Here is a 56,148-nt window from a genome sequence, read left to right on the forward strand (position 1 = left end):
TGCCAAAGGAATCCCAACCAGCCAGCAAAAACTGACCAGTCCGGGGTATAAATCATAATTGGCACTGGCTTTACAAGCACCCTGTTGAGTTCTCAAAGAACAACCACACACCGACCAGAAGCCCCACCTCAGTGGAACCCCGTTTCGGGGCAACCGCTCAAACCTACTTGGTCGAACTTTCATTGTCAACCTCATGTTCGAGGCGATCAATGTGGCTCGTCCGGACCCACGATGACGCACGCCGTGACCGGCGGTCGTTACTGTCGTGGGAAGCCGCAGACCGGCCGATCACCGCTTCGCGGCTCTCCGCCCGGCTCCTGCCGGCTTCAGAACTCTACCCGGTCGGCTTCGCGTTCGCAACCCCGAATCCGGAGTGTTCCGCACCGCCCGATCCTCGGTCTCGCTCGGCGTCACCGCCACGAGCCCGGCGCCCGTTCTCGGCCGGTTTGTCCGGCCTCCCCCGTGCAGAGAGAAAGTTACGCGGACGGCCCGGAGAAGGCAAATCAGGGTTCATCACTGGTTTGACCGACCGGCTCGCGACGGCTGTCGGCGTCGCCCGGGAAGAGGCACACGACAGTCCCCGGCCAGCGGGGGACGCAGGCTGTCCCGACGTGCCAGAGTGTCAGGCATGGATGAGTCCGGGCGTGGCGCCAGGGTGTTCGCCGAGGAGGCGCTGCTCGGCCTCCTCCTGCCGTTCTGGCAGGTGGTGATCGGCGCGGTCGTGCTTGTCGTCCTGGTGCTCTCGGTGGGACGGCTGGCCCGACGGGGCAAGTCCCGGATGACCACCGCGCTGTTGGTCACCGCCGGGGCCATCGTCGGGTTCGCGGTGATCGGCGTCCTGCTGGAGGGCTGAGGCTCAGAGCCGGCGGTTCGCCAGGCTGGGCAGCTCGGCTCGGATCGCGGCGAGACGATCGAGGTCGAGGTCGACGACGGACACACCCGGGCCGTCCGGCAACTGGGTGAGGACCGTCCCCCACGGGTCGACCACCATGCTGCGTCCGAAGCAGGTACGGCCTGGCTCGTGGTCGCCGGTCTGACCGGCCGCTGCCACGAAGCACTGGTTCTCGATCGCACGGGCCCGCAGCAGGACCTCCCAGTGGTCCCGCCCGGTGTGCATCATGAATGCTGCGGGCACCACCAGCAGGTGTGCGCCCCCATCGGTGGCGAGCAGCCGGTACAGCTCCGGGAAACGTAGGTCGTAGCAGATCGACAGACCGACTCGCAGGCCCTCGACGTCCACCACCACCGGTTGGACCCCGGGCGCGACGGTTGCGGACTCCAGATAGGAGACCCGACCGGGGATCTCCACGTCGTACAGATGGATTTTGCGGTAGCTCGCGGCCAGGCTGCCGGTGCGGTCGAAGACCAGCGACGTGTTCCAGGTGTGCGTCGGATCCGGGCCGGCCTCGTGGAACGAGCCGGCCACCACCCAGATCCCGAGCCGCCGGGCGATCCCCGCGAAGAAGCTGCCGACCTCCCCGTCCACCGGCTCCGGTTCGGGCAGCCCGGCGGCCGGGCCGAGGTAGTCGACGTACTCCGGTAGGACGGCCAGGTCCGCGCCACCCGCCGCCGCACGTTCCAGCAGGACCTCCGCGGCGGCCAGGTTGACCTTGCGGTCGTCCCGGGCGTTGAGCTGGCAGACGGCGACACGCATGAGCACAGGGTACGACCGGAGGAGCCGGCGTGGACAGCGTCAGAGGCTGGCCAGCACCAGAGCCCCGGCCGCGAACCCGAGCCCGGCGACCTGGACCGGGCGTAACCGTTCCCGGTCGACGGCCAACGCCAGCAGCACGGTGCTGGCCGGGTAGAGCGCGGTGATCGCCGCGATGATGCTCAGGTGGCCACGGGCAGCGGCGGCCAGGAAGAGCCCGTTGGCGGCACTGTCCAGCAGACCGGCGACCGCCGCCCAGCCCAACACCCGTCGTCCAAGTCGCAGGCGCACGCCGGTGCCGGCGGCCAGCGCGAGGCCGACCGCGATCGAGCTGGCCCGCACGGCCGCCACCGGCCACATCCCGGCACTCTCGTCGGCCTGACCGAGGAGGGTGAAGAACACACCGAAGAGCGCTCCGGCGGCGAGGGCGAGCCCGACGAGCCGTGTCGGGACCCTCCTCTGTTCACCCCTCTCCCCCAGGCTGACCAGGGCGATCGCCAGCACCGCGAGACCCGCGCCGGTGAGCGCCAGGGCACCGGGGAAGGACGCGGTGAACAGGCCGGCGACGATCGGCACCACTGCGGCGGTGATGGCGGTGACCGGCGCCACGACGGCCATCATCCCGCCGGCGAGGGCTCGGTAGAGCAGCATGACCCCGCCCGCGCCAGCCACCCCGGCGAGCAGGCCCCAGCCGATGTCACCGACGGTCGGGGTGCCGGGCACCACCAGTACCAGTACGACCAGCAACGGAACGCTCAGGAGTTGGGACACGACGGTGACGGCGATCGGGTTGGCGCGGCGGGACGCCTTCCCGCCGGAGAAGTCGGCGATGCCGAACGCGACGGCGGACACCGTTGCCAGGACAATGGGGAGCATGCCACTGTCGTACCATAATAGTGACCGTGAAGGATAGTTTAATGACCGAGGCGGGAGCGGATCGGGTGGGCGCGGTGACCGCCGCGGTGGCCCGACAGGTACGCGACCTACGGGCCGCCCGAGGCTGGTCCTTCGAGGAGTTGGCCGGCCGGTCCGGGGTGAGCAAGGGAATGCTCGTGCAGATCGAGGGCGCGCGCACCAACCCGAGCGTCGGCACGCTGTGCCGGGTCGCCGACGCCTTCGGCGTCAACATCGCCCAACTGCTGGAGCCGGCCGAGGAACGGGCCGTGAAGATCACCTCGGCGGCCCAGGCGCCGGTGCTCTGGCAGGGTGGGCACGGCGGCACGGCCCGTCTGCTGAGCGGCCTCGGCGAGCCGGACCTTGTCGAACTGTGGGACTGGCGGATGGAACCCGGCGAGGCCCACCGTTCCGCCGACCATCCGCGCGGCACCCGGGAGGTGCTGCACGTCCTCGCCGGCACGGCGGTCGTCCGGGTCGACGGGCAGGACCACCGCGTACGGGCCGGCGAGACCATCGAGTTCCATGCCGACCGGGAACACGGCTACCGCAACGACACCGACGAGCCGGCCCGGCTGATGATGGTGACCGTCACCCCGTCGGGCGAGTGGGACCGCAGAACGCGATCACGCCGGCCGCGTCAGGACTGAGCGGCCGGCGTGGTGCGGGGAGGATCAGGCCGACTTCTCCTCGCGCTCCCGCCGGGCCCGTCGCCCGGTGAACTCGCGCGGCACGATCGTCGGGTTGACGTTTTCCAGGACGACCTCGCGGGTGATCAGCACCCGGGCGGCGTCCGGGTTGCTCGGCACCTCGAACATCGCGGAGAGCAGGACCTCCTCGATGATGGCCCGCAGACCACGGGCGCCGGTGCCCCGCAGCATGGCCTGGTCGGCGATCGCCTCCAGCGCCGGCTCGTCGAACTCCAGCTCGACACCGTCCAGCTCGAACAGGCGCTGGTATTGCCGGACGAGCGCGTTGCGCGGCTCGGTGAGGATGCGCACCAGGGCGCTGCGGTCGAGGCTGCGTACGTTGGTGATCACCGGCAGCCGGCCGACGAACTCCGGGATCAACCCGAACTTGAGCATGTCTTCCGGCATGACCTGGCTGAAGATGTCATCGGTCGACCGCTCGGACACCGACCGGAGCCGGGCACCGAAGCCGGTGCCGCCCTGCCCGGTGCGGGACTCGATGATCTGATCCAGACCGGCGAACGCACCACCGCAGATGAACAGCACGTTGGTGGTGTCGATCTGGATGAACTCCTGATGCGGGTGCTTGCGGCCACCCTGCGGCGGCACGTTCGCCACCGTGCCCTCGAGCATCTTGAGCAGCGCCTGCTGCACACCCTCACCGGACACGTCGCGCGTGATCGACGGGTTCTCCGACTTGCGGGCGATCTTGTCGACCTCGTCGATGTAGATGATGCCGGTCTCGGCGCGCTTGATGTCGTAGTCGGCGGCCTGGATCAGCTTGAGGAGGATGTTCTCCACGTCCTCGCCGACGTAGCCCGCCTCGGTCAGCGCCGTGGCGTCGGCGATGGCGAACGGGACGTTCAACATCCGGGCGAGGGTCTGCGCCAGGTGCGTCTTGCCACACCCGGTCGGGCCGAGCAGCAGGATGTTGGACTTGGCCAGCTCGACGGCATCACTGCCGGAGCCGGGCGCGTTGGCCGCTTCGGCCTGGATCCGCTTGTAGTGGTTGTAGACCGCCACCGCGAGGGCCTTCTTGGCCTGATCCTGCCCCACGACGTAGTTGTCGAGGAACTGGCAGATCTCCATCGGCTTGGGAAGCTCTTCCCACTTCACCTCGCCGGACTCGGCCAGCTCCTCTTCGATGATCTCGTTGCAGAGATCGATGCACTCGTCGCAGATGTAGACCCCTGGGCCCGCGATGAGCTTCTTGACCTGCTTCTGCGACTTGCCGCAGAAGGAGCATTTAAGTAGGTCGCCGCCGTCACCGATCCGTGCCACCTACGTTCTCCCTGCACTCATCGGCCGGAACCCCGGCCCTGACCTGCGGACGCTGCGCGCCGCCCGGTTAGTTCACCCCGCCGGCCCGACCGGCGAAGCGGTACGGACCCGACGTTACCCGCTGCCGGGGCAATCTCCGACCCCCAAAACGGGTGTGTCAGAGGTCGGCCGGGAACGGACGCCCCGGCCAACCTCTGACCCGGTACTGCTCAGCTGGCGGCCTGAGCGGCCAACAAGCCCTTCTTGCGGCTGGTCAGGATCGTGTCGACCAGCCCGTACTCCTTGGACTCCTCGGCCGTCATGATCTTGTCACGGTCGATATCCTTGCGAACCTGCTCGATCGGGCGGTTGCAGTGGCGGGACAGCATGTCCTCCAACTGCGTCCGCATCCGCAGGATCTCCCGAGCCTGGATCTCGATGTCCGAGCCCTGCCCGTAGCCGCCCTCGGTGGCCGGCTGGTGGATGATGATCCGCGAGTTCGGAAGAGCCATCCGCTTACCCGGGGTGCCCGCCGACAGCAGCACCGCTGCCGCGCTGGCGGCCTGCCCGAGGCAGACCGTCTGGATGTCCGGACGGACGTACTGCATGGTGTCGTAGATCGCCGTCATCGCGGTGAACGAGCCACCCGGCGAGTTGATGTACATGATGATGTCGCGGTCCGGGTCGGTGCCCTCGAGCGTCAGCAGCTGGGCCATCACGTCGTTGGCCGACGCGTCGTCCACCTGGACGCCGAGGAAGATGATCCGGTCCTCGAAGAGCTTGTTGTACGGGTTGGACTCCTTGACCCCGTACGACGTGCGCTCCACGAACGACGGCAGCACGTAACGGTTGTGCACGGCCGCGAACTGGGGCGGCAGGCTCAGATCAGTCATCGTCAGCTCCTCAGCTCAGGGTCCCGGCGCCATCCGGAACCTGAGCGGCCCCGATGATCACCTTGTCGATGAAGCCGTAGTCCATGGCCTCCTGGGCGGTGAACCAACGGTCCCGGTCCGAGTCCGCCTCGATCTGCGACTGGTCTTGGCCGGTGTGGTGCGCGACCCGCTCCTGGAACATCCGCTTCGTGTAGAGCATCTGCTCCGCCTGGATGGCGATGTCGGACGCCGTGCCGCCCAGGCCGCCGGACGGCTGGTGCATCATGATCCGGGCGTGCGGCAGGGCGTAACGCTTGCCCTTGGTGCCCGCGCAGAGCAGCAGCTGGCCCATCGAGGCCGCCATGCCCATCGCCACGGTCGACACGTCGTTGTCGATGAACTGCATGGTGTCGTAGATCGCCATGCCGGAGTAGACCGAGCCACCCGGCGAGTTGATCCACAGGTTGATGTCGCGGTCCGGGTCCTCCGCGGCGAGCAGCAGCAGCTGCGCGCAGATGCGGTTGGCGACCTGGTCGGTCACCTCACTGCCCAGGAAGATGATGCGTTCCTTGAGCAACCGGTTGTAGACCGAGTCGTCGAGGTTGCCAATGGAGTCGCCACCGCGCGCGTCAATCGCCCGGAGCGACTTCTTGGGGATGTGCATGTCGGTCATGGCAGCCCTTCGCTCTCCGTACCGTCTTTCCCGACACTAACCGCTGTGCGGGGCGGCAGAGTCCCGGTCGGGGCACTGTTCGCTCTCAGCGCAGCTGTGTCGGGCACACCCGCGACGCGGGCTCCCGGCGTACCCGGGAAAGGATTCGGCCGCCGTCCACCGCACAGCGGCGGACGGCGGCCGCATCCGATGATCAGTGCTGGTGGTTGTGCTCGGCCTCGTTGGCGGCACGCAGCGCGTCAAGGGTGATCCCGTTGCCGGCCGCGTCCTTGATCGTGATCCGCTCCATGACGGCCGCGAGCGCCTTGCCCCGCCGCACGTCGCCGAAGACGGCGGCGGCCGCGCCGGAGCGCACCAGCTGGTCGTAGTACTGCTGCGGGGCCATCCCGGCGCGCTGCGCCCGGTGCACGATCTCGTGACCGAACTCGTCGTCGGAGACCTGCACGTCCTCGGCGTCGGCCAGCGTGTCCAGCAGGAGCTGGACCTTGACGCCCTCGGTCGCCGCCTCGGTCAGCTCGGCGTCGATCTGCTCCTCGGTCTTGTCCTCGGCCGCGAGGTATTCCTCCATGGAGGCGCCGATCCGCTCCAGCTGGTCGACCATCGCCTGCTTGCGGCTCTCGACCTCCTCGCGGACGACACCCTCCGGGGCCGGGATCTCGGCGGCCTCGACCAGCTGCGCCAGGGCCTTGTCCCGAGCGGCGTAGATCTGCTCGACCTGCTTGCCCTGGGTGACCCGCGCCCGCAGGTCGCCGCGCAGCTCCTCGATCGTGTCGAACTCGCTCGCCATCTGGGCGAACTCGTCGTTCAGCTCGGGCAGCTCCTTCTCCTTGACCGTGCGCACGGTCACCGCCACCTCGGCGTCACGACCGGCGAAGTCGCCGCCGACCAGCTGGGTGGTGAAGGTGGTGTCGTCGCCGGCGGCCAGGCCGACCACGGCCTCGTCGAGGCCCGGGAGGAGCTGCTTGCTGCCGACCTCGTGGGAGATGTTGCTCGCCTGACCGCCCGGCACGTCCTCGCCGTCGACGGTGGCGTTGAGGTCGATCTGGACGTAGTCACCCTCGGCGGCGGCCCGCTCGACGGTCTTGAGGGTCGCGAAACGCTCCCGCAGGTTCTTCACCTGCTCGTCGATCTCGCTCTCGTCGATCTGCAGCTCGTCGACGGTAACCTCGATGGTGGTCGCGTCGGGGATGGTGATCTCCGGACGGACGTCGACCTCGGCGGTGAAGTTGAGCGAGTCACCGTCGTTGAACTCGGTGATCTCGACCTCCGGACGCCCCAGCGTCTTGAGGTCGTGCTCGCGCACGGCGGCGAGGATGTTCTCCGGGATGGCCTCCTGCACCGCCTCGTTGAGGACGGTGCCCCGGCCCACCCGCTGGTCGATCACCGCGGTCGGCACCTTGCCCCGGCGGAAGCCCGGAACCTGGACCTGCGAACCGATCTCGCGGTACGCCTTCTTGAGGCTCGGCTCGAGCTCGACGAACGGCACCTCGATGGCGAGCCGCACGCGCGTCGGGCTCAGAGTCTCGACGGTGCTCTTCACAGGCGTACTCCTTGACGGATCTCAGTTGAGTCTGGGCGTGATTCAGCCCATCGAGTGTAGGCGAGCCGGCCTGACGCTCCGGCATCGCCCGGGGACCGCACTGGGCGGCACCCGGGGCGGCCCGGCCGCGGACGACAGTCGGGGTGGCGGGATTTGAACCCACGGCCCCTCGCTCCCAAAGCGAGTGCGCTACCAAGCTGCGCCACACCCCGTGGCGACGTGCAGTCTATGCCGTCGGCGTGCCCGGGACGTGCCGGGGCCACCCCTCACCCGGACACAGCCTCCAAAAAGCCCCGTTCCGCCCGCTGGCGGGCGACGCTGGCGGCCGGCGCTTCAAGATCCGCACAACGTCGGGGGAAGGGGGCCTCCCGGGGCGGCGGGGCCACGACACCGCTGACGTTGTGCGGATCTTGGGCGCTGCGAGACGGCGCGCGAACAGTCCGGCGCCGCCAGGCGGTGGCGGGCTGCGCGGGCGGCAGAGGCATTGGGTACGCTGTCGGCGCGTCCCGTTTCGGCGGGGCTACGCGGGCGTAGCTCAATGGTAGAGCTTCAGTCTTCCAAACTGACGGTGCGGGTTCGATTCCCGTCGCCCGCTCCACACACGAAGGCCCAGGTGGACCGCATGATCGCGGCACCTGGGCCGTTCGCTTCCTCCCCACTCTGGATCTTGCGTGCCATCCGCGTGCCGTTTCACGGCCGGCGTCGACCACTTCCGGCGATCCGCCGGCCCATGGCCGAGGCGATCTCGCGGTCCCGCTCGCTGGTCCCGTGCTGGTAGATCAACGCGGCCCGCGTGCTCGCGCGGCCCATCGGCTACGTCAGCTGACACCTATCCCCGGGGATGGAGGGCAGACTGGCCGCTCTCCGCTCGATCTTCCTCGCGAAGTCCCGTTTGTGCCTCGGGAAGCGACCGGATTCGGTACCGCAGGTGGGTCACGTGCGGCGAATCCGCTGTGGCGAGCCGTTCCAGTTCGATGTGCGCGTTGCCGAGGTGCTCGAACAGGCGGCTGCCCGCGCCGAGCAGCACGGGGGCGATCTGGACTCGGATCTCGTCGACCAGGCCCACGGCCAGGAACTGCTGACCGACGGCCGCGCCCATCAGGCGTACGTCGCGGGCTCCTGCGGCGGCGGTGGCCCGGGCGAAGGCGTCCCGAACGTCGGTGACGAAGGTGAAGGTGCCGCTCTTCTCGACCCGCTCGGCGAGGGGGTCGTGGGTCAGCACGAAGCAGGGCGCCGGGAAGGGGGTGTCGTTCCAGACGTCGATGCCGACGTCGAACGTCCGCCGGCCGAGCACCACCGCGCCCGTGCCCGCCTGCACCCCACGAACAATCTCCGCGTCCACCTCGTTCGATGAGGCGTTGAAGATCCACTCGTGCAGGCGAAGCCCGCCCACGCCCATGGGGTTCTCCACGCTGACGTCGGGGCCGGCCATGAAGCCGTCCAGCGACATGGTGACGTCCAGCAGCACGCGTGCCATGGCAACCCTTTCGTCGAGGGACGCCGCAGCGTCCGGGACCGACAGGCGCTCGACACCGTACCCATCGCAGTGGGGCGGTTCCAGCACGTGACCGGCGCGGCGCAACCCGCCGCGCCAGGCGGTGCGTTGCCCATCGACCATCGAGCGTGATCGGGAGATCCGCGGTCCGATCAGGATTGGTCCGACCAGGCACGGCACGAACGACAGAGTTCGCGCTGCCGTTGGCGCCTACGGGTGGTCCGGGATAGGGAGATCCACAGGTTCGCCAAACGGCTCGACGGATCCGTCCCAACCGTTCCAACCCTGTTGAGTGATCTGCCCGTCAGCGTAGGTGTAGGACCAGCGAGAGCCGTCCTCACCCTCGATATGGACGATTCCCGAGCGCACGAATGGCGCAATCGCGACGTAGAAGGCCGTGGCCTGGTCCGACCACTTGGGGTCTCCCTCGTCGTCGTGACCGAACTCGATCCAGTCTCCGTCCCGGACGATCGAGGCTCCGGCCGCCTCCGCCATGTCGGCGAGGGTGTCATCTGGAGGAGACACGTCCTGGTTGAACCAACCATCTCGTACGGCCATGGCGGCCCTGACAGCGGCGACCGTAGCGACCTCGTCCGACTTCGGGATGTTCAAACGGCCTGAGGGCATCACCAGGTATCCCACGGCGGGGACCCTACAACGGTCGATGCCCACCACGCCATCAACACCGGCCCCCGCGGCGGCGCTGCCGGATGAACGGCTGACCTGGGCGCAACGGCTCATCCTGATGCTGCCGATGCTGGGCCAGCAGGAACTTTCCGAGGATGCCGAGGAGGTTGTGCACAGGGCGCTGGAGGGGATCGGTGCAACAAACCGGTTGGCCCTGGCAGGGGTCCTGCTCGACGCTCTCGACTGGCGTACTCGCTAGCGCCCACGAGGCCCGAACGCCGCCCTGGTGCTCATCCGAGTCTGCCGCGGGTCGGGCGTACGGGCTCTCTCGAGATTCGTACGTTCGATGTCTGCCGATACGGCTCCTGTGCAGACACGTCGGATGACCGAGACTGTGGCGATGGCACACGATGTCGGGGCCGCGCCGCACAGGCAGGTGGCGATCACCGCTCTGCTCATCGTCGCCGGCGTACTCATCCTCTTCGTCCCCTCCAGTGACGAGGGCAGAGTCCTCGTACCCCTCAGCGAGGGTCACGGCCTATCCGCCGTGGACGTGGTCGGCGCGGCACTGCTGGCGTTGGGCGGCACCTGGCTGGAGGTGCTCGTGGTACGCCGACTGCCGCACCTGGCCCTGGCCCCAAGGACCTTGTTCGCACTCGGCCTCCTGGCCGGCCTCGGCATCGGGCTCCTGGTCGCCTCGGTCTTCTCGGGATTCTTCTGGTGGTGGGCCGTCGGCGCCAGCGCACTTGGCGTTGCCGTCCTCGTCCTCGTGCCCCTCACGGCGCGCCGCTGAGGCGTGCCCGTTGCGTGGCTGACGATTTCCGTCGCCCGCGCCGCACACCAAGGCCCAGGTGGACCGCGATCGCGGCACCTGGGCCCACTCGGCGAAAGCCGAGCCGGTGTGTCACTTCAGGTGGAACCGTTCGTCGACCGCGAGGGCCGCCAACTGCGGCACGGTGAACGGCAGCTTCGTCAGAGCCGACCGACTCTCGTCGAGCTTCGCGCCCTGGGCTACGAAGACCACCACACCGTCCGGGTGCCGGTAGGCCGACCACTGGTCGAGCCGGTCGTCGCTGCCCGGTCGGATCACCACGCCGACCTGCGCCGCCCCGACGGTCTCGACCCGGCACTCGCCCTGCATACCCCAGAAACCGCGAGCCAGCATGCACGGCTCGGCCGGCAGTTGGTTGCCGGCGGCGTGCACCTCGACGATCACGCGCCCGGTGCCCTTCCCCTGGGCCACGGCGACCGAGGACAGGTAACTCCACACGTCGACGCCGTTCACCTTGTCCTCGAACTGCGCCTGGTGGGTCCGCAGCGTCCGCTGGTCGGCGGGCTGGTTCGCCGGATCCTCCGGTGTGCTGTAGCCAGCGGGCACGGCCGAGACGACCTCGTTGAGCAGTTCGACGCCCTGGTCGTGCTTGGACCCGGCCCGCGCGGTCCGGTCCTCCTGCGGGCGGCCGTCCGGCCCGGTCGGCCACGGCTCCTTGGTGTCGACGGACGAACCCGGGCTGACCGGTGGCCGCTGACCCGCCGGTTGGTAGACCCGACCGCCCGGGGTGCCGACGGCCGCGAAGCCGGTGACCGCCACCACGACCGCCGCCGATCCGAGGGACGCCCACAGCGCACGACGACGGAGTCGGGCCCGCCGCGCGGCATCCAGCGTGTCCCCCGTACTCAATGGCGGTGGCGGGTTGGTGCTCGCCATCTCGCTGCGCAGCGCCTCGCGCAACTCTTCTCCGTTCATCGCTCCCCCATCTCGATCCCGCTGTAGGTGGGTGCCAGGAGGCCGCGCAACGTGTCGAGCCCGCGTGCCGCCTGGCTCTTCACCGTCCCTGGAGAGCACTCCAGCAGCGCCGCGACGTCCTCGATCGAAAGGTCCTCCCAGTAGCGGAGAACCAGCACGGCCCGCTGGCGCGGTGCCACGGAGGCCAGTGCCTGGAGCAGCACCAGTCGACTCTCCGGCGAGTCGGGCGCGGCGACCTGCTCGGCGTTCCCGCCGCCCACCCGCTCCCGCCGCCACCAGCCACGGCGCCGCTCGTCGAGGAACGTCCGGATCAGGATCTGGCGTACGTAGTTGTCGAGCACCTCGTGTCGCGAGATCCGGTTCCAGACCAGGTAGAGCTTGACGAAAGCGGTCTGGACCAGGTCTTCGGCCCGGTGCCAGTCGCCGCACAGCAGGTACGCGGTGCCGCGCATGGCACCGGACCGTGCCGCGAAGTACTCGGCGAACGCCTCGTCGCGATCGCTCATTCAGGCCTCCGATCCCCGTTTCGAGATAGTCACGCGGGGTCGGGCGCAGAGGGTTGCTCCTGAACTCGCACACGTCACGGGGATCAACGCCGAACGGCGGCATTCAGCGACGCACGGCCCGCCACAGCCGGCGGTAGAAGTCCAGGTACGTCTTCTCCACGTGTTCGGCGTACCTGATCGTCTCGGGGTGTCGAGCCGGCAGTTGGCTGATCGGGACGTTCATCGCGGCGTGGTGCTCGATGTGCAGGTTGTTGCCGTTGGTGAACCAGGTACTGAACCAACTGCCGCGGATGGAGCGGGTGTTGCGCAGCACGTCCGTGCTGTCGGTGTCGCAGAGCACGTGCTCCGGCAGCTCCACCAGGAAGTGGGCCGGCACCGCGAGCAGGAGAGGCAGCAACCACAGCCGCAGGACCTGCTCGTGGTGTCCGGTGCCGGCCAGCGCCGCTACGAGGAGGATCACGGCCCCGAGGATCACGTGCTCGGTGACGACCCGGCGGCGCATCGTCGGGCTGATGTCGCCGAACTCGTAACGCCAGCGTCCGGTCGCCGCCCGGACGACGTCGCGGGCGACGGAGGCCAACCGCGAGTAGTCGAACAGCCCGCGCAGCAGCATGCCCCGGGTCAGCGGCACACGCGTGTCGAAACCGAAGAACTCGGTGTCCTGCGGGGTGCCGAGGTAGCGGTGGTGTTGCAGGTGCCGGACCCGGTAGTGGCTGTAGACGACGAGCAACGGCAGGCCGAGGGGCACCCCGACCAGCCGGTGCGGCCAGGACGCCCGGAACGCCGAGTGGTGCAGGGCCTGGTGCTGCAACTCGACCGCGTGGGTGTACATGGCGGCGAGCAGCACCACGCCGGCGACCACGGCGAGGGGTTCGGGGCGCAGGGCGAGTACGCCGCCGAGGGCGGTGAGGACGACCAGCACGGCCAGTTTGGCGATGAAGATCCGTTCGTCGGCGAGGGAGGTACGAGCGCGGGCGAACAGCAGCATGGGGGGTGCCACGGTTGTCATGGGGGTGGTCTTTCGTAGTGGGGGTGCTCAGCGCCCGCTGAGCAGCACGACGTGGGTGCCGGTGAGGGCGGTGGTGCGGGCGTGCCGGAGCAACCCGGCCAGGGCGACCGATCCGGCGGCGGTGGGTTGGGCGCCGTGCTGGACGAGCAGCGCCTGCGCGTGCAGAAGCTCGTCGTCGTCGGCGCCGTGCACCATCCCGCCGGTGGCGGCGACCGCGTCCATCGCCTCGGGCCCCTGTAGGGCGTGCCAGTTCACCAGCGGCTGGTTGTGGTCGGTGGTGACGACGCCGTCCGGCGGCAGGGTCAGATAAGGCCCCGGCCAGCAGGTGACGACCGGATTGTTGCCGGCGGAGCCGACCCCGTGGATGGGTACGGACCAGCCGAGCGCCCGCAACTGCCGGTGCACCGCGATGATCGTCGTACCGTTGCCGACCGGGATCCACAGCGCTGCCGGCGGCTCGGTGAGCGCCCGGTGCAGGGCGTGGGCGACGACGCCGTGACCGGCGAAGACGGCGTCGACGTACGGGCCGTCGACGTTCCCGTCGATCGAACCCTCGGTCTGCGCGAGCCGGCGGGACTCGTCGACGGCGTCCTCGTAGCTGCCCGGCACGAGGTGCACGTCGGCTCCGGCGGCCCGCATGAAGGCGCCGCCGTCACTCCACCCGGTGGGTAGCACCACCGTGCAGGCCATCCCGGCGTCGGCACTGGCCATCGCCATCGCCCTGCCGTAGTTGCCGCAGGTGGCGATGACGACACGGCGGTACCCGGCGGCCGCCGCACGGGCGACGACCGCGCGGGCGGCGGGCTCCTTGTGGCTCCCGGAGGCGTACCGGGTCTCGTCCTTGACCAGGACACGGGTGCCCGGCACGAGTTCTCCGGCGTCGATGAGTGGCGTGCCGTACGCGTCGACGGGCGCCTCGGACAGGACTTCGGTGGACACAGGGCTTCCTTATCGGGTGAGCAGGGCATCGGCGGCGAGCAGGGCGTCCGCTTCGCGCTGGAGTTCGTCGCGGGACCCGATCTCGGCGGGCGGCAGGGCGTCGGGCAGGTGGTCTTCGAGCAGGCGCAGGCGCGGGGTGAACCACCCGCGTACGGCCCAGGCCAGTTGCAGCAGGCCGCTGACGACGACGAGTAGGGCGAGGCCGCGTCCGGGACCGGTGCCGAGCAGGTGGCCGACCGAACCGGCGAGGGCACCGCCCGGTTCGAGCAGGGGCTGGACGTAGCGTTCGGCGAGCGGGCCGACGATCAGGTAGCCGACCGGCATCGTCAGCATCATCACCGTGATGAAGATCGACAGGACCCGGCCCTGGAGTTCGAAGCCGACCTTCGTCTGCACGAGGGCGATCCAGTGGCCCTCGGCGAGGGATTCACCGAAGGTCACCAGGAACATCCCCGCCACCACGAGCACCGGCGCGTCGCCGAGGCCGACGACGGCCATGGCGAGGCTGCCGACGCCCATGAAGATGACCAGACCGTTGGCCCGCCGGGCGGTACCGCCCCAGAGGCCCATGGTCAGACTGCCCACCAGCCCGCCGAGACCGCCGGCCCCCAGGGCGAGGCCGAGTACGGCCGGGCTCTGCTCGATCAGCAGCATCGGTGTGATCACGGCGAAGCCGAGGGTGTAGAAGGCATGGTCGACGACGAAGAAGCGCAACGCCGCGCGCAGCCCCGGTCGTCGGGTGATGTACCGCCAGCCGGCGGTGATCTCGGTGCTGAAGGTCTCCTCGCGGCGGTGGAACATCAGGTCCGGGAACCGGACCGCCAGCAGGGTGAGCACGCCGATGGCGAAGGTGACCACGTCGATCGCGATCACGCCCGGCACACCGATCAACCCGACCAGCCCCGCGCCGAGCATGGGCGCGAAGACCAGGCCGACGCTGACCCCGAGCTGGCTGATGCCGTTGGCGTGTCCCAGGTACCGCTTCGGAACGAGCTGGGCGACCGCGGCGAGATAGGCGGGCCGTTGGAAGGCCCCGGCCAGTGATGTCACCGATACCGCGAGGTAGACGTGCCAGAGCTGTAGGCCGCCACCGGAGAACACGACCACGGCGAGGGCCGCCATCGCCGCCGCCGAGGCACCGTCGCTGGCGAGCATGACGGTACGCCGGTTCCACCTGTCGGCGACGGCGCCGGCGAGTGGTCCGACGAGGATGCCGGGCAGCAGGCCGACCGCGTTCACCACCGCGAAGTCGGTGATCGACCCGGTCCGCTGGAAGACCCAGATACTGAGGACCAGGGCACTCAGCCCGCTGCCGACCATGGACACCAGCTGGCCCAGTGCGACAAGCGCGAACCGGGACAGGCTGGGCTCGGGCCCCTGCCTGCGCTGCGAGGCGGGCGGCACGGCCGGCGCGTTCTCGTCGTCTGCCGGTGCGGGCTCGACGAACGACACCAGTGCCTGCGCGAGTGGTTCGGCGTGACTCTTGACGAAGAAGTGTCCGGCCTTGGGCAGGACCGCCAGGTCCACCTGGTCGGCGAAGTGTCCCCACTCCTGGTGGCGTTCCTGGTAGTGCTCGGTCACCCGGTCACGCGCACCCACGACGGCCAGCACCGGTGTCCGCAGCGGCTCGGCCCCCCGCTGGTAGGCCGCCGTGAAGTACTCCTCGGCGTCGCGGGCGTCGTGGCGGACGTTGCGCAGGACGAAGGCCTCCTGGGCCGGGTCGTCCACGTCGGTGAAGCCGCCCCGACCGCGCAGGTACGCGAGGTACTCCCGATCGGAGGTGAACCGGTCGGTGGGCACCAGGCGGTAGAACCAGTCGAAGAAGCGGCCGGGAAGCCGGGCCGTGGGGAAACCCGCCCCGAGCGCCACGCCGGCCAGAGGCACCCCGGCCTCCTCCGCCCGCCGCGCGATCTCGACGGTCGCCGCGACGCCGAGGCAGTGGCCGTACAGCAGGATCGGCCCGTCGATGTCCCGCAACTCGGTCAGGACCAGATCCGCGACGGCCCGGGCCGGCAGCAACTCCTCGTCGGGTCGGGAGTGGTCGTGGCCGGGCAGCTCCACCGCCTGCAACGCCCAGTTCGAGGGGAGGGCGGCAGCGAGCGGCTGGTAGGCGATCGCGCTGCCCCCGGAATAGGGCACGGCGACGACCGTGACGCCGCCGCTCGCCAGGTCGGCGTCCGACGCGGTCAGCCGGTGCAGCATCCGGCGCTCGTCGCGGGAGTCCGGGTCGCGTTCCTGCAGCGCCGCGGCGAGCCGACGCACGGTCGGGTGCTGGTAGAGGTCGAGCAGGGCCGGGGCGGGCTCGATGCGTCGGATGACCCGCAGGGCGGCGAACGAGTCACCACCGAGGGCGAAGAAACTGTCGTCGATGCTGACCTCGTCGATGCCGAGCACCTCGGACCACACGCCCGCGATCTGCCGCTCCAACGGCGTCCGCGCCGCCGTACCGGCGGCGTCGCCGGTCGCGGTGGCGGGCGCGGGCAACCGACGCCGGTCGAGCTTCCCGTTCGGGGTCAGCGGCAGTGCCGGCAGGCTCACCAGTCGGGCCGGGACCATGTGCACGGGCAGCGTCGTGGCGAGCGCGTCGCGGATCGACACCTCGTCCACCGGCTCGTCCGCGCGCGGTACGACGTAGCCGACGAGCTGGGCGACGCCGGACGGCAGTGGGTGCACCGCGACGGCGCACGCGACGACGTCCGGCAGCGCGCCGAGAGCCGCCTCGACCTCGCCCAGCTCCACCCGGTAGCCGTTCACCTTCACCTGGTCGTCGAGGCGACCGAGGAAGTCGACGTCCCCGCCGAGGTGGTAGCGCGCCGAGTCGCCGGTCCGGTACATCCGGGCGTCCGGCTCCGGCGCGTACGGGTCGGGCACGAAACGGTCGGCGGTCAGCTCGGGACGGTCGTGGTAGCCAGGCGCCACGCCCAGACCGCCGAGGTACAACTCGCCCACCACCCCCGGGGGCACCGGCTGGCGGTACGCGTCCAGCACGTACACCCGGTTGTTCGGGAACGGCCGGCCGATCGGCAGTGGTGCCTCGTCGGCGAGGTGGTCCACCGGGCCGTCGAAGTAGACGTTGTCGACGGTGACCTCGGTGACCCCGTACGCGTTCACCACCCGGTTGCCCGGTCCGACGAGTCGGCGGGCCAGCTCGTACTCCCGCACGTGCCACTTCTCCCCGCCGCCGACGAGCAGGCGCACGAAGTCGAGGCTCTGGCCGGTCCGGTCGGCGTACGCGAGCAGGTTGCGCAGCACCGCCGGAACCAGTTCGGTGCACTGGACCTGCTCGGCGCGCATCAGCGCGTAGAGGTCTGCGGGGTCGAGGAGGGTCTCCCGGGGTACGACGACCAGTCGACCGCCGGTGCACAACGCCCGCAACGTCTCACCGACGAACATGTCGAAGGAGAAGCTGGCCGCCTGCTGGTAGGTCCAACCGGGTTCCAGGTGGTAGGCGTGCTGCCACATCCGTGCGGCGTGCACCAGGTTGCCGTGGTTGACGACGACACCCTTGGCCCTCCCGGACGACCCGGAGGTGTAGATGACGTACGCGGGGTCGGTGCTGGCGTTGACCAGCGGCAGGTCGTCCCACTCGGACGGGAGCGGGCCCCGCAGGTAGTCGTCGTCGACGAACACCGCGGCCCGGCTGTCCCGGCGCATGTAGTCGAGCCGTTCCGGCGGGTACGCCGGGTCCAGCGGGACGTACGCTCCGCCGGCCTTCAGCACGGCCCACATGGCGACGAACAGGTCGATGCCACGGTCGAGGCAGATGGCCACCCGGTCACCCGGTCCCACGCCCTCGTCGCGCAGCCGGCGGGCCAACCGGTTCGCGCGACCGTTGAGCTCGCCGTAGCTGACCGTGGTGTCCCGGAACGTCAACGCCGGCGCGTGTGGGGTCGCCGCGACCCGGCGTTCGAAGAGCTGGTGCAGGGCGGTCGCGTCGGGCACGGCGATCGCGCTGTCGTTCCAGCCGTGCACGATCCGCTGCTGCTCCTCGGCGGTGAGTAGCGCGAGCCGACCCACCGTCTGCTGTGGTGCGGTGACCGCGGCGTCGAGCAGGGTGAGCAGGTGGCCGACCAGCGCCTCGACGCGCGCCCCGTCGAAGAGTTCGGTGGCGTAGTCGACGTTCAGCACCGGGCCGCCGTCCGGGAAGTCCAGGCTGACGCTGAGGTCGACCAGGGTCGCCGCCGGCGGCAGTTCCCCCACGTACCGCACGCCCGGGTGGTCGATCTCCGGTGTGTTGTGCACGGTCAGCATCACCGGGCTGAGCCGGTTGCGGTTACCGCTGCCGGGCCGTCTCAGCGCGTCGATCAGGTCGGGCAGGGCGAGACCCTGGTGGTCCAGGTCGTCGAGGACAGTCCGCCGGACCCGGCCGAGCAGGTCCGCGAAGGACGGTTCGCCAGCGACGTCACCACGCAGCGGGAGGATGTTCAGCAGTGGCCCGACCACGTCCTCCAGGTCCGGGCTGGTGCGGCCGGCCACCGGCGACAGGATCGTGATGTCGTCCCGCCCGGTGTAGCGGCGCAGCACCGCCTGCAACCCGGCCAGCACCACCATGAACAGGCTGGCCTGGTGCGCCTGGCCGCACTCCGTCACCCGCCGCAGCAGCGCCGGGTCGAGTCGGCGGCTGATGCGCGCGGAGGCGAAGGACCGGACCACCGGACGCGGCCGGTCCGCCGGCAACTCGAGGTCCAGGTCGGCGTCGGCGAAACGACTCCGCCAGTACGCCGTCAGCGTCGCGTCGGCCTTCGCGGTGGCGTAACGGGCGGCCAGATCGGGTACGGCGGAAGCCCGGGGAAGCCCTGCTGCGGCGCTGAGGTCGTCGGTGTCCGGTTCGCGCAGCGCCGCCTGGTGGAGCGCGGCCAGTTCGGTGCCGACGACGGTGCTCGACCAGCCGTCGTACACGAGGTGGTGCACGAGCAGGACCAGTTCGTCGTCGCCGCCGGTGCGGACCAGAACGGCGCGGGCCAGCGGGCCGTTGGCCAGGTCGAACTTCTCCACGGCCGGATCGGAGCGCGGTGCCTCGCTCAGCGGGATCACCGCGTCGTCGTCGATGACCAGGCGCGGCTCGGCCCCGTCGTCGGGGAACCGGGCGCGCAGCAACGGGTGCCGCCGGGTCAGCTCACGCAGGGCACGGGTCAGGGCGTCGACGTCGATCCGGCCGTCCCACCGGAAGCGGGCACCGAGGGTGTGCGCGGGCAGCTCGGCGCAGACGCGCTCGGCCACCCAGAAGTCACGTTGCAGGGGGCTCAGGGCGAGCGGGACGTCGGCGGGTACGGCGTCGGCCGGCGTCTCGTCGACGCCGGGCCCCGCGTCGGCTGGCGCCTTGTCGGCGCCGGGCCCGGTGGCGAGACGCGCGGCGAGCGCGGCGAGCGTCGGAGCGGCGTACAGCTCGCTCAGGGTGAGGTTCACCCCGTGGCGCTGCCGGAGGGCGCCGATCAACCGGATGGCGGCGAGCGAGCTGCCGCCGAGGGCGAGGAAGTCGTCGTCGGGGCGTACCTCCCCCACGCCGAGCAGGGTGCGCCACAGGGCGGCGACCTCGGCCTGTGCGGGGGTCAGCCCCGCCCAGCCGGTGACCGGCGCGTCGTCGGTGGTGGCTGCCAACGCCCGCCGGTCGATCTTGCCCTGGGGGCCGATCGGGAAGGAGTCGTGTCGGGTCAGCACGGCGGGGATCAGGTAGGCGGGCAGCCGGTCGGCGAGGCCGGCGCGCACCGCGGCCAGGTCGACGCCCGGTGCCGCGACCACGTGGCCCACCAGGCGCTGCTGCCCGTCACGGTCCTGCACGACGACGACCGCGTCGCTGACGTGCTCGACGTCGCGCAACACGGTCTCGATCTCACCCAACTCGATGCGGAAGCCACGGACCTTCACCTGGTCGTCGGCCCGTCCGAGGAACTCGAAACCACCGTCGGCCCCGCGTCGGACCCGGTCGCCGGTCCGGTACTCGGGTCGGCCGTCCGGCCCGGAACGGAACCGCTCGGCGGTGAGGGCCGGCTGGTGCAGGTAGCCGGTGGCCACGCCTGCGCCGCCGATCAGCAACTCCCCGACCTCGGCCTCCGCTCCGGCGTCGTCGACGATGCGGCAGGTGACCCCCGGCAGCGGGTGCCCGATCGGTACGACCTCACCGGCCCACGTGGTCAGGTCGGCGACCGTGGCGACGACCGTGGTCTCGGTCGGCCCGTAGGTGTTGAGCAGCCGCACCGAGGTGCCGACCACCGCCTGCCAACCACGGACCAGGTCCCCACGTGCGGCCTCGCCTCCGATGATCACCAGTCGGACCGTCGCGGGCAGGGTCACCTCGCCTCGTGCCAGGGCGCCCACCAACTCGTGCCAGTACGCCGTCGGCAGGTCGAGGACGGTGATGCCGAGGGCTGCACACCGGTCGAGGAAGAGGTCCGGCCGGCTGATCATGTCCTCGTCGCGGATCACCACAGTGGCCCCGCTGACCAGCGGCGGGAACAGCTCCTCGATGCTGGCGTCGAAGCTGAGCGAGGCGAACTGCAACATCCGGTCGGCTTCGGTCAGCTCGTACCGGCCGACAGCGGCGCGGCAGAAGCTGTCCAGGGCTGTGCGCGGCACCATGACGCCCTTGGGGCGGCCGGTGGATCCGGACGTGAAGATGACGTACGCGGTGTCCGAGGCCGATCGCCGCGCGTCGGGTGACGACGACACCCCGTTCTCGTCGATCACCACGCGGGGACGGGCGTCGGAGAGCATCAGCCGGATCCGGTCCGCCGGGTACGCGGGGTCCAGCGGCACGTAGCCCGCTCCGGCCCGGAGGGCCGCGAGGATCGCGATGATCGCCTGACGGCCTCGGGGCAGCCGGATTCCGACCAGGTCGCCGACACCGACACCGGCGGTGACGAGTTCGACCGCCAGGGCCTCGACCTGCTCCACCAGTGCCGCGTACGTCACCTCGGCGGACTGCTCCACCAGCGCGACGGCTGCGGGAACGCGCCGCGCCCGTTCGGCGATGGCCGCCCACATCTCCCCGGGAACAACGTTGTCCAGCGCGATGTGGTGACCGTCGATTGCCTGACTCACGAAACCTCTTCCTTTAGCGATCGAACGTCGCGCCAAAGGGTAGAGGGAATGGGGCTTGTCGAACGTGAACGCCGGCTAAATCATGAACCACGAGCCGGGTCTGCGAATTCTGTTTTTCTTCACCTACCCCCTGACCCAGGACCGCGCCGATCCGCCATCCGTTCGACAGGTGCTGGATACATGCCCGACGCCGGGTGTTCAGCCGGTAGAGCTGGGAAGACAGCAACAGGGGCGGCCGGAATCCGATCGACCGGGCAGCAGTTTCAACAATTTTCCGGACCGATGTCGACTTGCCGAAGAGTCGGCTCGATCACGTCGTTTCCGCAGCTCGCGCCGCCCCGCCCAGCGCAATTATCGCGCCTCTGCCGCACATACCAGCGGGCGGTGCGCAATCAATATGCGAACCCCGGTTACCCGCCGGTGGAGCAGACCGCGCCGGGGACGACCCGGCCCATCGCGTCCGGCCCGACGACCAGGCTCAGCGCTGCCGAACACACCACCCCCACCTTGACAGGTGTCGATCTGTGCACTGGTGTAAGGACCAGAGACATCGACATCCGTCAGGAGGGCACATGATCGTCCGACGACGGTGGACAGCTGCCGCCACCACAGCGATCCTGTTCAGCGCAGTGCTGTCCCACCCGGGTCCGGGAACCGCCGCACCAGCCGATCCCGCAGCACCGATCACCCTGAGCACCACCGAAACCGCCCTGGTCCGGGTGCAGCTACGCGATCAGGCGCAGCTCGACCGGCTGGTCGCCACCGGCGCGGACCTGGCCAACCGGCCCCGCACCCGGGACGGGCGGATCCTCGCCGATCTCGTGCTGACCGGCGCCCAGCTCGCCGACCTGACCGCTCAGGGCGCCACGGCCACGCAGATCGTGCAGCGCGCCGAGGACGGGAGCCGGAACTACGCCGAGAGCGTCGGCGCGGCTCAGGCCCGCACCACTGCCGGGCTACGCGCTCCATCCGGCCAGCGCTCCGCCACGAACACCGACACCCTCCAGGTCCAGCAGGCCTACTGGTGGACAACGACCGGCCAGACGTTCCTCCAGGCGCAGGTGGCCACCACCGCCACCGACGACCCGGATGTGGAGATCACCGTCAACTGGCGGACGGCGGACGGGGCGACCGGCTCGTTCCCGCTCTACCGCTTCGAGGACTCCGGCGAGTACCAGTACCACTACGCGCTCCCCCAGCCGGTGCCCGGTCGACCGGTCCAACTGACCGCCACCTCCAGCCTCGGCGGGACCAGTCGGGCGATCACGCCGACACTCTGGCCCAACGCCGCCCCGCCGCCCCTGCCGGCCGGCTACCAGAAGGACTTCATCGACGCGTACCTCACGCCGGTGGACATCCAGTCGCGAATCAAGCGGCTGGCCCGCCAGTACCGGGACCTGGTCGACGTGATCGACCTGCCGAACAAGACCCAGGGATATCGACGCACCGCCGTCGCGTACCTCGGTGACCCGGCGGTGGCCGCCGTGGTCGTGGACTCGGTGCGCTTCGGCGACCAGGGTATGAACGGCGTGCAGGTGCGCACCGTCGACCCGGGTCGTCCGAACCGGCCACTGACCGTCGGCTACCGCGACCGCGTCCTGACCGTGTCGCTGGCCACCGACACCGGGGGCAAGACGGTGAGCACCACCGACGAGGTCGCCGCGGCGATCAACGCCCGCCAACCGGACCGGTTCCGGGCCACCGTCGAGGACGGCTCGGCCGGGCTGCCGATGCCCGTCGCCGGTCCGGTCCGACTCGACGACGGTCTACAGGGCACCGAGGTGCCGGCCCGGCCGTGGACGGTGCAGGCGCTGCGCCTCGGCGTACACCGGGACGGCTCCCGGGTCGGTGTGCTCGCGTACTCCCAGGAACATGCCCGGGAGTGGGCCACGCCGCTGGTGACGTTGGAGTTCGCCGAGCGGATGCTGGCCAACGCCCGGACCGACCCCGCCACCCGTGAGCTGCTGGAACAAGTCGACATCTTCGTCATCCCGACGGTCAACCCCGACGGCGCGAACTACTCGTTCAACGACTTCAACTTCCAGCGCAAGAACCTGGTCAACCACTGCACCGGACCGGCCCGCGACCCGAAGAACCGCACCTCGTGGGGCGTCGACATCAACCGCAACTACACCGTCGGTTCGTACTTCGACGGCTACGTGGGCGCCAGCGCCAACTGCCTCTCCGGCAACTACGCGGGCACGGCCGAGCTGTCCGAGGCGGAGAGCCGAAACGTGATCGCACTCGCGCAGGACCACCCGAACATCAAGTTCGCGATGAACGTGCACTCCTACGGCGGGTACTTCATGTGGCCGCCGGGTGCGTACCGGGCCGACGGCAGGGTCACCCTGCCCCGGCCGTCGATCGACGAGTCCACGCTGTTCCTCGACAGCGCCCGGCGGATCGTCGGCGCCATCGCACAGGAGCGCGGCACGGTCACCTGGCCGTCGCAGACCGGGCCGGTCGCCGACGTGCTCTACTCCGCCGCCGGCAACTCGGCCGACCAGCTCTACTACGAGCTGGGCATCTTCGCCTGGGACTTCGAGGTCGGCAACGACCGGTGGAACCCGACCACCGGCCAGTGGGAGGGGGTCGGCTTCCAGCCACCGTTCGACGAGGCGCACGGCGAGTCCCAGGAGTACGCGGGCGGGCTGGTCGAGCTGGTGCGGGTGGCCCGCGACTACGCCGCCGCCCAGCCCGCCGGCTGATCTGCCAGTGGTGCCGGGTCCGCCCGCCGGGCGCGGCACCACTGGCCGGATCTCGGCCGTCACGCGGGCGCCGAGAGGCACGGAGACAGCCCCTGACCGCCGTACCGACGGGACCATGCCTCCCCGAACGAGGTACCAGACGGACCGGCCGGCCACGGATGAACCGTGGCCGGCCGGGTAAGCAGCAGTCTTGCCTGGTGGGGAGACGACCGGCGTCGCGGCGTGCCGCGACCGGACGCACGGGCGGGCGGCCCCGAGCCGACCCGCCCGTGCGCGCCCGGTGTCAGTTCGAGGAGATCCAGTTCCAGGCGGAGACGACCCACTCGGTCTGCTGCAGCCAGGCCACACCGAGGCCGGCGAGGAACACCGCCGTCGCCAGGTGCGCACCTCGGGCGCTGCGCCGGACCCGCCCCAACTGCCGTTCCAGCACCACCCGGCCGACCAGCCGGGACAGGGCGAACAGGCCGACCGCCACCAGCAGGCTGAGCACCAGCACCAGCAGCGGACCGCTCAGGTCACCCTGGCCGGAGAGCGCCCAGATCCCCCAGCAGACGAACGCGAAGAGCCCGGCCGCCGCACTCCACTCACCGCCGCGACGCAACTGCGCCATCCGCGAGCTCAGCGACCGGCGCGGAACCGGGCCGCCGGGCCAACCGGTGCCGGTCGGCTCCTGCTCGACCACCGGGAACGGCTCGGTCCGCGGGGTGCGCGGCTGACCGACAGGCGCCACACCCCGGCGGAAACCGTCCCGCTGCGGCGGCACCCCGACGCCGGCCTGCGGCGGCACCTCCACGGTCCGCTCCGCCCACGGCTGCGTCTGGTCTGCCATCTTGTCCTCCCCCTGACCGACGGCATCGCCACCGCCTGACCGACGGCATCGCCACCGCCTGATTCGAGGGTAGCCAGCCGGCAAATCGGTCGCCGACCCCGCCCGGGACACGGCCGGCCCGACGGTGCCGGATCCCACCCCGGGCAGGGTACGGTCGGCTGATGGGTGACCCCGACCGACGACGGCGACGGCTACGCCACCACCCCGACTCCGAATCGGCCGGACGCGGTGCCGACACCTCGACGGTCAGCACCGGCGGGGTGCACGACGGGGCCGACCCGCCGCCGCGCCGCCGAGGCCCGGGCGGCGACGAGCGCGACGGCGAGCGAGGGCTACGCGGGCTGGTCGGTTCCGGCTCGTCCCAGGTGGGCCTGAGCGCCGCCCTGCGAGCCCGGGACGCGGCCCGACCGACCGAGGACGACCTGGCCGAGGCGGAGGCCCGGGTGGTGGTCGTCCGACGCAACTGGGTGCCCCGCGAGGAGCTACCCCGCTCGCCGCGCTGACCGCCTGGCTCAGGGCAGGTCGGGCAACTGCCGGGTCTGCTCGTACTCGGCCACCTGGGCGATCCGACGGGCGTGCCGCTCGTTGCCGGAGAACGGCGTGTTCAGGAACGCCTCGACGATGCCGGTGGCCTCGTCCAGCGTGTGCTGCCGGGCGCCGACCGCCACCACGTTGGCGTCGTTGTGCTGGCGGGCCAGCTGAGCGGTCTCCACGCTCCAGGCCAGCGCGGCCCGGACCCCGGCGACCTTGTTGGCGGCGATCTGCTCACCATTGCCGGACCCGCCGATGACCACGCCGAGACCCGTCTCGTCGGCCACCACCTGGGTGCCGGCGTGCAGGCAGAACGTCGGATAATCGTCGTCCGGGTCGTAGGCGTGCGGGCCGACGTCGATCACGTCGTACCCCTGCTTGGCCAGGTGATTGGCCAGGTGCACCTTCAACTCGAAACCGGCGTGATCGGATCCCAGGTAGACGCGCATACCGGGCAGTCTGTCAGGCCGCGCTCTCCGACGTCGCAGCGGCGGCGTCGGAGAGCCGGGTTCGTCACACGGTCGTGCGGTGGGCCGTTCAGCGCGGCAGTTCGGCGACCACCAGACCGCCACGCGCCTTCGGGGTGAACCAGGTGCTCTTGCGGGGCATCTTCTCCCGGGCCAGGTTCACCGCGACGAAGTCCGCCACGGTCACCGGCGCGATCAGGATGGCCAGCTCGGCCCGGCCGGCGTCGACCTCACCGGTGAGCCAGCTCGCCGGGTAGTCACCACCGACGTAGGTGATCCGCTTGTCGCCCGGGTCGAGACCGAGCGCGTCGCGCAGCAGCAACCGCTCGACCAGGGCGTGGTCCAGGTTCTCCAGGCGGGCGCCGGCGGTGGCGGGCAGGCGCACCGCGTACCCCCGGCCGTCGAGGCGGAGGTGCACGGTGCCGCCGCCCGCCGGGACCTCGACCGGGCCGTCGATCGGCTCGACCTCGGCACCCGCGGCCCGCAGCCGGTCGAGCAGCTCTGCTGGCGTCGTGGTCAGCTCGCTGACCAGCCGGTTGTATGGCTGGATGGCCACCGACGCGGGGGTGGTGACCACGGCCAGGAAGCGGGACAGTCCGCCGGTCTGGGCGGCCAGGCTGCGGTGGTTGCCATCGGCGACGACCAGCTCCCCGCCACCGGCGAGGTCGGTCAGCGCGGTCTGCTCCGGACCGGGGCCGAGCAACCAGATCGCGTGCGTGCGCCCGGCCTGGTCGGTGTCCGTCGCGGCGGGCACGCCGGCCGCCTCGGTCGCCGTCGCGAGGGCGGCGTGCAGCTCGTCGCCACGCCCGGTCTGCAGCAACAGCACGGGTGAGAGCAGGTGACCCAGCGCCTCGGCCAGTGCCACCCGCTCGCGCACCTTGGCGATGAACACGTCCTCGTTGCGGATGACCAGGCCCGGCTCGTCGGCCCGGGTGGAGATCTGGTCGGTGTCCACCATCGCGAACAGCCCGTACGCGGGCTCCTCGCCGGCTGCGGTGATCCGGTAGAGCACCACCACCTGCTCGGCGGGGGTGTAACTGCCGTCCGCCTTGGCCTCGGCGAGGCGGGAGACCGCGTCCGGCAGCGCGTCGAGGAAGGACTTGCCCAGGCTCTGCGGGGCGCGGTGCGGCATCTCGATGCCGAGGGCACTGTGCGGGTTCGCCTCGATGATCGCGGTGATCTCCGCGTCGTCGGCGAACTCGTCGTAGTTCTGCGCGCCGGTGCCACCAGTGGTGACCCACGCTCGGGTGATCGGATGCACGACCGTCATACCCGTGACGCTACCGGCGACGGTGTTGCCGCCGACGGGGACCCGCAGGGCGTCCACCAGATGAAAGCGCCAGGCCCGGCGCGGCGGTCAGCCGGCGCGGTCGGACACGCCCCGGCGGTGCCGACCCGCGCTCACCGGCCCGCTGTTGCCCCGTCGGACGGTGCCGACCGGTCCGGTGTTCACGCTGCGGCGGGGCGACGCGGGCGGCCCCGGCACGGGACGCTCCGGGGGCGGCGACGGGACGGGCCGCGGGTTCAGCGGCGGCGTCGGCACCGGGCGCGGGGCGGCCGGCGCCGGCGGTGGGGGCGCGGGTTCCGCCGGTGCCGCCAGCGTCGACAGATCCGTCGGTACGGAGTCGGCGGCCGGCGGCAACGGGTTGGCCGGCGCGGGCGGTGTGAGCCGGGAGGTCACCGGCACCCGGGCCACGCCCACCACGATGGGCGGCGCGAGCAATTCGACCAGGTGGGCGGGTAGGTCCGGACGGACCGCCGGCCAGCGGGAATCGTCAACGGACCAGTAGTCCGCGCCGGGAGTGTCGATCACCCCCGCCCGGGTCAGCTGATCGTCACCGGACGCACGGTGCTTGGCCATCGGGATTGCCTCCACGAACTGCGGGTGCGGCCCTGCGGGTCGCTGCGGCGGACATGCAGGCCAACGAGTGCAGCGGTCTCCCGGTGACGGGGCGGGCAACGCGGCGGCCCGACACGCCGCGCTGAAGGAAGGGCCCCTTGTTAACGCATAGCGTTAACAAGGGGCCCTTCCTTCAGCGCTCAGTCGAAGATCGGGTCCTGCTCGCGAGTGCGCTTCAGCTCGTAGAAGCCGGGCGTGCCGGCGACCAGCAGGACACCGTCCCAGAGCCGGCCGGCGGCCTCCCCCTTCGGAGCCGGGGTGATCACCGGGCCGAAGAACGCGACGGGGGTGCCGTCCGGGCCGGGCGCGTGGACGACCGGAGTGCCGACGTCCTGTCCGACCGGGCGCATGCCGGCCTCGTGGCTGACCCGCAACGCCTCGTCGAAGTCGGTGCTGTCGGCGGCGGCGGCAAGCGCCGGGTCCAGGCCGGCGTCGGTCAGCGCGGCGACGTACAGCTCGTGCGCCCGCTCCTCCTTGCCGAGGTGGATCCGGGTGCCGAGCGCGGTGTAGAGCGGGCGCAGGACGTCGTTGCCGTACCGCTGCTCGGCGGCGATGCAGACCCGCACCGGGCCCCAGGCGGTGCGGAGGAAGGACTTGTACTCCTCGGGCAGCTCGTCCCGGCCGTCGTTGAGCACGGCCAGGCTCATCACGTGGAAACGGATGTCCACGTCACGAACCTGCTCGACCTCGAGCAGCCAGCGGGACGTGATCCACGCCCACGGGCAGGCCGGGTCGAACCACATGTCGGCGGTGACGCGATCGGTCACGGTGAGGTCCCTTCGCAACGGGGCGCCGGCAGTCCGGCGTCTCACCGGAATCCTCACCCCGCACCGCGTCGAGCGGCACCCGAATGAGAGCGTGACCTCGGCCACCGCCGGCTGCCCGTACGTGGAAGACTCGAATCGGGCCAGCCGCCACGAGTGGCTGTCAGACGGACGCCGCCGGGCGTCGGCGTGATGTGGGATGGAGACGAACAGTGCCGGGAGTGCGCAACCTGACCCAGGTCGAGGCGACCGAGCGGGCCCGCCTGCTCAACGTGACGGGGTACGACATCAGGCTGGACCTGTCGAGCGCCGTGCTGGCGGCGGACGGCCGCACCTTCCGGTCCGTCACCGAGGTCCGCTTCCGCTGTTCAGAACCGGGTGCGAGCACATTCATCGAGTTGGCCGCCGACTCGGTGCGCTCCGCGACGCTGAACGGCACGCCGGTCGACCTCTCCGACTGGTCGGCCGAGAAGGGCCTGGTGCTGTCCGGTCTGGACAGCGACAACACCCTGGTGGTCGACGCCGACTTCAGTTTCTCCAACAGTGGTCAGGGCCTGCACCGCACGGTCGACCCGGTGGACGGCGAGACGTACCTCTACAGCCAGTTCGAGACCGCCGACGCGCAGCGGGTGTTCGCCTGCTTCGACCAGCCCGACCTGAAGAGCGTCTACACCTGGCACGCCACCGTGCCGGCGCACTGGCGGGCGGTGTCCAACATGCCGGTGCAGCGGGAGGAGCCTGCGGGTGAGGGGCTCAAGACGCTGCACTTCACCGAGTCGCCCCGGATGAGCACCTACATCACCGCCATGTGCGCCGGGCCGTACCACGAGGTGCGGGACAGCCACGACGGCATCGACCTCGGGGTGTTCTGCCGCGCGTCGATGGCGCGCTACCTGGACTCCGACGACCTGTTCCTGATCACCAAGCAGGGCTTCGACTTCTTCCACGAGAAGTTCGACGTGCGCTACCCGCTGCCGAAGTACGACCAGCTCTGGGTGCCCGACTTCAACGCCGGCGCGATGGAGAACTTCGGCTGCGTCACGCACGCCGAGTCGCACTACCTGTTCCGCTCGCAGGTCACCGACTTCGAGTACGAGCAGCGCGCCAACACGATCCTGCACGAGCTGGCCCACATGTGGTTCGGTGACCTGGTCACCATGCGCTGGTGGAACGACCTGTGGCTGAACGAGTCGTTCGCCGAGTGGGCCAGCCACTGGTGCAACACCAACGCCACCCGGTTCACCGAGGCGTGGACGACGTTCCTGTCCATCCGGAAGAACTGGGGCTACCGGCAGGACCAGCTGTCCTCCACCCACCCGGTCTACACCGAGATGCCGGACATGGAGGCCGTCGAGGTCAACTTCGACGGCATCACGTACGCCAAGGGCGCGAGCGTGCTCAAGCAGCTCGTCGCGTACGTGGGCGAGGAGCCGTTCGTCGCCGGGTTGCGGGCCTACTTCGGCAAGCACGCCTGGGGCAACGCCACCTTCGACGACCTGCTCAGCGAGTTGGAGACGGCCTCCGGCCGGGAGCTGCGCAAGTTCGCGGCGCAGTGGCTGGAGACCGCGCAGGTCAACACGTTGCGCCCGGAGGTCACCATCGGCGCCGACGGCACGTACGAGCAGGTGGCGGTCCGGCAGGAGGCGCCGACCGCGTACCCGACGCTGCGGACGCACCGGATCGGCGTGGGCCTGTACGACCTGACCGACGGGCGGCTGGTCCGCCGCGAGCGGTACGAGGTGGACGTGACCGGCGAGCGGACCGACCTCGCCGAGCTGCGGGGTGTGCGCGCCGCCGACGTGCTGCTGCTCAACGACGACGACCTGAGCTACACCAAGCTGCGCCTCGACGACCGGTCGATGGCGACGGTGGTGCAGCACATCGGTGGCTTCGAGTCGTCGCTGGCCCGGGCGCTGTGCTGGACCGCCGCGTGGGACATGATCCGCGACGCCGAACTGTCCGCCCGCGACTACCTGGCGCTGACGCTGAGCGGGCTGCCCGCCGAGACCGACATCAACCTGGTCACCGCCACCCTGCGGCAGGCGACCACCGCGCTCACCCTGTACGCCGACCCGGCCTGGGCGCCGACCGGCTGGGCGGAGCTGGCCCGGACCGCCCGTGACGCGCTCGCCAACGCGGAGCCGGGCAGCGGGTTCCAGCTCGCCTGGGCTCGCGCGTTCACCTCGGCGGCGCGGTCCGACGAGGACCTGGCAACGCTGCGCGGTTGGTTGGACGGCACCGGGATGCCGACCGGGCTGACCGTGGACACCGAGTTGCGCTGGTCGGTCCTCGCCGCGCTGGTGGCGAACGGTGCGGCGGGTGCCGCCGAGATCGAGGCGGAACTGGCCGGCGACCGCACCGCCAGCGGTGAGCGGGAGGCCGCGTACGCCCAGGCGCTGGTGCCGACGGCCGAGAACAAGGCCGCCGTGTGGGCGCTGCTGACCGGCCCCGACGCGCTGCCCAACTGGCGGCACCGGGCCCTGTTGCAGGGCTTCGCGCACCCGACGCAGGTCGAGCTGATCGCCCCGTACCGGGAGCGGTACTTCGCGACCGTCGCGCAGGTGTGGGCCACCCGGGACAGCGAGCCGGCGCAGGAGTTCGCGCAGTTGGCGTACCCGACCTACCTGGTGGAGGACGACACGGTGGCGGCCACCGACGCGTGGCTGGCCGGCGACGGGCACCCCGGCCCGCTGCGCCGGTTGGTCGCCGAGGGCCGCGACGGTGTGGTGCGGGCGCTGAAGGCCCGCGCGAAGGACGCCCAGAGCGCCTGAGCAGCGTTGTCCGGCCCGGGGCCGGCGTGGAGCGTTGTCCGGCCCGGGGCCGGCGTGGGTGGGAGCCCGCGCCGGCCCCGGGCGTTATCGTGACGAGAGGAGGTGGACGTGATGGCACAGCCGACCTACCGGTGGCAACCCCCGGAGCGGGGCTGGCGCGAGCAGGACCTGTTCGACCTGCCTGAGGACGGGAACCGCTACGAGATAATCGACGGGAGCCTGCACGTGACGCCTCCAGCCGGTCCGGAGCACCATGAGCTGGCCGACGAGATTCGGATGGCGATTCGCCAGGCGGCTCCCACCGGTTGGCGCGTGATCCGGGAGATCGGGGTGCAGGTCCCCGGCGGTAATCTCATCCCCGATCTGACGGTGCTGGGACCAAACGCGCCGCGCGGGCAGATGTGGGCCGACCCGACGCACATCGCGCTCGTCCTGGAAGTCGAGTCGACGGGGAGCCGTCGCCACGATCGTTTCACCAAACCCGCCCTCTACGCTGAAGCAGGCATCCCGCACTACTGGCGGGTGGAACAGGGCGACTTCGGCCCGGTGATCTACCGCTACCGCCTCGGTAAGGGTGACCATTACGAACTGTTGGGCACCATCGGCCCAGACGACGCGGTAAGCGTGGACGAGCCGTGGCCGATGCGCCTCGATCCCTCCGCCTGGCCGCGCTGACACGTGAAAGCCCGGCCCGCTGAACGCGGGCCGGGCTTTGTCGTACGAGGGAGGGCTCAGCCCTTGCCGGCGTGGCTGGCGAGCTGGTCGAGGCCGTTGATGATGCCGCCGGCCAGGTCGCCCCCGCTGAACGCGCCGGCCATGGAGAGCGCGGCCAGCTTCGCGTACGTGTCGGGGATGCGCTTGCGGGCGTACCGACCGGTGATGATCTCCAGCTGACGCTGGTTGGGCGACACCGCGATCAGCACCGACTTGTCGGGGTCGGCGAGCTGGCGGTGCAGCCGCTGGGCGTGCTCCCGGACGGGCTCGTCGAGACCACCGACGAAGACCGAGAAGACCAGGCCGGTGCCCTGGTCGGCGAGGCGCAACGCCTCGTCGATGCGCAGCAGCTGGCGGGTCGAGAAGGGCCCGTCCAGCACCTCGGGCGGATTATCCGACCCGGCCTGCTTCTCACCAACGGTCACTTGCGCCTCCGGTTCCACCGGCCGGCGCCTCGACGCTGGCCTTCTCAAGCTTGTGGCTGGTCAGCGCGGGCGCCTGCGCCCCCGCCGTCAGCGCGGTGCCGGCCGAGTCGGCCAGCTGCTCCGGGCGGCCCAGGAACCAGACCGGAGTGAAGTCGAAGGGCCGGCCCGGGCGGTAGCGCTTGGCGCCACCGCCGCCGGTCGTGGCACCACCACGGCTGCTGGCGTAGGTGAGACCGGTGATGACCAGCACCGCGGCCAGCGGGATGCCGACGAAGACCAGCAACGTCTCGGTAACAGACAATCCCAACGCCCCCAGGCGGAAGAAGGACGACCTTGAACTGCCGGGTCGAATGGATGATCATGATGCCGGCCACCCGACGCCGTCACCATTCACGTTAGCGGAGTCGGCGGCCCGCCAGATTGCGGGGTGCCGATCCCATCCGTCACTGGAGTTCTCCAGTTGCGCAGCGGTCGCGATCAGCCGCGCGTCGTCACCGTACCGGCCCGTGAGCAGCACCCCGACGGGCAGTCCGTCGGTCGTGCTGCCCACCGGCAGGGAGACGGAGGGATCGCCGGTGACGTTGAAGACGGCGCAGTAGGGCGAGAAGCGGCGTTGCCGGTCGAAGTCGGCCGCCGGGTCACCATCGGCGGTGAACCAGCCCACGGGCGCCTGCGGGGCCGCCAGGGTGGGGCAGAGCAGCAGATCGACGCCGGCGGTGCGGCGGGTGCCGAGGCGGACCTGCGCCTGCAACTCCCCCAGGGTGGCGGCGAGCGTGCCGGCGCTGACCTCGGCACCCCGGGCGCGCATCAGCCGCGTCAACGGCAGCAGCTCCGCTTCGCGTTGCGGCGGCACCGGGGCGAGCGCCAACACGTACCAGAGGATCTCGAACAGCGGCCACACCGAAGGCGTGAGCGGCGGCGGTACCTCGACCACCTCGTGCCCGGCCGCGGTGAGCAGCGCGACGGCGGAGTCCACGGCGGCCACGCAGTCGGGGTGGACCGGCTCGTCGGCGAGCATCGGCGTGGTGAACCGGCCGATCCGCAACGGGCCCGGCTCGGCCCGGCGCGCCACGGCCAGATAGCCCTCGGAGGGCGCGGGCGGCGACAGGTAGGGCTCGCCGGGCACCGGCACGGCCATGACGTCGAGCAGCGCGGCGACGTCGGTGACGGTCCGCCCGAGCGGGCCGCTGGTGGGCAGGCCGAACGCTCCGGAGCCGACCGGCCCGCCGGAGACCAGGCCACGGCTGGGCTTGTAGCCGACCAGGCCGCAGAGCGACGCCGGGATGCGCAGCGAGCCGCCACCATCGGAGCCCTGGGCGACCGGGACCAGCCCGGCGGCCACCGCTGCTGCGGCGCCGCCGCTGGACCCACCAGCGGTGTACGCCAACTGCCACGGGTTGCGGGCGGGCGGAGCGACCCGACCCTCCGAGTAGAGCGAGCAACCCAGCTCGGAGGTGGTCGTCTTGCCGAGACTGACCAGGCCGGCGGCCTTGATGAACCGGACCACGTCGGCGTCGACCGGTGGAACGAAGTCGAGGAACGCCGCCGAACCGAAGGTGGTGCGGACCCCGGCGGTGAGGGTCAGGTCCTTGATCGCGGTCGGCACGCCGTGCAGCGGACCACGCGTGTCGGCGGGAGCGGCGTCGGCGGCGCGGGCGGCCTCCCGAGCCAGGTCCGGTGTGACGGTGACGAACGCGCCCACGGTGTCACCGAGGGCGGTCACCCGCCGCAGGTGGTGCTCGACCAGCTCGACGCTGGACAGTTCGCCGCGCGCGATGGCGGCGGCCTGCTCCAACGCGGTCAGGTCGTGCGGCTCGGCCATCCCGTCATCCTGCCCGCTGGGAGCGGCCGCGAGGTGCAGACACGGCGGCTCACAGCGCGTCCAGCGTGCCCGCAGGTGCCACCCATTCACTGCGCGGTCCGCCGACGTCACTGATCAGGTCGAAATCGCGGTCGTAGTGCAGGACGATCGCGGAGTATTCGGCGGCGGCCGCCGCAACCAGGACGTCGACGGGGCTGGCCGCCCGATGGTGGCCACGGGCTGTCAGCGCCAGTTGCAGGTCACGGGCCCGGGTGGCGACAGCCGGGGTGATCGGGAGGTCGACCATTAGCTCCGCTCGGCGTGCGCGCATCGTCATGGCGTCCCGGAAGTTGCGGGCACTTCGCCCGTTCTCGAGATCGAGCGGTACGCAGGTCGCGGCGAGCCCTTCCTCGAGGATCGTCGTGATTCGCTTGCCTACGATCGGTTGACGTCGGCGGCTCCACGCCGACGTGTCGATGAGGTAGAGCCCGGCCGGTAGGATCATGCGGCGTCCTGCTCGCCGCGCGGTGTCTTGTCGTCCTCGAGCAGACCGGTCCAGTCCTGGTCGACCGAGAGCAGCTCCCGGATGGCCTGCGCACGCTCACTCCGCTCGGCGACCAGGCGTAGGGCGGCATGGATGGTGTCCTTCTTGCTCTTGGTGCCCAGCTCGCGACGTGCCCGGTCGAGCAGTTCATCGTCAAGATCGATAACAGTCTTCATACGCCGAGTATATCCGCGAAGGCATTCTTTATATACCCGACTCACCGAGGAAGCGCAGCGCGTTGGTGGACAGGAGCTTGCCGCGCTGGGTGTCGGTGAGGAAGTCGGCGTCGCGGACCACCGCACCGGCCGGCCGTTCGCCCAGCGGGTACGGGTAGTCGCTGCCGACCAGCACCCGGTCCTCCCCCATCGTGTCGACCAGCAGCCGCAGCGCGGGCGCCGCGAAGACCACCGAGTCGACGAGGAACCGGTCGACGTAGCTGCTGGGCGGGGCGACGGACGCGCCACGGACCAGGTCGCCCCGGCGGTGCCAGGCGTTGTCGGCGCGGCCGAGCCAGAACGGGAAGCTGCCACCGCCGTGCGCGAAGCAGATCCGCAGCGACTCGGGCACCCGGTCGAAGACACCGCCCAGGATCATCGCCAGCACCGACAGGTGCGTCTCGGCGGGCATCCCGGTGAGCCAACGGGCCATCCAGCGGTCCAGTCGCGGACCGTCCGGCATGTCCCACGGGTGGACGAAGACAGGCGCATTCACCTCGGCACAGTGCTGGAGGAAGGTGACCACACCCGCGTCGTCCAGATCCCGGTCGCCGACGTGGTTGCCGATCTCCACACCCACGTGCCCGGCGGCCAGGCTGCGATCCAGTTCGGCGCACGCGGCGTCCGGGTCCTGGAGCGGCACCTGGCAGAACGGCACCAGTCGGTCGCCACCGGCGGCGGTGACCTCCAGGGTCAGGTCGTTGAAGATCCGGGCGACCTTCACCGCCTGGTCGGCCGGGCGGTCGTAACTGAAGAAGACCGGCGTGGGCGAGACCACCTGCACGTCCACGCCGTCGGCGTCCATGTCGGCCAGTCGGCGGGACGCGTCCCAACACTCGGCGCCGACCGGACGGAACTCCGTCTCCCCCACCATGATCATGGCGGCGCGCTCGGAGTCGACCCGCAGCCACGGCCAGCCGGACCCACCGCACGCCGCGCCGAGGTCCGGCCACCCCTTCGGTACGACGTGGGTGTGCACGTCGACCACGCCTGCGGGCATCAGCCCTTGCCCGGGTGCAGCATGCCGCAGTCGGCGCAGGTACGCGCCTGCTCGTCGGCGTAGAACGCCTGGAACACCGGCGGCAGGTCGGCGGCGATGTCGCGGACCTGCAACTCCACCTCGTGCACCTTGTTGCCGCACTCCGGGCAGTACCACTGGAACGTCTCCAGCGTGCCCTCCTCACGGACCCGCTCGACGACCACACCGATCGAGCCGGCCTCCGGCCGCTGCGGGGAGTGCGGGGTGTTGCGCGGCAGCATCCACATCTGACCCTCGCGCACGTGCACCGTACGCGGCCCCTCCGGGGTGACCAGGTTGATGTGCATGTTGCCCTTGACCTGGTAGAAGAACTCCTCGTACGGGTCCACGTGGAAGTCGGTGCGCTGGTTGGGCCCGCCCACCACCATCACGATGAAGTCGTCCCCGCCGGGGAACATCTCCTTGTTGCCCACCGGCGGCTTCAACAGGTGCTGGTTGTCCGCGATCCATCCCGGAAAGCTGAACGGTTCGGCGATCTCACTCACGACTGACCTCCCGAGGGAAGAAGGGCCACTGCCTGGATCTCGATGAGCAGGTGCGGGTGCGGCAACTGGTGCACCGCGACCGTCGTACGGGTCGGTCCGGACGCGTCGAAGAACTCCGCCCACACCTCGTTGTAACCACCGAAGTCGTTCATGTTGACCAGGTACGACGTCACCTGCACGAGGTCGGTGAGGTCCGCGCCGACGGAACGGAGCAGATCGCCGATGTTCTCGATCACGGCTCGCGTCTGCACCCGGATGTCGAGGTTCGTGGTGCCGAGTTCGTCGACCGATACCCCGGCGAACGTGTTGTCCGGCCGCCGCGACGACGTACCCGAGACGAAGACGAACCCACCGGCGACCTTGACGTGCGGAAAAGCCCCCCGAGGCACGGCCTTCCCGGCCACCACCCGCGCGGTCACGACGACGCCCGCAGCGACGCCGTGCCGAGCTTCTCGACGACGGCCCGCACGTGCGCGCCCGGACGCAGCGGAACGGCAGCGGTGGCGGCGCCGGCCAGGAAGACCCACCCGGACTCCAACCGCACCCCGTGCCGGCCGGCCAGTCGGATGCCCTCGTCGAGCGCCCGACGGGGGTCACCGAGGATCGCGGCCGTCGAGCCGACCTGTGCGACCCGCCCGTCGACCTCCAGCAGCACGCCCAGGTTGTCCAGGCCCGCCGGCACCGGCGACCACGGCCCGACCACGAACGCGGCCGCGGAGGTGTTGTCGGCGATCACGTCCGGCAGCGAGAAGCGGAAGTCCGCGTACCGGGAGTCGATCAGCTCGATGGCCGGGGCGACCGCGCGGACCGCGCTGGCGAAGTCGCCGACCGGCTCGCCCGGCTCGGGCAGCCGGTCCAGCAGGAACGCCACCTCCGGCTCGACCCGGGGGTGGATGTACGCGGCCGGGTCCACCACGCCACCGTCGGGCACCCGCATCACATCGGTGAGCCGCCCCCAGATCACCTCGTCCACGCCGACCTGGGCCATCTTCGCCCTGCTGGTCAGCCCCATCTTCAGCCCGACGAGCCGCTCACCCGCCTCGACGCGGCGTTGGAGCAGCGCGGCCTGCACCGCGTACGCGGCGTCGACGTCCAGGCCGGTCTCGGCGGCGAGCTGCGGGATCGCGGTGGCCGTGTCGGCCGCCGCCCCCAACTTCTCGGCGATTCCCGCGACGTCCGGTCCGATCATGCTGCGCCACCTTCCGTTCGCGACTGCGGGGCTGGCAAACCCGGCTCACTCCTCGCGCCCACAGCCTGCTCCTTACCGGCCAGGTCGAGTGCGACGTCCACGATCATGTCCTCCTGGCCGCCGACCATCCGACGCCGGCCCAGCTCGACCAGGATCGACCGGACGTCCACGCCGTACTTCGCGGAGGCCCGCTCGGCGTGCCGCAGGAAGCTGGAGTAGACCCCGGCGTACCCCAGGGAGAGCGTCTCCCGGTCCACCTGGACCGGCCGGTCCTGCAACGGGCGGACGATGTCGTCAGCCGCGTCCATCAGCGCGAACACGTCGCAGCCGTGCTTCCAACCGTGCAGTTCGGCGACCGCCACGAAGACCTCCAGCGGCGCGTTGCCGGCGCCCGCGCCCATGCCGGCGAGGGAGGCGTCGACGCGGACCGTCCGGCCGTGGGGTGCGTCCGGGCCGACCGGCGCGGACCCGGTGACCCGACCGTGTTCGACGGCGAGCACGCTGTTGGCGACCCCGAGCGACAGGTTGTGGTGCGCGTGGATGCCGATCTGCGTCTCCGGGGCCAGGACCTGCCGGTACGCGTCGACCCGCTGCGCCACGTCGGACATCAGCAGCCGACCGCCGGAGTCGGTGACGTAGACGCAGTGCGCACCGTACGACTCCATCAGCTTGGCCTGCCCGGCCAGCCCGGCCGGATCGTTCATGTGCGACATCATCAGGAACCCGGCCACGTCCATGCCGTTCTCCCGGGCCCAGGAGATGTGCTGGGCGGAGATGTCCGCCTCGGTGCAGTGCGTGGCGATCCGCACGCTGGTCACCCCGAGCGCCTTCGCCGCCTTCAGGTCGGCGATGGTGCCGATGCCGGGGAGCAGCAGCGTGGTCAGCTTCGCCGTGGTCAGCACCTCGGCGGCGGCGGAGATCCACTCGGCGTCGCTGGCCGCGCCGTGGCCGTAGTTGACGCTGGAACCGGCGAGCCCGTCACCGTGCGCCACCTCGATCGCGGCCACCCCGGCGGCGTCCAGCGCGGCGGCGATCGTGCGCACCTGGTCGACGGTGTACCGGTGGGCGATGGCGTGCATGCCGTCGCGCAGCGTCACGTCCTGGATGTACAGGTCGGTCATGCCACCGCTCCCGTCGAACGCACGGCGACCAGCCGCTCCGCGGTGCGCAGCGCGGCCGAGGTCATGATGTCCAGGTTGCCGGCGTACGCGGGCAGGTAGTGCCCGGCGCCGGAGACCTCCAGGAAGACCGACACCTGCAGGGCGGTGAGCTGACGCCCGAGCGTCGGCAGGTACGCCTCGACCCGGTCGAACTGCACGTCCTGCTTGAGCCGGTAACCGGGGACGTACTCCTGCACGGTCGCCACCATGTCCGCCACCGAGGCGGCGATGGCGTCGGTGTCGGCGTCGGCGTCCGGGCAGAGGCAGTAGACGGTGTCCCGCATCAGCAGCGGCGGGTCCGCCGGGTTCAGCACGATGATCGCCTTGCCCCGTTCGGCCCCACCGACCACCTCGATGGCCCGGGCCGTGGTCTCGGTGAACTCGTCGATGTTGGCCCGGGTGCCCGGGCCGGCCGACCGGGACGCGATCGAGGCGACGATCTCCCCGTACGCCACCGGGGTGACCCGACGGACGGCGGCGACGATCGGCACGGTGGCCTGCCCGCCGCAGGTCACCATGTTGACGTTCGGCTCGTGCAGGTGCTCGTCGAGGTTGACCGGCGGCACCACGTACGGGCCGAGCGCGGCCGGGGTCAGGTCGACCACGGTGCGGCCGTGCGCGCGCAGCACCTCGTCGTGATGGCGGTGCGCACCGGCCGAGGTGGCGTCGAAGACCAGCTCGACGTCGGCGAACTCGGGCATCGCGACCAGCCCGTCGACGCCCTCGGCGGTGGTGGCGACGCCGAGCCGGCGGGCCCGCGCCAGGCCGTCGGAGGCCGGGTCGATGCCGGCCATCGCCACCATCCGCAGGCTGTCACTGAGGCGCAACACCTTGATCATCAGGTCGGTGCCGATGTTGCCGGAACCGAGAACCGCCACTCCGGTCACTGAGGCTGTTCCACCTTTCGTTCGCGACTGCGGGGCTCGCGGAACTGGCTCACTCCTCGCGCTCACCGGTCCGCCTTGCTGAAACAGGTGCGCACCGAGCCGAGCCCGGAGATCCGTGCCTCGTACGCGGCCCCCGGGCTGACCGGCACCATCGGGCCGAGCGCCCCGGAGAGCACCACGTCCCCGGCGCGCAGCGGGTCACCGGCGCGGGCGAGGGTGTTGGCCAGCCAGTTCAAAGCGTGCAGCGGGTTGCCCAGGCAGGCCGCGCCCGCGCCCACCGAGACCGGCTCACCGGCGTGCTCCAGCACCATCCCGCACAGCCGCAGATCGACGTCGGCGAGCCGGCGTGGCGTGGTGCCGAGCACGAAGAGCCCGCTGGAGGCGTTGTCGGCGACGGTGTCCACGATGGAGATGTCCCAGGCGGCGATCCGCGAGTCGACGATCTCGATCGCCGGCAGCACGTGGTCGACCGCGCGGATCAGGTCGACAGTCGTGATCTGCGGGTCCGGGAGATCCTTGTCGAGCACGAACGCGATCTCCGCCTCGACCCGCGGCTGGAGCAGCCGGTCGATGGGCACCTCGACCCCGTCACCGACCGCCATGGCGTCGGTCAGCATGCCGAAGTCCGGTTGGAACACCCCGAAGGTCTCCTGCACCGCCCGGGAGGTCAGCCCGATCTTCGCGCCGACCCGGCGTTCGCCACGACCCTGCCAGGCCCGCGCCTGGAGCTGCTGCACGCGGTACGCGGACTCGACGTCCCCCTCCGGCAGCAGCCGCCCGCGCAGCGGTGGGCACGGCTTGCCGGTGCTGCGGGCGTCGGCCAGCTCCCGGTTGGCGGCCTCGATGTCAGCTTCCATGCCCGCTCCCTCGCTACGGCTCACGACAGGTCCACGCAGACGTTCGTGAGTTCGGAGTAGAAGTTCAACGAGTGCACGCCGCCCTCACGACCGATACCGGACGCCTTCACCCCGCCGAACGGGGTACGCAGGTCACGCAGGAACCACGTGTTGACCCAGACGATGCCGGCGTCCAGCCGGGCGCCGGCCCGGTGCGCGACACCCACGTCCCGGGTCCACACGGTCGCCGCCAGGCCGTACTCGGTGCCGTTGGCGAGGGCGTACGCCTCGTCTTCGGTGTCGAACGGCGCCACGTGCACCACCGGCCCGAAGATCTCCTCCCGGTTGGTGCGGGCGTCCGGGCCGAGCCCGGTGAGCACCGTCGGCTGCACGTACGAACCGCCGTCGCGGGTGTCACCGAAGGTGGGCGAGCCGCCACCGGTCAGCACCTCGGCGCCCTCGGCCCGGGCCAGCTCGTACGCGCCGAGCACCTTCGCCCGGTGCTGGTGGGAGATCAGCGGCATGGTGGCGGTGGCCTCGTCGGTCGGCCAGCCGTACGCCAGTTCGCCGGCCCGCTTCGCCAGCCGGGCGGTGAACTCCTCGAAGACCGGGCGCTGCACGTAGATACGTTCGGTGCAGAGACACACCTGTCCACCGTTGGTGAAGCTGGACCGCACCGAGCCGGCCACCGCGGCGTCCAGGTCGGCGTCGGCGAAGACCAGGCCGGCGTTCTTACCGCCCAGCTCGAAGCTCACCGCCTTCACGCCGTCGGCGGCGGCCCGCATGATCGCGCCGCCGGTGGCCGACTCACCGGTGAAGGTGATCGCGTCCACGCCCGGGTGGCGGGTGAGGAACTCCCCCGCCGAATCCGGCCCGAACCCGTGCACCAGGTTGAACACTCCCTCCGGTACGCCGGCGGCGGCCATCACCTCGGCGAGCAGCGTCGCCGAGGCGGGCGTCTCCTCGCTGGGCTTGACCACCACGGCGTTGCCGCAGGCCAACGCCGGAGCCAACTTCCAGGTGAGCAGCAGCAGTGGCAGGTTCCACGGCACGATGACCGCGACCACGCCGACGGGCTTACGCAGCGCGTAGTTCAGCGCCCGGCCGCCGGTCGGGGTGACCGTCGTGAACGACTCGGTGGGCGCGGTCGCCACGATCTCCGCGAACGCCCGGAAGTTCGCCGCCCCACGGGGGATGTCCAGGGTGCGGGCCTGGGAGATGGACTTGCCGGTGTCGGCGACCTCGGCGGTGACCAGGTCGTCGAAGCGGCGCTCCAACTCGTCGGCGACCCGGCGCAGCACCTCGGCGCGTTCCCGTTCGCCCATCCGGCCCCACGGCCCGCGCAACGCCGCCCGGGCGGCGGCCACCGCGTCGTCCACCGTGGACTTCGACGCCTCGACCACCTCGAAGACCTGCTCGCCGGTCACCGGGCTGGCCTTCGTGAACGTCGACCCGCCGTCGACGAACTCACCGGCGACGAAGTTGCGCAACCGCTGCGGGCCACCTGGCGCGTGGCCGGCCATCAGTCGCGGGTCCCACAGGCCGGTCATTCCTGCCTCCCTCGGCTCAGTGCCGCGCCGATCGCGCCGACCAGCAGCAACGCGGCCCCGCCGACGACCGCCCCCAGCACCCGGTGCTGTCGGCGCACCCGGCGGCGCACCTCCGCGTACGGGGTGGTGGAGAACGACACCAGCTCGTACTGCGAAACGTACCGGCCGGGCAGGGCGCGTTCCAGCGCGTGCTCCACCCGACGTCGGGCCTGGAAGACCGGCGAGGCGACCTTGTCCCGCATCTCCACGAAGTTGGTGAGCGCCATCGTCGCGATGGCCTCGGCGTTCTCCTGCCTGCGTCGCTGGAACAGCGGCAGCGCCGCCGCCCAGTCGTCGGCGCACTCGTCCAGGCAGCGGTCCAGCTCGACCACGTCCTCGAAGGCGCAGTTGGCGCCCTGACCGTAGAAGGGCACGATCGCGTGCGCGGCGTCCCCGAGCAGACCGACGTTTCCGTTGACCTGCCAGGGCGTGCAGCGGACCGTGCCGAGCACGCCCACCGGGTTGTGCCGGTAGTCGTCGACCAGGTTCGGAGCCAGCGGGACGACGTCCGGGTAGTGCTCAGCGAAGTGCCGTTCGATCTCCGCCGGGCCGGTCAGCGAGGCGAAGCTGCCGGCGCCGTCGTTGGGCCAGAACAGCGTGCAGGTGAAGGAGCGGTCCGGGTTCGGCAGGGCGATCATCATCGAGGTGCCGCGCGGCCAGATGTGCAGGGCGTCCGGGTCCAGGGCGAAGTCCCCGCCCAGCGGCGGGATCGTCAACTCCTTGTAGCCGTAGTCGAGGAAGTCCACGCTCTCGTCCAGCAGCCCGTACGCGAGCAACTGCCCCCGCACCGCGGAACCGGCGCCGTCGGCACCCAGCACGACCGACGCCTTGGCCGTGACCGGGCCCTGCGGGGTGTCGAAGCTCAGCGAACCGTCGGTCGGGTCGAGCCCGACCAGCCGGTGGTCGAAGACGACCCGCACCCCGGGCAGCGCGGCGGCCTCGTCCAGCAGGGCGTTGTTCAGCGCGCCCCGGCTGATCGAGTTGATCGCCCGGTCCCCGGCGGCGCTGTACGACTGGAACTGCTGCTCCCCCTCGACCGGGTGGATCATCCGACCCCGCATCGGCAGCGCGTCTGTCATGACCTGCTCGGCGAGCCCGATCCGGCGCAGCGCGTCCAGGCCGCGCTCGGAGAGCGCCAGGTTGATCGAGCGGCCCCGCTCGGCCGTGCCGTCGCGCGGGTCCGCGCGGCGCTCGTAGAGAGCCACCGGGTAGCCGCGCCGGGCCAGGAAACAGGCGGCCAGACAGCCGGCCAGCCCGGCACCGATGATCGCGATCTCGTCGCGTCGCGCGGTCATGCTGAGCCGCCTCTCGTTCGCGACTGCGGGGCTCGCGACCCCGGCTCACTCCTCGCGCTCACCGAGGCCTCCGGCCCGACCGTCGCCGCGAGCGCGGCAGCAGCACGCCAGCAGTCGAGGTACGTGGAGTAGAGCGGCACCGGGGCGAAGCGGATGATGTCCGGTTCACGGGCGTCGGCGATGACGCCGTACTCGTACCGCAGGCGTTTGGTCAGCTCGGCGGCGCTGCCGGCGCCGATACGCACCGAGAGTTGGCAGCCGCGCCGGTGTGGGTCGCGCGGGGTGACCACGCGCAGTGGCCGGCCGACGACGACCTCGTCGAGCAGCGACTCCAACCAGCCGGTGAGTCGCAGGCTGCGGGCACGCAACGCGGGCATGCCGACCGAGTCGAACAGCTCCAGCGAGGTGCGCACCGGGCCCATCGCGAAGATCGGCGGGTTGGAGATCTGCCACGCCTCCACGGTGGCCGGTGGTCGGGACACCGGTGTCATCTCGAACCGGGTGGCCGCCGCGGTGCTCCACCACCCCTCGAAGCGGGGCAGGTCCGGATCGCCGAGGTGCCGCTCGTGCACGAAGACGCCCGCCAGGGCACCGGGACCTGCGTTCAGGTACTTGTAGGAGCACCAGGCGGCGAAGTCGACGTCCCAGTCGTGCAGGGCCAGCGGCACGTTGCCGACCGCGTGGGCCAGATCCCAACCGACCACCGCGCCGGCCGCCCGCCCGGCAGCCGTGATCGCCGGGATGTCCAGCAGCTCACCGGTGAGGTAGTTGACCCCGCCGAGCAACACCAGGGCCACCCGGTCGCCCTCGGCGGCCAGGTAGTCGGTCACGTCCTCGGTGCGCAGCGAGGTCTCGCCGTCGCGCGGACGCAGCCGAACCACCGTGTCGTCCGGGTCCAGACCGTGGAACCGTGCCTGGCTGCGCACCGCGTAGCTGTCCGAGGGGAACGCGGAGTCCTCGATGAGGATGCGGGTGCGGGCACCGGCCGGACGGTAGAAACTCACCATCAGCAGGTGCAGGTTGACCGTGAGCGAGTTCATCACCACGGTCTCCGCGGGCCGGCCGCCGACGAGTCGCGCGGCCGGCGCGGTCAACAGCTCGTGGTACGGCAGCCAGGCGCGCTCCGCCTCCACGTGCCCCTCGACGCCGAGCCGCTGCCAGGCGCCCAGGTCGGCGAGGAGTTCGTCGCGGGTGGCCCGGGGTTGCAGGCCGAGCGAGTTACCGGCGAGGTACGCCGACTCGGGGTGGTCGCCGCCGTCGGCCGGCGGCACGTGGAACAGGTGCCGGTGGCCGGGGTCGGCCTCGTCCAGGCGGTGGGCTTCGGCCTCGCCTCCGGCGAGGCGGTGCGCTTCTTGTGCAGGGGTGTGCATGTCTCGCTCTCCGGTCACATCGCGGTGCGGGCCGACCACAGCTCCGGGAAGACCACCCGGGCCATGCTGCGTTGCAGCCACGCCAGGCCGGCGGAGCCTCCGCTGCCGACCTTGGCACCCATCGTCCGCTGCACCGCCTTGACGTGGTTCCAGCGCCAGTCGCCGAACTCCTCGGCCACCGCGCTCAGCGCCTCGCCGAGCATTCGCAGGTGGTTGTCCGGGGCGGCGTCGTCGTAGACCCGTACCCAGGCCGCCTCGACCGACGGCTGCGGATCGTGCTCGACGGCCACGTCCCGGTTCAGCAGGTCGGCCGGGAGGTCGAAGCCGCGCCGGGCGAGCAGCGCGACCACGTCGTCCCAGAGGCTCGGGGCGGCCAGCGCGGTGGTCAGCGCGGCGTACACCTCGGTCTGCCGACGGAACGGGCGGATCAGCGTCGGGTCGCGCAACCCGAGCAGGAACTCCAACTGCCGGTACATGGCCGACTGGAAGCCGGATGCCTCGCCGAGCAGGTTACGGAACCGGTTGAAGTCCGCCGGGCTCATCCAACGCAGGCCCTGCCAGGCGGCGTTGAGCCCCTCCAGGTGCAGCTTGGCCCGGCGCAACGGGGCCAGCGCCTCCCAGACCTGGTCGGCACGGATCAACCGCTGGGTCTCCCGCAGCTCGTGGCAGGTCAACCCGAAGTACAGCTCCATGATCTGACTGACCATGAGGAAGGACATCTCGCCCGGGTCGCTGCTGAGCGGGTGCTGCATCCGGTGCAGTGCGCTGGCCTGCACGTACGCGTCGTACGGCACCATGTCGGCGAACTCCAGCGTCGGCTCGCCACCGGTGCGTTCCGCCTGCTGCGCACGCTGCACGGGGGTCACCGGTCGCACCGTGGCGCGGCGGTTCGGCGCCCGCCGCTCCGTCTGATCCACCATCTCGTCTCCCTCCCCCGGACTGGCCGACGTCATGATCCCGCGGTCGGAACGGCCTGTGGAATGCCGAATCAACGGCTCTCGCCGCCATCTTCTGGCGAACCAAAGGCAACTAGGCGAAGTCGGTTCACGAAAGTAAGGTCTGAGCGTGGACGACATGGACTGGGCGCTGCTGCGTGAGTTGCAGGCCGACGCGCGGCTCTCCTTCAGCGAGTTGTCCCGGCGGGTGCACCTGTCGCCACCGGCGGTCGCCGAGCGGGTTCGCCGGCTGGAGGAGTCCGGGGTCATCACCGGCTACCACGCCCACGTCGACCTGAGCCGGGCCGGTCGCACAGTGGTCGCCCTGATCCGGATGTCCTGCTACGGCGCGCGGTGCATCCTGCACGACTCGTCGGTCGCCGGTTGGCCGGAGATCCTGGAGATCCACCGGATCACCGGGGACGCGTGCAGCATGCTGAAGGTGGCCGCCGGGTCGATCGGCGCGTTCGAGGGGGTCATCGACCGGCTCGCTCCGTACGGCCAGCCGTCGAGCACGATGGTCCTCTCCTCCCCGCTGGGCTGGCAGCCGATCACCCCGCTCCCCTCGGCCCGGGCCACCCCGCGTCAACGCTGACCCACCCCTGCCCGCCTGCGGGTTTGCCCCCGCGCCAGCGGGAAAGCAGCCCGCGTGCCCAGGGGAGGGTTCCGGCGGTCGTCGCCGGTTGGGGGGTAATCATGCAGGGAATCCGAACGGTCAACCGCGCGCTCTCGTCCGTACTGACACTGGTGGGGCTGATCGGGGCGTTCGTCCTGATGTCGGCCGCCCCGGCGCGTGCCGGCGAGAACACCTTCGTCGAGGTGACACCGAACAGCGCCCAAGCCGGCAGTCGGGTCACCATCCAAGCGAAATGCGACAACGACAACAACAGCCGGCAGGCGAGCGTCCACTCCGACGCGTTCGGGTCCGTGACGCTCAGGCCGGACAAGGGCTTCCTGACCGCGCAGGCCTCCATCCCGAGGGACAAGCAGGCCGGTGACTATCCGGTCGACCTGCGCTGTGAGAACGGGCAGTCGGCCTCGACCACGCTGACCGTGCTGAACATGGCCTCGCCCAGCAAGGGACCGGCGACCGGGGGCGGCGGAACGGCCGGCGGTCGCGGCGCCGGCTCGCTGCTGGTGCTCGGCGGCGTGGCGCTGGTGGGCACCGCCATCGCGCTCGGAATGGCGGGCGGACGGCGCCGGACCGGAGCCGGCTCCTGAGCCGGACCACCCATGACCCGCAGATCCGCGCGTGCGCGGCCGGACCGCCGCGCCCGCCTCCGGGCCGGGCCGGCGCTGCGCGCGTCCGGCCGGCTGGTGGCCCGCGCGTCCCGCCGGCTGCGCCGGGTCGCCGGGCAGGCCGGGTCGGCCAGCGTCGCCACCACCGACCCGGCCGCCCAGCCGCTGCCACCGAGGCGCCCGGCCGGAACGCCGTCGCCGTTGGCCCGACGCCGTCTCGGTACCGGTCCGGGGTTGCCGGTGCTGGCCGTCGCCGCGCTGATGGTGCTGATCGTGGCGATGCTCGGCGTCGAGCAGGTGACCGGCATGAGCCTGTTGCCGGACCGGATCAGCGCCGGCCTGCGACCGCCGCCGAAGAAGTTCCCGGTGCTGTCGTCGAGCCGCCCGACCAGCCTCGCCATCGAGAAGATCGACGTACAGGCCGCGGTGCACGACGTGGGCATCGCCCCGGACGGCACCATCGCCGTGCCGGACGCGGCCCGCGCCCAGGAGGCCGGCTGGTACGACCAGGGGCCCACCCCCGGCCAGTACGGCCCGGCGGTGATCGTCGGGCACGTCGACACCACCAGCGGGCCGGCGGTCTTCCACCAACTCCGCGAACTGCGCTCCGGTGACCAGATCGAGGTCACCCGCACCGACCAGAGCGTGGCGATCTTCGAGGTGGATTCGGTGGAGCGGTTCGACAAGGGGCGGCTGCCGGTGGACGAGGTGTACGGCGACTTCAGCCGACCGAGCCTGCGGTTGATCACCTGCGGCGGCCAGTGGGTCGGCGGTGAGACCGGCTACTCGGACAACGTGGTGGTCTTCGCGTCGCTGGTCAAGGCACGCCCAGGGTGAGGTCTGGTGTCGAGGTAATCGGCGAGCCGGGCGGCCCCGGTGAGCATGGCCCGACCGCGCTCGGTGAGCCGTTTCCGCCACTGGCTCAGCGAACCGGCGAGTGGTTCGGCACCGCCGGCGTCGCGTACCTGACGCAGCACTGCGGCGATGTGGTCGAGCCGGTACCCGCCCCTGCGGAGCAGGTGGGCGAGTTCCGCGTCACGGACGTCGTCCGGTGCGTAGACGCGGTGCCGGGTCTCGGGGTCGCGTCGCGGTCGCAGGACGCCGGCCAGTTCCCACTTGCGCAGGGTCGCGGGTCGCAGACCGAGCCGGTGTGCGACCACGCTGATCGGCACGGCAGCTCCACTCTGCGGTGGAGGCTTCGTCCCGACGAGCGTCGCGACCGCCGTCTCGACCGCGTCCAGGGTCTCCCGGTCGCGTTGCAGCAGGCCATGGCTCTGGTCGATCGTGCGCAGCGCCGTGTCGATCTCGCCCCGGTTGACGGCGCGCATGATGTCGCCGCTCGCCGCATGACCGTGGCCCACGATCAGCGCCAGGAAGGCGCTCAACGCCTTGACATGCACCTCACTGAACCGACGGTAGCCGTTCGGGGTGCGTTCGGCGGGCGGCAGGACGCCCTCTCGTTCGTAGTTACGGACGGCCTGCGCGGAGAGTCCGTGCCGGCGCGCCAGGTCGATCGGGCGGTACATCCTGCGGTTTGAAGGTCTCGCAATCGTCACCGCGCTCCTTCGCTCGAAAGCTTAAACGGGCGGTTCAACGATACGGTTGATGCAATGACCTCCCTTCTCGACCTGCTCGCCGGATCGCCGTCCCTGCTCGCGCTCGGCGAGCCGACGCACGGTGAGTCCGCCTTCCTCCAGGTCCGCAACGAGGCCTTCATGACGTTGGCCGAGCACGGCTACCGGTCCATCGCGCTGGAGAGCGACCGGGCCGCGGGACTGATCGCGGACGAGTTCGTGCAGGGCGCCGCCGTGACGCTCGACCTGGCGCTCACCGAGGGCTTCAGCCACGGGTTCGGCGCCGCCCCGGCCAACCGCGACCTGCTCCTCCGGATGCGCGAGTGGAACGCCGGACGCCCGGCCGAAGAGCGCCTGCGGTTCCACGGCTTCGACGCCCCGCTGGAGATCGAGGGTGCCCCGAGTCCGCGGCGCTACCTCACCCGGGTCTGCCACTTCCTCGGCCTCGACCGGGAAGCGGAGATCGACGAGCTGGTCGGAGAGGACGCGCGGTGGAGCGACACTGCCGCCATCTGGGAGCCCGGCCGGTCAGTCGGGCGCTCGAGCGACGCCCAACGACTTCGGGTGATCGCCGACGACCTGCTTAGCGAGTTGTACCTGCAGGCACCCCGGCGACCCGAGGGCTGGCAGGCCGCATTCGTGCACGCCACGTCCGCCGTCGCACTGCTGCGTTACCACGCCGCGGCCGCCGCGCCACTGGCACCGGAGGAACGCTTCGCCGGCCTGGCCGGGGTCCGGGACGCGCTGATGGCCGAGAACCTGCTCGCGATCCGGGCGGCCGAGGCACACCGAGGGCCGACGCTGGTCTTCGCGCACAACACACACCTCCAGCGCCATCGCAGCACGATGACGATGGGCGGCACGGAGCTGTCGTGGGCCGGGGCCGGCGCGATCGTCGCATCGCTGCTGGGTGATCGGTACGCGGTGATCGTCGGCAGCCTCGGCGAGAGCCCGGCGCTCGGCATCGGGGCACCCGCCGCGTCGACCTACGAGGGCGGGCTCCAGCAGAGGGTGGGCCTTCCCGGCTGTGTCCGAGCCTCCGACATCGGTCCGGCCGAACGGCGGGAGCACGACTACCGCTACTTCCCGCTGGATCAGGCCGCCATCGAAAACGCCGACGCCGTGCTGCACATCCCGACCGGCGTCGACGCGACTGTGCTCGCCGCTCGGATCCTCGCGCTCCCCGGCGTGGAGCAGATGCTGGCGAGCGAGGAGAACGGGTCGCCCGAGGGTGCCTGGGGCGACCGGTTCTTCTTCGTCGGTCCGGACCGACGTCAGCCCTTCGCCACCATCGTCGAGCACGACGTGCCGGGCTTCGACGAGGCCTCCCAACTGGACCGGCCGGGGGTCTTCCGCCTCAACCTGGACCTGGGTCGAACTGAGTTCGAGCGACTGTTCGGCTTCCCGCCCAAGGCGTTCGAGGGCCACCGCGACGCATTCGACTTCGCCCGGCTGGACACCCTCCTGCCGCACCCGTGCTACGCCCTGTACGCCTTCGGCAGCGTCGTCATGCCCGGTCCGCAGATGCTGCCCGAGATCGACCGGCTACTGGCCATCGCGCACTCCCGTGCGACGGACCGGCACGAGCGCGCCGCACGGCGGGCAACAGACCAGCCGGAGTGAGCCGGGAGGCCGGGCAGTGCCGTTCGGGGTCAGGCGGCGGCTTCGGGCTCGCGCAGGTCCAGCCAGTCGGCCCAGCGGGGGTCGGGGACGCGGTGCCCGAGGACCCGCCAGGCGGTGCCCTTCGGCGCGGCTGGCAGCGCGTGCAACCGCCACCCCATCTCGGCCGGGGTCTTGTCACCCTTGGTGTGGTTGCAGCGGGCACACGCGGCGACCACGTTCTCCCAGGCGTGCCGGCCGCCCCGGCTACGCGGGAAGACGTGGTCGATCGTCTCGGCGGGGCCCCGGCAGTAGGCGCACCGCCACCCGTCCCGGGCGAAGATCGCCCGCCTGGACAGCCCGACGTGCGTCCTGTACGGCACCCGGACGAAGCGCGTCAACCGGACCACGGACGGCACCGGGAGCGCGTCGCGCGCGCTGTGCAGGATGCCGTCACCATCGGCGACGCAGACTGCCTTGGCGGAGAGGACAAGGATCGCGGCGCGGCGCACCGACACGACACACAGCGGCTCGTAGGTGGCGTTGAGGACCAACGCGCCGGAGCCCACCGTGGGTCGTATGTCAGGCATCGCGCTCACCCTCCCGGTTCAGCGGCTGCTGCGAACCGCCGCCGACCGGGGCAGGGCACGACGGCCCGCCCGGGCGACGCCGGGCCGATCACCGACGTCCGTTGCGCCAATAGTCCCTGATCGGACCCCGGATTGCACGTACTAATCCGGGGTCCCTCATGAAGCTCTTTACCGCACCTGTCACGATGGCCGGTTCGCCCCGTTCCGGCCATCCCCTCGGCGGCAGGTTCACCCGGCCGGTGGGTCGGCGACGGCCGCTCGGGCCCCTTGCGGTACGAAGACAGGGTGAGTGCCGCCAGCGTGACGCCCCTTGCCCTGTCCGACGCCGTTTCGGTGAGCTGTCAGGGCAGCACCTCCTGCGAGTTCCTGTACGAGCTGACCAGGTCGGCCTGGTTCGCCGAGGGCAGCTACTGGATCCTGCTCAAGCCGCTGCGGGTGCTGCTGATCCTGGCACTGGCGATGTTGGCCCGCTGGGCGGTGCACCGGACGATCAACCGGCTGGTCCGGACGACCACCGACGGTGCGGTACCGACGATGTTGCGTCCCCTGCGCGAACGGGTGCCGAGCGCTGCGGTCGACCCGGCCGAGTTCGTGCCCGAGCGGCGACGGCAGCGGGCCGAGGCGATCGGTTCCGTGCTGCGCAGCCTGACCACCGCGTTCGTCTTCGGCATCGCGCTGCTGATGATCCTGCGCGAGTTCAGCTTCGACCTGGCTCCGCTGCTGGCAAGCGCGGGGATCGCCGGCGTGGCGCTGGGCTTCGGTGCGCAGAGCCTGGTCAAGGACCTGATCGCTGGCCTCTTCATGCTGATCGAGGACCAGTACGGCGTGGGCGACAACGTCGACCTGGGTGAGGCGATGGGCGTGGTCGAGGCGGTCGGTTTGCGCGTCACCACCGTGCGCGACGGTCGCGGGGTGCTCTGGTACATCCGCAACGGCGAGATCATCCGGGTGGGCAACAAGAGCCAGGGCTGGGCCCTGGTGGTGGTGGATCTGCCAATCGGTTTCAACAGCACCGAGGAGGCCACCGCCGTCCTGCGGACCGCCGCGGCCTCGGTCGCGGTGGACCCGGAACTGTCGCCGGAGATCGTCGAGGCGCCGGAGGTGCTGGGTGTCGAGCAGGTGACGGTGGACGGGGCGGTCATCCGGACGGTGGTGAAGACGACCGCGGACGGGCAGTTCGCGGTGGGCCGGGAGCTGCGTCGGCGGCTCGCGGAGGCGCTGGAGAACTCGGGGATCACCGCGCAGATCGCTGCCGCCCGAATCTTTCCCGGGCTGCCGACCCGGCCGGTGTCGGACACCGAGACTGGTCAGGGCGGCGCCACCTGAACCAGGCAATACTGTCCGCCGATGCCGGGGTCGCGAGCCACCTGGCCCCTCAGGTATCGTCCGTTCGTTCAGTCGGGGAAGCGACGATCGATCCGTTCGCCCTAGCTAGTTGTCAGACGATCGGGCAGAATCCGGGGCATGCGTTCCCGTCGGAACGTGATCACATCCTCGCTGATCCGGCAGATCTGACGAGTGCTTCCGGCAGGGCTGCCACGAGCGGTCCAAACCGGGGCCGATGGAGGCGACGGTGCCCGACGAGCGACCTTCCGCGGAAGGCCCAGCCACATTCCGCGAGGTGTTCGCCCAGCGCGAGTTTCGAGCCGTCTTCGTTGCCGGTGCTCTCTCCTGGGTCGGCGACTACGTCGCGAAGGCCGCCGTCACCCTGCTGGTCTACCAGCAGACCCGGTCCGTCGCGCTCTCCGCCGCAGCCTTCGCGGTCAGCTTCCTGCCCTGGCTGCTCGGCGGTCCCGTGCTCGCCGCACTCGCGGAGCGGTACCCGTACCGACGGGTGATGGTGGCGTGTGACCTCATCCGGATGGCGTTGATGCTGCTCATCGCCATCCCGACCCTGCCGTACCAGGCGGTGTTGGTGCTGATCTTCGCCGCCACGCTGGCCAATCCACCGAGCCAGGCGGCGAAGTCCGCGCTGATGCCGCAGATGCTCGCCGGGGACCGGCTGGTGCTCGGGCTGTCACTGAACAGCAGCGTCGGCCAGGCCGCCCAGGTCATCGGGTACGTGTTCGGCGCCGCCGTCGCCTCGATCAACCCGGAGGTCGCGTTGCTGTTCAACGCGGCGACGTTCGGCCTCTCGGCGCTGCTGGTCCGTCTCGGCGTACGGCACCGGCCGGCGTCCATGGCCCCCGCGCACCGCAGCCACCTGCTGCGGGAGACCCGCCAGGGGTTCACCATCGTCTTCGGCACTCCGGTGTTGCGGTCGATCGCGGTGCTGGTGTTCAGCGCCATGCTCTTCTCGATCGTCCCCGAAGGTCTCGCCGCGGCCTGGGCCAACGAGGGTGCCAAGAGCGACGTCAACCGGGGTGCGGCCCAAGCGGTGATCATGGTGGCCAACCCGATCGGTTTCATCCTCGGCGGGTTGCTGGTGAGTCGGCTGTTCGCGCCGGCCCGCCGGATGAAGCTGATGCGGCCGCTCGCGGTGCTCGCCCCGCTCGTGCTGGTGCCGGCGCTGCTCGACCCGCCGCCGCTGGCGGTGGCACTGCTGGCCGCCCTGTGCGGGTTCGCGGTCGCCGGCATGCTGCCGATGGCCAACGGGCTGTTCGTCCAGGCTCTGCCCAACGGCTTCCGCGCCCGCGCCTTCGGTGTGATGGCCACCGGTGTCCAGGTCATCCAGGGCTTCGCGGTGCTGGTCACCGGGCTGCTCGCCGAGCGGATCCCCATCCCGATGGTGGTCGGGCTCTGGAGTGCGGCCGGAGTGGTGCTCATGGCGGTAGCCACACTGAACTGGCCGGACCGGCAGACGGTGGACGACGCGATCGCCGCAGCCTCGGCGGCCAACGCCGAACCGCCCGGCAGCACGGGCCACCCCGGCAACGGTGGCACGGCCGGCACTCCCGGGCCGCGTTCCGGCGACGGCCACCGCCGCCACGCGGTCACCTGATTCGTGGTGCCGACGCCGACACGAGCGGGCCGGGTCTCCAAACCCTGGGCATCCGGGTCCGTCGACCCGGCGTGATCCGACGCACGCCACGTGGGTCGGGCCGGGTCGGAGCACACCTGGCAGGATGGAACGGTGAACCCCGCAGGTGAATCCGACCGTCCTGGTGCGTCGACGACCCTCTTCGAAGCGGTCGGCGGCGAGCCCACCTTCCGCAAGCTGGTCGACGAGTTCTACGCCGGCGTCGCCACCGATCCCCTGCTGCGGCCGATGTACCCGGAGGAAGACCTGGGGCCGGCCGCGGATCGGATGACCCTGTTCCTGATGCAGTACTGGGGCGGCCCCAACACGTACTCCGCCCAGCGTGGCCACCCTCGGTTGCGGATGCGGCACGCGCCCTTCCGGATCGGCGCGGCCGAGCGGGACGCCTGGCTGCGGAACATGCGCCGCGCGGTGGACCGACTCGACCTGGAGCCGGAGATCGCCGCGACGCTCTGGGACTACCTGGAGCGGGCCGCGTACTTCATGGTCAACGTCGAGGACGACCCGGCGACCGGCGTCTGACCCGCCCGACGCGCGCGCGGCGTCAGAGCAACGCGCCCTCGTCGTGCAGCCAGTCCACGAAGCTGGTGGCCACCGCCGCGCCGCAGTCGAGCATCTCGACCAACAGCGCGTCGTGGGTGCCGGCACCGAGTGGCACCTGGAGCTCGGCGTAGATCGGCAGCTGCCCACGTTCGGTCGGGTCGCCGATGTACGCCTTGCAGAACCGGCGGGTGTGGTTCCACTCGTTGACCACCCGGTACGCCCGGTCGGCCCAGTCCGGCGGGACCGTGGCGTGTGGGCGTGCCCGCATGACCAGGATCTCGTCCTCCGGCCCTTCGAGGGTGACCAGCACGGCGTGCCGCTCCCACATGGCCAGCAGGTTTCCGTCGCCATCGGCCAGATAGCGCACGTCGAGCAGGTCGAGTGCGTCGCAGACCCGGCGCAGACTCACCGGCTCGACGGTGGCGGGCATCTCCGCCAGCGCGGGCCGGTCGTTGCCCGGGCAGTCGTCTCCCGGCTGGCGAGGGCTGGGCGGCCCGATTCGGACCGCACTCTCCATCGTGATCCCGCTTCGGGTTTCCGGATCGCCGCCGTCGGCGGGACCGGGGCGCCATGACCACCACGGCATCGCTCGCGCACCTCACTCCCCAGCGGATCCAGCCGCCTACGGTGCGTTGGATCCGAGGATGGACGGTACCCGGACAGCCGAGTTGAAGCACCCCCCCAACGACCGCCCCAGCCCAGAAGAATGAGCAGGGGTCATCCGTTCGGATGAGTACTCAGAGGTGTCACGGCAAGATCCGTGGCCTTCTGCGACCATGCGGCTCCGTATGGTCCCACCAGGCCGACCCAACGACCCGCCACCCGCACCTGAACGTCGGGCTCGCCAGGGCCGGGGGCCGGGCCGTCAGCAGCGCCGAGGAAGCCCATCCGGACCACCGCCTGCACCAACCGCTGCGGCACCTCCACCGGCGCGGCGGGCGCCCCGTCGGGGGTGACCAGCACCGCCACGTGGTCGAGCAGCGCGTCGCGCAGGGCACGCTGACCCACCGCGCGGCCGGCCACTCCCTGCTCGCTAGCCGTCCGCAGGGTGCCCGCCGCCGCCTGGGCGATCCGGCGCAGCTCGACGACGGGCAGCGCCTCCACCTGCCTGCTCCGCGCCGGCGGCAGCGGCCAACGCCACTGCGCGTCCCGGCGGGTGGGCAGGGCCACGCCACCACGCTCCAGCTCGGCCAGCAGCTCGGCGGCGGCCACCGTGACATCGTCGGCGGGCCCACCGGCCACCGTGCGGACCACCAGGACCTGCCAGGGCAGCCGAGCCCACAGGGCGACCCGGCCGGGGCCGCCGGTCGGCCGCAGCCGGACCGGTGCGAGCGGATCCAGCCGGACCAGCCGGGCCAGGAAGGCACCGGCGTCCGCCACCCCGGCGACCCCGTGTGTCGGGCTCGACGCCGCCGACCGCCCCGACCCGGCCGTACCCGGCTGTGTCACGGCACACCCCCGACCTGCGGGGCGTACGTCAGCAGGAACTCCCGCTCCTCCGGGGTGATCCGCCGGGGCACCTGGCGGGTCAGGTCGAACGGCACCAACACGGAGCGGGCGCGGCTGGCCAGCACCTCACCGTCGTACAGCTCGTAGGCGACGGTGAACCGGGAGGCCCGGATCTCCTCCACCCACAGCTCGATCCGGACGGTGGGCGCCGCCTCCGCGGTGGCCCGACCCAACGCGTAGTCGACCGGGCGCAGGTAGTCGACCTCGTGCCGACGGATCACCACCCCGTCGGCGAACGAGCCGACCCCCCAGGCCCGGCCGCCGGCGAACATCAACGCCACCCGCGCCTCCTCGTACAGGGTGAGGAAGCGCGAGTTGTTGACGTGGCCGTACGCGTCCAGGTCGGACCAGCGCAGCGTGCAGTGGTAGACGAACCGGTCAGACACCGTCTCGGCCGGTCAGTCGCGGGTCAGCTTGCGGTAGGTCACCCGGTGCGGCCGGGCGGCCTCCGCGCCGAGGCGGTCGATCTTGTTCTTCTCGTACGCCTCGAAGTTGCCCTCGAACCAGAACCACCTGGACGGGTCCTGGTCGTCGCCCTCCCAGGCCAGGATGTGCGTGGCGACACGGTCCAGGAACATCCGGTCGTGCGAGATGACCACGGCGCAGCCGGGGAACTCCAGCAGGGCGTTCTCCAGGCTGGACAGCGTCTCCACGTCCAGGTCGTTCGTCGGCTCGTCGAGCAGGATCACGTTGCCGCCGATCTTCAGGGTCAGCGCCAGG

At 71.1% G+C, this 56,148-nt stretch carries 54 protein-coding genes, 2 tRNA genes and 1 pseudogene (1 of these 57 only partly in view); 16 read left to right on the plus strand and 41 right to left on the minus strand.

The window, feature by feature from the left end:
• The first annotated feature begins 628 nt into the window (after positions 1-628).
• The gene (locus ABGB10_RS15060; RefSeq protein WP_347661470.1) at positions 629-853 is read left to right on the plus strand and encodes a hypothetical protein; all 225 of its coding nucleotides are present in this window, start codon (positions 629-631) and stop codon (positions 851-853) included.
• Between the two features lie 3 nt (positions 854-856).
• On the opposite strand, the gene ABGB10_RS15065 is transcribed toward ABGB10_RS15060, so the two are convergent.
• Positions 857-1,654 carry a carbon-nitrogen hydrolase family protein gene (locus tag ABGB10_RS15065; RefSeq protein WP_347661471.1) on the minus strand — a complete coding sequence of 266 codons (798 nt, stop codon included), beginning with the start codon at positions 1,652-1,654 and terminating at the stop codon, positions 857-859.
• A gap of 39 nt (positions 1,655-1,693) precedes the next feature.
• Complete coding sequence (locus ABGB10_RS15070) at positions 1,694-2,527, minus strand: DMT family transporter (RefSeq protein WP_347661472.1); 834 nt, start codon at positions 2,525-2,527, stop codon at positions 1,694-1,696.
• A gap of 41 nt (positions 2,528-2,568) precedes the next feature.
• Between ABGB10_RS15070 and ABGB10_RS15075 the strand changes: the two genes are divergently transcribed.
• Entirely contained in the window at positions 2,569-3,195 is a 627-nt protein-coding gene (locus ABGB10_RS15075; protein WP_347661473.1) for an XRE family transcriptional regulator, read from the plus strand.
• 24 nt (positions 3,196-3,219) lie between these two features.
• On the opposite strand, the gene clpX is transcribed toward ABGB10_RS15075, so the two are convergent.
• The 5 genes from clpX to ABGB10_RS15100 all read right to left on the minus strand — a co-directional run bounded on the left by clpX (position 3,220) and on the right by ABGB10_RS15100 (position 7,791).
• Positions 3,220-4,515 (minus strand): ATP-dependent Clp protease ATP-binding subunit ClpX, encoded by a 1,296-nt coding sequence (clpX, locus tag ABGB10_RS15080; RefSeq protein ID WP_278141257.1) that lies wholly within the window; start codon positions 4,513-4,515, stop codon positions 3,220-3,222.
• Positions 4,516-4,724: 209 nt separating this feature from the next.
• On the minus strand, positions 4,725-5,387 hold the full coding sequence (locus tag ABGB10_RS15085; protein WP_088988028.1) for an ATP-dependent Clp protease proteolytic subunit: 663 nt from the start codon (positions 5,385-5,387) through the stop codon (positions 4,725-4,727).
• A 10-nt stretch (positions 5,388-5,397) separates the two neighbouring features.
• A complete protein-coding gene (locus ABGB10_RS15090) occupies positions 5,398-6,039 on the minus strand; it encodes an ATP-dependent Clp protease proteolytic subunit (protein ID WP_088988027.1) in 642 nt (213 codons plus the stop codon).
• Positions 6,040-6,232: 193 nt separating this feature from the next.
• Entirely contained in the window at positions 6,233-7,579 is a 1,347-nt protein-coding gene (tig, locus tag ABGB10_RS15095) for a trigger factor (RefSeq protein ID WP_347661474.1), read from the minus strand.
• A gap of 138 nt (positions 7,580-7,717) precedes the next feature.
• Positions 7,718-7,791 (minus strand) — tRNA-Pro (locus tag ABGB10_RS15100).
• Between the two features lie 312 nt (positions 7,792-8,103).
• On the opposite strand from ABGB10_RS15100, the gene ABGB10_RS15105 reads away from it, so the two are divergent.
• Positions 8,104-8,177: transfer RNA gene (locus ABGB10_RS15105), tRNA-Gly, on the plus strand.
• Between the two features lie 231 nt (positions 8,178-8,408).
• Here the strand turns inward: ABGB10_RS15105 and ABGB10_RS15110 are convergent.
• Entirely contained in the window at positions 8,409-9,056 is a 648-nt protein-coding gene (locus ABGB10_RS15110) for a dihydrofolate reductase family protein (protein ID WP_347661475.1), read from the minus strand.
• A 228-nt stretch (positions 9,057-9,284) separates the two neighbouring features.
• Complete coding sequence (locus ABGB10_RS15115) at positions 9,285-9,716, minus strand: hypothetical protein (protein ID WP_347661476.1); 432 nt, start codon at positions 9,714-9,716, stop codon at positions 9,285-9,287.
• Positions 9,717-9,738: 22 nt separating this feature from the next.
• On the opposite strand from ABGB10_RS15115, the gene ABGB10_RS15120 reads away from it, so the two are divergent.
• Together ABGB10_RS15120 and ABGB10_RS15125 are read left to right on the plus strand one after the other, a co-directional pair.
• The gene (locus ABGB10_RS15120; protein ID WP_347661477.1) at positions 9,739-9,960 is read left to right on the plus strand and encodes a hypothetical protein; all 222 of its coding nucleotides are present in this window, start codon (positions 9,739-9,741) and stop codon (positions 9,958-9,960) included.
• Positions 9,961-10,101: 141 nt separating this feature from the next.
• On the plus strand, positions 10,102-10,494 hold the full coding sequence (locus ABGB10_RS15125) for a hypothetical protein (RefSeq protein WP_347661478.1): 393 nt from the start codon (positions 10,102-10,104) through the stop codon (positions 10,492-10,494).
• Positions 10,495-10,605: 111 nt separating this feature from the next.
• On the opposite strand, the gene ABGB10_RS15130 is transcribed toward ABGB10_RS15125, so the two are convergent.
• The 5 genes from ABGB10_RS15130 to ABGB10_RS15150 all read right to left on the minus strand — a co-directional run bounded on the left by ABGB10_RS15130 (position 10,606) and on the right by ABGB10_RS15150 (position 20,940).
• Positions 10,606-11,448 carry a hypothetical protein gene (locus ABGB10_RS15130; protein ID WP_347661479.1) on the minus strand — a complete coding sequence of 281 codons (843 nt, stop codon included), beginning with the start codon at positions 11,446-11,448 and terminating at the stop codon, positions 10,606-10,608.
• Complete coding sequence (locus ABGB10_RS15135) at positions 11,445-11,954, minus strand: SigE family RNA polymerase sigma factor (protein ID WP_347661480.1); 510 nt, start codon at positions 11,952-11,954, stop codon at positions 11,445-11,447. The genes ABGB10_RS15130 and ABGB10_RS15135 overlap by 4 nt, the downstream gene beginning before the upstream one ends.
• Before the next feature lie 103 nt (positions 11,955-12,057).
• Positions 12,058-12,954, minus strand: a complete 897-nt coding sequence (locus ABGB10_RS15140) for a fatty acid desaturase (RefSeq protein ID WP_347661481.1) — start codon at positions 12,952-12,954, stop codon at positions 12,058-12,060.
• A 36-nt stretch (positions 12,955-12,990) separates the two neighbouring features.
• Positions 12,991-13,902 carry a pyridoxal-phosphate dependent enzyme gene (locus tag ABGB10_RS15145; protein ID WP_347661482.1) on the minus strand — a complete coding sequence of 304 codons (912 nt, stop codon included), beginning with the start codon at positions 13,900-13,902 and terminating at the stop codon, positions 12,991-12,993.
• A 9-nt stretch (positions 13,903-13,911) separates the two neighbouring features.
• The gene (locus ABGB10_RS15150) at positions 13,912-20,940 is read right to left on the minus strand and encodes an amino acid adenylation domain-containing protein (protein WP_347661483.1); all 7,029 of its coding nucleotides are present in this window, start codon (positions 20,938-20,940) and stop codon (positions 13,912-13,914) included.
• A gap of 572 nt (positions 20,941-21,512) precedes the next feature.
• Here ABGB10_RS15150 and ABGB10_RS15155 point away from each other — a divergent pair.
• Positions 21,513-23,648: a M14 family zinc carboxypeptidase gene (locus tag ABGB10_RS15155; RefSeq protein ID WP_347661484.1), complete on the plus strand. Its 2,136-nt coding sequence runs from the start codon at positions 21,513-21,515 to the stop codon at positions 23,646-23,648.
• Between the two features lie 283 nt (positions 23,649-23,931).
• Here the strand turns inward: ABGB10_RS15155 and ABGB10_RS15160 are convergent, their stop codons facing one another.
• Positions 23,932-24,477 (minus strand): hypothetical protein, encoded by a 546-nt coding sequence (locus ABGB10_RS15160; RefSeq protein ID WP_347661485.1) that lies wholly within the window; start codon positions 24,475-24,477, stop codon positions 23,932-23,934.
• Between the two features lie 161 nt (positions 24,478-24,638).
• Between ABGB10_RS15160 and ABGB10_RS15165 the strand changes: the two genes are divergently transcribed.
• The gene (locus ABGB10_RS15165) at positions 24,639-24,980 is read left to right on the plus strand and encodes a hypothetical protein (protein WP_347661486.1); all 342 of its coding nucleotides are present in this window, start codon (positions 24,639-24,641) and stop codon (positions 24,978-24,980) included.
• A 9-nt stretch (positions 24,981-24,989) separates the two neighbouring features.
• On the opposite strand, the gene ABGB10_RS15170 is transcribed toward ABGB10_RS15165, so the two are convergent.
• The 4 genes from ABGB10_RS15170 to ABGB10_RS15185 all read right to left on the minus strand — a co-directional run bounded on the left by ABGB10_RS15170 (position 24,990) and on the right by ABGB10_RS15185 (position 28,142).
• Positions 24,990-25,457 (minus strand): ribose-5-phosphate isomerase, encoded by a 468-nt coding sequence (locus ABGB10_RS15170; RefSeq protein ID WP_347661487.1) that lies wholly within the window; start codon positions 25,455-25,457, stop codon positions 24,990-24,992.
• Between the two features lie 88 nt (positions 25,458-25,545).
• Complete coding sequence (locus tag ABGB10_RS15175) at positions 25,546-26,745, minus strand: DUF1015 family protein (RefSeq protein ID WP_347661488.1); 1,200 nt, start codon at positions 26,743-26,745, stop codon at positions 25,546-25,548.
• 87 nt (positions 26,746-26,832) lie between these two features.
• The gene (locus tag ABGB10_RS15180; protein ID WP_347661489.1) at positions 26,833-27,336 is read right to left on the minus strand and encodes a hypothetical protein; all 504 of its coding nucleotides are present in this window, start codon (positions 27,334-27,336) and stop codon (positions 26,833-26,835) included.
• 179 nt (positions 27,337-27,515) lie between these two features.
• Entirely contained in the window at positions 27,516-28,142 is a 627-nt protein-coding gene (locus tag ABGB10_RS15185; RefSeq protein WP_347661490.1) for a disulfide bond formation protein DsbA, read from the minus strand.
• A 218-nt stretch (positions 28,143-28,360) separates the two neighbouring features.
• Here ABGB10_RS15185 and pepN point away from each other — a divergent pair, with 218 nt between their 5' ends.
• Both pepN and ABGB10_RS15195 read left to right on the plus strand, forming a co-directional pair.
• Positions 28,361-30,910: an aminopeptidase N gene (gene pepN, locus ABGB10_RS15190; protein ID WP_347661491.1), complete on the plus strand. Its 2,550-nt coding sequence runs from the start codon at positions 28,361-28,363 to the stop codon at positions 30,908-30,910.
• 111 nt (positions 30,911-31,021) lie between these two features.
• Positions 31,022-31,585, plus strand: a complete 564-nt coding sequence (locus tag ABGB10_RS15195; RefSeq protein ID WP_347661492.1) for a Uma2 family endonuclease — start codon at positions 31,022-31,024, stop codon at positions 31,583-31,585.
• A gap of 56 nt (positions 31,586-31,641) precedes the next feature.
• Here the strand turns inward: ABGB10_RS15195 and ABGB10_RS15200 are convergent, their stop codons facing one another.
• The 16 genes and pseudogenes from ABGB10_RS15200 to ABGB10_RS15275 form a co-directional block, all read right to left on the minus strand.
• Positions 31,642-32,049, minus strand: coding sequence for a DUF5130 family protein (locus ABGB10_RS15200; protein WP_347661493.1), 408 nt, complete (start codon positions 32,047-32,049; stop codon positions 31,642-31,644).
• Positions 32,036-32,332 (minus strand): hypothetical protein, encoded by a 297-nt coding sequence (locus ABGB10_RS15205; protein ID WP_278142390.1) that lies wholly within the window; start codon positions 32,330-32,332, stop codon positions 32,036-32,038. The genes ABGB10_RS15200 and ABGB10_RS15205 overlap by 14 nt, the downstream gene beginning before the upstream one ends.
• Positions 32,333-32,407: 75 nt before the next feature.
• Positions 32,408-33,871, minus strand: coding sequence for an amidase (locus tag ABGB10_RS15210; protein WP_347661494.1), 1,464 nt, complete (start codon positions 33,869-33,871; stop codon positions 32,408-32,410).
• A 49-nt stretch (positions 33,872-33,920) separates the two neighbouring features.
• Positions 33,921-34,355, minus strand: coding sequence for a PIN domain-containing protein (locus ABGB10_RS15215; protein ID WP_347661495.1), 435 nt, complete (start codon positions 34,353-34,355; stop codon positions 33,921-33,923).
• Positions 34,352-34,570, minus strand: coding sequence for a type II toxin-antitoxin system VapB family antitoxin (locus ABGB10_RS15220; protein WP_347661496.1), 219 nt, complete (start codon positions 34,568-34,570; stop codon positions 34,352-34,354). The genes ABGB10_RS15215 and ABGB10_RS15220 overlap by 4 nt, the downstream gene beginning before the upstream one ends.
• 28 nt (positions 34,571-34,598) lie before the next feature.
• Positions 34,599-35,609, minus strand: a complete 1,011-nt coding sequence (locus ABGB10_RS15225; RefSeq protein WP_347661497.1) for an amidohydrolase family protein — start codon at positions 35,607-35,609, stop codon at positions 34,599-34,601.
• Positions 35,609-36,133: a 3-hydroxyanthranilate 3,4-dioxygenase gene (locus ABGB10_RS15230; RefSeq protein ID WP_347661498.1), complete on the minus strand. Its 525-nt coding sequence runs from the start codon at positions 36,131-36,133 to the stop codon at positions 35,609-35,611. Before ABGB10_RS15230 ends, ABGB10_RS15225 begins: the two co-directional genes overlap by 1 nt.
• A complete protein-coding gene (locus ABGB10_RS15235) occupies positions 36,130-36,552 on the minus strand; it encodes a RidA family protein (protein ID WP_347661499.1) in 423 nt (140 codons plus the stop codon). The genes ABGB10_RS15230 and ABGB10_RS15235 overlap by 4 nt, the downstream gene beginning before the upstream one ends.
• A complete protein-coding gene (locus tag ABGB10_RS15240) occupies positions 36,549-37,322 on the minus strand; it encodes a fumarylacetoacetate hydrolase family protein (RefSeq protein WP_347661500.1) in 774 nt (257 codons plus the stop codon). Before ABGB10_RS15240 ends, ABGB10_RS15235 begins: the two co-directional genes overlap by 4 nt.
• Entirely contained in the window at positions 37,319-38,443 is a 1,125-nt protein-coding gene (gene dmpG / locus ABGB10_RS15245; protein WP_347661501.1) for a 4-hydroxy-2-oxovalerate aldolase, read from the minus strand. Before dmpG ends, ABGB10_RS15240 begins: the two co-directional genes overlap by 4 nt.
• Positions 38,440-39,369: an acetaldehyde dehydrogenase (acetylating) gene (locus ABGB10_RS15250; protein WP_347661502.1), complete on the minus strand. Its 930-nt coding sequence runs from the start codon at positions 39,367-39,369 to the stop codon at positions 38,440-38,442. Before ABGB10_RS15250 ends, dmpG begins: the two co-directional genes overlap by 4 nt.
• A gap of 62 nt (positions 39,370-39,431) precedes the next feature.
• Complete coding sequence (locus ABGB10_RS15255; RefSeq protein ID WP_347661503.1) at positions 39,432-40,226, minus strand: fumarylacetoacetate hydrolase family protein; 795 nt, start codon at positions 40,224-40,226, stop codon at positions 39,432-39,434.
• Between the two features lie 20 nt (positions 40,227-40,246).
• The gene (locus ABGB10_RS15260) at positions 40,247-41,728 is read right to left on the minus strand and encodes a 2-hydroxymuconic semialdehyde dehydrogenase (RefSeq protein WP_347661703.1); all 1,482 of its coding nucleotides are present in this window, start codon (positions 41,726-41,728) and stop codon (positions 40,247-40,249) included.
• Positions 41,729-41,751: 23 nt separating this feature from the next.
• Positions 41,752-43,089, minus strand: coding sequence for an NAD(P)/FAD-dependent oxidoreductase (locus tag ABGB10_RS15265; RefSeq protein ID WP_347661504.1), 1,338 nt, complete (start codon positions 43,087-43,089; stop codon positions 41,752-41,754).
• A gap of 77 nt (positions 43,090-43,166) precedes the next feature.
• Positions 43,167-44,459, minus strand: a pseudogene (gene kynU, locus ABGB10_RS15270) (kynureninase); the annotation flags it as partial.
• 14 nt (positions 44,460-44,473) lie between these two features.
• Positions 44,474-45,376, minus strand: coding sequence for a tryptophan 2,3-dioxygenase family protein (locus ABGB10_RS15275; protein WP_347661704.1), 903 nt, complete (start codon positions 45,374-45,376; stop codon positions 44,474-44,476).
• Positions 45,377-45,524: 148 nt separating this feature from the next.
• Between ABGB10_RS15275 and ABGB10_RS15280 the strand changes: the two genes are divergently transcribed.
• The 3 genes from ABGB10_RS15280 to ABGB10_RS15290 all read left to right on the plus strand — a co-directional run bounded on the left by ABGB10_RS15280 (position 45,525) and on the right by ABGB10_RS15290 (position 47,470).
• Entirely contained in the window at positions 45,525-45,989 is a 465-nt protein-coding gene (locus tag ABGB10_RS15280; protein WP_347661505.1) for an Lrp/AsnC family transcriptional regulator, read from the plus strand.
• Positions 45,990-46,090: 101 nt separating this feature from the next.
• Positions 46,091-46,615 carry a hypothetical protein gene (locus ABGB10_RS15285; protein WP_347661506.1) on the plus strand — a complete coding sequence of 175 codons (525 nt, stop codon included), beginning with the start codon at positions 46,091-46,093 and terminating at the stop codon, positions 46,613-46,615.
• Between the two features lie 75 nt (positions 46,616-46,690).
• Positions 46,691-47,470: a class F sortase gene (locus ABGB10_RS15290; RefSeq protein ID WP_347661705.1), complete on the plus strand. Its 780-nt coding sequence runs from the start codon at positions 46,691-46,693 to the stop codon at positions 47,468-47,470.
• Here the strand turns inward: ABGB10_RS15290 and ABGB10_RS15295 are convergent.
• Positions 47,416-48,159: a MerR family transcriptional regulator gene (locus tag ABGB10_RS15295; protein WP_347661507.1), complete on the minus strand. Its 744-nt coding sequence runs from the start codon at positions 48,157-48,159 to the stop codon at positions 47,416-47,418. The two genes, ABGB10_RS15290 and ABGB10_RS15295, sit on opposite strands and share 55 nt — an antisense overlap.
• An 84-nt stretch (positions 48,160-48,243) precedes the next feature.
• On the opposite strand from ABGB10_RS15295, the gene ABGB10_RS15300 reads away from it, so the two are divergent.
• Complete coding sequence (locus ABGB10_RS15300) at positions 48,244-49,830, plus strand: DUF6194 family protein (protein ID WP_347661508.1); 1,587 nt, start codon at positions 48,244-48,246, stop codon at positions 49,828-49,830.
• A 29-nt stretch (positions 49,831-49,859) separates the two neighbouring features.
• On the opposite strand, the gene ABGB10_RS15305 is transcribed toward ABGB10_RS15300, so the two are convergent.
• Positions 49,860-50,396, minus strand: coding sequence for an HNH endonuclease (locus ABGB10_RS15305; RefSeq protein WP_347661509.1), 537 nt, complete (start codon positions 50,394-50,396; stop codon positions 49,860-49,862).
• 315 nt (positions 50,397-50,711) lie between these two features.
• Here ABGB10_RS15305 and ABGB10_RS15310 point away from each other — a divergent pair, with 315 nt between their 5' ends.
• The 3 genes from ABGB10_RS15310 (at position 50,712) to ABGB10_RS15320 (ending at position 53,898) form a co-directional block, all read left to right on the plus strand.
• Positions 50,712-51,722: a mechanosensitive ion channel family protein gene (locus ABGB10_RS15310; RefSeq protein WP_347661706.1), complete on the plus strand. Its 1,011-nt coding sequence runs from the start codon at positions 50,712-50,714 to the stop codon at positions 51,720-51,722.
• A 235-nt stretch (positions 51,723-51,957) separates the two neighbouring features.
• Positions 51,958-53,337, plus strand: a complete 1,380-nt coding sequence (locus tag ABGB10_RS15315; protein WP_347661510.1) for an MFS transporter — start codon at positions 51,958-51,960, stop codon at positions 53,335-53,337.
• A 132-nt stretch (positions 53,338-53,469) separates the two neighbouring features.
• Positions 53,470-53,898, plus strand: coding sequence for a globin (locus ABGB10_RS15320; RefSeq protein WP_347661511.1), 429 nt, complete (start codon positions 53,470-53,472; stop codon positions 53,896-53,898).
• Positions 53,899-53,920: 22 nt separating this feature from the next.
• Here ABGB10_RS15320 and ABGB10_RS15325 read toward each other — a convergent pair whose 3' ends face one another.
• The 4 genes from ABGB10_RS15325 to ettA all read right to left on the minus strand — a co-directional run.
• Entirely contained in the window at positions 53,921-54,505 is a 585-nt protein-coding gene (locus ABGB10_RS15325; protein ID WP_347661512.1) for a YbjN domain-containing protein, read from the minus strand.
• Between the two features lie 131 nt (positions 54,506-54,636).
• Positions 54,637-55,368 carry a hypothetical protein gene (locus ABGB10_RS15330; RefSeq protein WP_347661513.1) on the minus strand — a complete coding sequence of 244 codons (732 nt, stop codon included), beginning with the start codon at positions 55,366-55,368 and terminating at the stop codon, positions 54,637-54,639.
• Positions 55,365-55,814, minus strand: coding sequence for a thioesterase family protein (locus tag ABGB10_RS15335; RefSeq protein WP_347661514.1), 450 nt, complete (start codon positions 55,812-55,814; stop codon positions 55,365-55,367). Before ABGB10_RS15335 ends, ABGB10_RS15330 begins: the two co-directional genes overlap by 4 nt.
• Before the next feature lie 12 nt (positions 55,815-55,826).
• Positions 55,827-56,148, minus strand: partial view of an energy-dependent translational throttle protein EttA gene (ettA, locus tag ABGB10_RS15340; protein ID WP_347661515.1) — the final stretch only. It continues 1,355 nt past the right edge of the window; 322 of the gene's 1,677 nt are visible here — the last part of the coding sequence; its start codon lies off the right edge, out of view; it ends in the stop codon at positions 55,827-55,829.

Origin of the sequence: Micromonospora sp. B9E7 (assembly GCF_039871815.1) — a bacterium.
GTDB lineage: Bacteria > Actinomycetota > Actinomycetes > Mycobacteriales > Micromonosporaceae > Micromonospora.

Excerpts from the sequence above, each read along its gene's own strand:
- ABGB10_RS15155 (WP_347661484.1), top strand. The coding sequence starts at position 21,513 with ATGATCGTCCGACGACGGTGGACAGCTGCCGCCACCACAGCGATCCTG.
- ABGB10_RS15180 (WP_347661489.1), bottom strand. The coding sequence starts at position 27,336 with ATGGCCAAGCACCGTGCGTCCGGTGACGATCAGCTGACCCGGGCGGGG.
- ABGB10_RS15285 (WP_347661506.1), top strand. The coding sequence starts at position 46,091 with ATGCAGGGAATCCGAACGGTCAACCGCGCGCTCTCGTCCGTACTGACA.
- ABGB10_RS15225 (WP_347661497.1), bottom strand. The coding sequence starts at position 35,609 with ATGCCCGCAGGCGTGGTCGACGTGCACACCCACGTCGTACCGAAGGGG.
- ABGB10_RS15175 (WP_347661488.1), bottom strand. The coding sequence starts at position 26,745 with ATGACGGTCGTGCATCCGATCACCCGAGCGTGGGTCACCACTGGTGGC.
- ABGB10_RS15215 (WP_347661495.1), bottom strand. The coding sequence starts at position 34,355 with ATGATCCTACCGGCCGGGCTCTACCTCATCGACACGTCGGCGTGGAGC.
- dmpG (WP_347661501.1), bottom strand. The coding sequence starts at position 38,443 with ATGACCGACCTGTACATCCAGGACGTGACGCTGCGCGACGGCATGCAC.
- ABGB10_RS15160 (WP_347661485.1), bottom strand. The coding sequence starts at position 24,477 with ATGGCAGACCAGACGCAGCCGTGGGCGGAGCGGACCGTGGAGGTGCCG.
- ABGB10_RS15170 (WP_347661487.1), bottom strand. The coding sequence starts at position 25,457 with ATGCGCGTCTACCTGGGATCCGATCACGCCGGTTTCGAGTTGAAGGTG.
- ABGB10_RS15265 (WP_347661504.1), bottom strand. The coding sequence starts at position 43,089 with ATGACCGCGCGACGCGACGAGATCGCGATCATCGGTGCCGGGCTGGCC.
- ABGB10_RS15315 (WP_347661510.1), top strand. The coding sequence starts at position 51,958 with ATGGAGGCGACGGTGCCCGACGAGCGACCTTCCGCGGAAGGCCCAGCC.
- ABGB10_RS15135 (WP_347661480.1), bottom strand. The coding sequence starts at position 11,954 with ATGAGCGATCGCGACGAGGCGTTCGCCGAGTACTTCGCGGCACGGTCC.
- ABGB10_RS15195 (WP_347661492.1), top strand. The coding sequence starts at position 31,022 with ATGGCACAGCCGACCTACCGGTGGCAACCCCCGGAGCGGGGCTGGCGC.
- ABGB10_RS15295 (WP_347661507.1), bottom strand. The coding sequence starts at position 48,159 with ATGTACCGCCCGATCGACCTGGCGCGCCGGCACGGACTCTCCGCGCAG.
- ABGB10_RS15070 (WP_347661472.1), bottom strand. The coding sequence starts at position 2,527 with ATGCTCCCCATTGTCCTGGCAACGGTGTCCGCCGTCGCGTTCGGCATC.
- ABGB10_RS15120 (WP_347661477.1), top strand. The coding sequence starts at position 9,739 with ATGCCCACCACGCCATCAACACCGGCCCCCGCGGCGGCGCTGCCGGAT.
- ABGB10_RS15125 (WP_347661478.1), top strand. The coding sequence starts at position 10,102 with ATGGCACACGATGTCGGGGCCGCGCCGCACAGGCAGGTGGCGATCACC.
- ABGB10_RS15220 (WP_347661496.1), bottom strand. The coding sequence starts at position 34,570 with ATGAAGACTGTTATCGATCTTGACGATGAACTGCTCGACCGGGCACGT.
- ABGB10_RS15260 (WP_347661703.1), bottom strand. The coding sequence starts at position 41,728 with ATGGCCGGCCACGCGCCAGGTGGCCCGCAGCGGTTGCGCAACTTCGTC.
- ABGB10_RS15065 (WP_347661471.1), bottom strand. The coding sequence starts at position 1,654 with ATGCGTGTCGCCGTCTGCCAGCTCAACGCCCGGGACGACCGCAAGGTC.
- ABGB10_RS15110 (WP_347661475.1), bottom strand. The coding sequence starts at position 9,056 with ATGGCACGCGTGCTGCTGGACGTCACCATGTCGCTGGACGGCTTCATG.
- ABGB10_RS15075 (WP_347661473.1), top strand. The coding sequence starts at position 2,569 with ATGACCGAGGCGGGAGCGGATCGGGTGGGCGCGGTGACCGCCGCGGTG.
- ABGB10_RS15240 (WP_347661500.1), bottom strand. The coding sequence starts at position 37,322 with ATGATCGGACCGGACGTCGCGGGAATCGCCGAGAAGTTGGGGGCGGCG.
- ABGB10_RS15085 (WP_088988028.1), bottom strand. The coding sequence starts at position 5,387 with ATGACTGATCTGAGCCTGCCGCCCCAGTTCGCGGCCGTGCACAACCGT.
- ABGB10_RS15165 (WP_347661486.1), top strand. The coding sequence starts at position 24,639 with ATGGGTGACCCCGACCGACGACGGCGACGGCTACGCCACCACCCCGAC.
- ABGB10_RS15300 (WP_347661508.1), top strand. The coding sequence starts at position 48,244 with ATGACCTCCCTTCTCGACCTGCTCGCCGGATCGCCGTCCCTGCTCGCG.
- ABGB10_RS15325 (WP_347661512.1), bottom strand. The coding sequence starts at position 54,505 with ATGCCGTGGTGGTCATGGCGCCCCGGTCCCGCCGACGGCGGCGATCCG.
- ABGB10_RS15305 (WP_347661509.1), bottom strand. The coding sequence starts at position 50,396 with ATGCCTGACATACGACCCACGGTGGGCTCCGGCGCGTTGGTCCTCAAC.
- ABGB10_RS15210 (WP_347661494.1), bottom strand. The coding sequence starts at position 33,871 with ATGGCCGAGCCGCACGACCTGACCGCGTTGGAGCAGGCCGCCGCCATC.
- ABGB10_RS15255 (WP_347661503.1), bottom strand. The coding sequence starts at position 40,226 with ATGGAAGCTGACATCGAGGCCGCCAACCGGGAGCTGGCCGACGCCCGC.
- ABGB10_RS15130 (WP_347661479.1), bottom strand. The coding sequence starts at position 11,448 with ATGAACGGAGAAGAGTTGCGCGAGGCGCTGCGCAGCGAGATGGCGAGC.
- ABGB10_RS15090 (WP_088988027.1), bottom strand. The coding sequence starts at position 6,039 with ATGACCGACATGCACATCCCCAAGAAGTCGCTCCGGGCGATTGACGCG.
- ABGB10_RS15060 (WP_347661470.1), top strand. The coding sequence starts at position 629 with ATGGATGAGTCCGGGCGTGGCGCCAGGGTGTTCGCCGAGGAGGCGCTG.